The organism is Nocardiopsis sp. NPDC006198 (assembly GCF_040613895.1).
Classification (GTDB): Bacteria; Actinomycetota; Actinomycetes; order Streptosporangiales; family Streptosporangiaceae; genus Nocardiopsis; species Nocardiopsis tropica.
Genome location: NZ_JBEXSY010000033.1, coordinates 1 through 57671 on the forward strand (window position 1 = coordinate 1; position 57671 = coordinate 57671).

A 57671-nucleotide genomic window follows, 5' to 3' on the forward strand; every position below is an offset into this window, starting at 1 on the left:
GTGAGGTACGTGAAGGCGTGTCCGAGGTGGGCGGCGTCGTAGGGGGTGATCCCGCAGGCCGCGGCGGAGGCCGGGGTCCGGCCGCGCCGGACCCCGGCGGCCCCGTCAGGCGCCGAAGACCCACATGACGGTCGTGTACATGCTCAGCATGATCAGGACCAGTGCGACGACGTTGAGCAGGACGCCCGCCTTCACCATCTGGCCGATCCGGATGTGGCCGGTGCCGAACACGATGGCGTTGGGCGGTGTGGCCACCGGCAGCATGAACGCCATGGACGCGGCGAGGGCGGCCGGGACGACCAGGGTCATGATGGGCAGCCCCAGTCCCAGCGCGACGCCGGCCATCACGGGGATGAAGATGGAGGCGGTGGCGGTGTTGCTCGTGAGTTCGGTGAGCAGCAGCACGATGGCGGCCACGATCAGCACGAACACCCAGCCGGGCACGTCACCGAGGTCCGCGACCAGGTCGCCGATCCACAGGCTCAGGCCGCTGGAGCCGAACTGGCCCGAGAGGCTGAGCCCGCCCCCGAACAGCAGCAGCACGCCCCAGGGCAGCTTGCTCGCCTGGTCCCAGTCGACGGCGCGGACCCCGCGGGCCCCGTCCACGGGCACGATGAACAGCACGATGGCGGCGGCGATGGCGATCCCGCCGTCGGTGACGGAGGCGAGCCACGGCAGCGCGGCGCTCACCGCCGCGCTGTCCGCGAGGAACGGCACCGTGACCCAGGCGACGGCGGTGACGACGAACACGGCCAGCACGGTCCACTCGCCGCGCGACATGGGCCCCATCTCGCGCAGCTCCTGGCGGATGTGCTCCCTGGCCTCGCCCATGTCCCCGGCGGCCGGCGGGTAGACGACCTTGGTGAGCAGGAGCCAGCAGACGACGAGGAAGACGGCGGCGAGCGGCGCTCCGACCAGCATCCACTGGCCGAAGCCGATGTGGATGTCGTGCTCCTGCGCCAGGTACCCGGCCATCAGGGCGTTGGGCGGGGTCCCGATCAGGGTGGCCACCGAGCCGATGGACGAGGCGTAGGCGATGCCGAGCATGAGCGCGGTGGCGAAGTTCGGGTCGGCCTTGCCGCCGCGCAGCTGGGCGACCAGGCCGATGACCGCGAGGCCGATGGGCAGCATCATCATGGCGGTGGCGGTGTTGGAGACCCACATGGTGATGAAGCCGGTGGCGAGCATGAACCCGCCGATGATGGTGACGGGTCCGCTGCCGACGGCGGCCACGATCGCCAGGGCCACGCGCCGGTGCAGGTTCCAGCGCTGCATGGCCAGGGCGATGATGAACCCGCCCATGAACAGGAAGATGATCTCGTTGGCGTAGGGGGCGGTGACGTCCCCGATCGGGACGCCGTCCAGGAGCACCGGGAAGAGTGCGAGGGGGAGGAGGGCCGTGGCGGGGAGGGGCAGCGCCTCGGTCATCCACCAGACGGCCATGACGACGGCCACGGCGGCGACGATCGCGGCGTTGGAGGAGACCTCGCCCTCGGGGACCATGACGCCGTCGCCCCCGTCGACGGGGAGGGCGATGCCGGGCATGGCGAGGTAGGCGGCGAAGCCGAGGACGGGGCCCAGGAGGAGGCCGACGACCTTGCGGACGACGGTGCGCCGGCTGTCGGTCGTGTTCTCGTCGACGGTGGGGGATTCTGGCGACGTCCGGGGGGACGCGCCGGGTTCACTGCTCACGGATGAGTCCTCCGGTGATGGCTCTTGTTGTGACGACAGTCTCATACTGTCCGTTTTGTGAGCGATGAACCCGACTTCCGACCTGCTCCGGTGCACACCGGGCGTGGGCCGGGGAGTACCCCGACCCCCTGGGCGCCCGCCCCGGGGGGTCCTGGCGCACCGGGGCGCACACCCCCGGAAGGCGCCCCTGGTTCCACGGCGGCCTCCCGGCGGTACGATCCCCACTGTCAGGGGACCGGAAGGCGTCTCGACCTGGTGCGCGAGAACAGCCCCTCCCCCGCGGCCCTCACACCCAGGACGGCCTTCCCGCCTCCGACGCATCACGTTCCGCACAGCTGGTCATACCTTTGTCACCTTGGGTAATGTTGCGGACGACCGTCGAGAACACACCGGGAGTTCCGTCATGCGCACGTCACCGCTCACCATCGGCCTGGCCCTGACCGCGATCCTCGCCACCGGGTGTGCGCAGGAGGAGTCCGGGACCAACGGCGGATCGGCCGCCTCGGAGCCGCCCGTCGCCCAGCCGACCGCCTCCCCCAGCGTGACCGCGTCCATCTTCATGCTGCCGGCAGAGGGGGTGGGGGCCGTCACCTACGACGAGACCGCCGTGCCCGAGGGGGCGACCTCCGACGTGCAGGTCCGCGTCCAGGACGGCCAGACGCACGTGCAGTTCACGGGCACCAGCCTGGAGGCCGACCGCGAGTTCGGCGCCCACGTGCACACCCGGCCCTGCGGCGAGCGGCCCGAGGACGCGGGCCCGCACTACCAGAACGAGCCCGACCCGGCGGCGACCGAGGACGAGCCCTCCTCCGACCCCGCCTACGCCAACCCCGAGAACGAGGTCTGGCTCGACTTCACCACCGACGAGGGCGGCAGCGCCCAGTCCACCGCCACCGTCGACTGGGAGTTCCGCGACGGGGAGGCCCGGTCCCTGGTCCTGCACGAGCAGCACACCATGACCGGGCACGGCGAGGCGGGCACCGCCGGGGACCGCCTCGCCTGCGTCACCGTCGAGTTCTGACCCCCAGGGCGCGGGCCGGCCGTCAGTCCGGGAGCAGGCGGCGCAGCAGGAGCCGCTCCCCCAGGGCCCACGCCGTGGAGGTCAGCAGGTAGAGGACCGCGGCGAGCGGCACGAACGCGGCGATCACGACGGTCGTGTACTGCATGTAGGTGAGCGGGCCGGTGATCTGCGGCATCCCGGGGTCGGCCGCCGCGTTCGCCCGCATCACGGGAAGCATCAGGTAGCGGCGGTTCGCCCACGCCACGAGCGCGATGAGACCGACCAGGACCGCGAACACCGGGGCCACCAGGAGCCCGTCGGCGCTCGACGCCATCGTCGCGCCCAGCCCGACGCCGCCGAACGTGTGCGCCAGCATCGGGTCCTCCGTTCCCCCCGCCCCGATGAACACCCCGTAGAGGGCGATGACCACGGGCATCTGGGCGAGGGCGGGCAGGCAGCCCGCGAACGGCGAGGTGCCCTCCTCGCCGTACACCCTGCGCTGCTCGGCGACGAGCTTCTCGGGGTCGTTCCGGTGCTTGGCGGTGATCTCCGCCAGTCGCGGGGCGATCCGCGCCCGCGTCTTCTCCGCGCGGACCTGCATCACCCCCAGCGGGACGAGCAGGAGGCGGACGACGACGGTCAGCGCCACCACCGCGAGCCCGGTGGCCAGGCCCCCGGTGAGCGGGGTGAGCAGGGTGGTGAACGTGGCGAGGATCGCCGAGAGCAGGGTCATGCCGGCCGCGATCGGCCCGAAGCTGTACAAGGTGGGTCGGCCCTTCGTCTGGGGTGGGAGACAGACGTCAGGCCGCTCGGACCGCGCCCGGGGGCGCGGGCACACGCGTGGAACGGTCGTCGTACGGGTGTGCCGTGACGGTCAGCGAGCGGCCGGAAGGGCCGCGCCGGGAGCCCTGGGACGGGGCCGTCCGGCCGCGTCGGGGTCCCGGAAGGTGAGCACGGGAAGGCGTGCCGACCTGCGGCGCATCGCGTGCGCGGCGCCCGTGGCGGTGTCGCCGACGGGCCACAGCGCGGTGCCGTGGAGGACGAACAGGGCGATGGCCGCGCCGACGGCGGCGACCAGCAGCGCCAGGGAGCCGGGCGCGGGCAGGAGCTCGGAGGGCACGAAGCCGACCATGAGGAACTCGAAGAACGCGAGCACGAGCCCCATACCGGCCTCCTTCCCCGTTTTCTCCGCACATGCCGGTCGGGACGCATCCTATCCGCGGCGGTACGGTCCGACAACGCCCCGGACCGGGCCCGAGAAATCCGCCGACACTCCGCCGGGGCTCCTCACCTTTCGCGGGGCCCTGTAGCTAAATGACACGGAGTAACCATCTCCGCACTCGCCAGGCGCCGTCGTGCCCGTGCGAACCCGGTCGAAAAGGGGAGTCCCGTGCCGATCCGCCCTGCGAACCTCGCCACCATGTCCGCCACCATCGCCGGAGCGATCGCCGGGCTGTCGAGCAGGGACGACCAGGCGCCCCCGGTCAGAGTCACCTTCGAGTCGGGCTACCGGCAGACCGTGGAGAACGGCGGGTGCCGCACCCTCAAGACGGGGCAGGGCGGCGTCACCGAGGTCTCGACCGAGGCGAAGGTCAAGTTCGCGCTGTTCTCGGGGACGAGCTGCCAGGGGAGCCGCGCCCTGGCCTCGGGCCACGGCACGGTCACCTTCGGCGACCCGGTCCTGGCCGGGGCGATCGTCATCGGCTGAGGACGCCGCGCCGGCGGTCGGCCGCCCCCGGCGGGAGGGTCCGCGTGCGGCCGGCCGCCGGGCCGCCTCTCACAGGGCGGGTGGCGGGGGCCGCCCCGGAAGGGGGCGTCGCGGGGCCCGCGAAGGGCCCCGCTACCCCTGGCCCGCCTCCCGTTCCCCCTCGTCGGGCACCCAGCGCAGGACGTCGCCGGGCTGGCACTCCAGCGTGCGGCAGATCGCGTCGAGGGTGGTGAACCGCACCGCCTTGGCACGGCCGTTCTTCAGCACGGCGATGTTGGCCGGCGTGATCCCGACGGCCTCGGCGAACTCCCCGACCGACATGCCGCGCCGGACGAGCAGGAGGTCCAGGTCGACGACGATCGCCATCAGACCACCGCGGAGAGCTCGGTCCGCAGGTCCGTCGCCTTGCGCAGGAGGCCGCGCATGAGGACGAGCACCATCGAGAACACGGTGCCCGCGCACGTGGTCACGAACGCCGCGCCCAGGGCGGCGAACAGGTCCATGCCGTCGTCCGGCGAGGGGATCTCGGCCACGAACAGGTGCACGGTCACCCCCGCCGTGAGCAGCGTCGCCACCACGGTGGCCCCGATGACGACGTCCACCCGGACGAAGGCCCTCCCGTCGAAGATCGCGTCGCGCTCGACCATGCCCAGGAGGGTCCACACCGCGATGAGCGCGACCTGGACGCAGGCGACCCCGAGGATCGCCACCGTCACGTAGGGCACCTGGAGCGGTGCGTAGGGCGGGAAGTACGCGACCTCGTCGGCCGCCGCCCCGGGGATGACCACGAACTGTCCGAAGAGTCCGAGCAGGAGGACCATGGCGATCGCGGCGCGGAGAAGGAGGGTGAGATACCTGTGCATGTATCGATAATCGATTGTTTTCTATCGCAAGTCAATACCCCCTGTCGTCTCGGAGGCCCGGGAGCGGAAGCGCGGCCGCACCACCGGGCGTGTGTTCCCCAGGCCCCGGGACGGTGCGCCCCGGAACCGCGGACGCGGAGGGGGCGGCCGGCGGAGCCGGGGAGGCCCCCGGGGCGTGTTCCGGGGGGCGTGCCGGACCCGCGTCCGCCGGGCCGCCTCTCGCCGCGCCGCCCGCGCCCGGACGGCCGGACCCGGGCCGGCCCTCGCCGCCCGCCCTGCGGGAGAGGGCCCGGCGACCGGCGCGAGCGCCGAGCCCGCCGAAGGCACCCGCGGACCGCGTCCTAGTCCCCCGGGGCCCCCACGGCGCGTCCGCGGATCCCCGCGAGGCCCTCGGGCAGGGTGTCCAGCGTGTCTCCGTGGGAGCGCAGGACCGCGCCGGCGACCGCGTGGCCGAGCCGCAGCCGCCGTTCGGCGGACAGCCCGTCGATCAGCCCGGACAGGAACCCGGCGGCGAAGGCGTCGCCCGCGCCGACCGCCTCCACCACCTCGACCTCCGGGGACGGCTCGAAGACCGCTCCCGTGCCCTCGAAGCACGTCGCACCGTGCTCCGCGTCCTTGACCACCAGCGTCCCGACCTCGGGCATCACCGCGCGCACGTCCTCGGCGGTCGGGGTGCCCCACAGCCGCTCGGCCTCGTCCCGGCCCACGAACACCACGTCCGCGCGGCGGGCGAGGTCGAGGAGCACGGGCGCGGCCACCCTCGCGGGCCACAGCGCGGGCCTGTGGTTGACGTCGAAGGACCTCAGCGCCCCGTCGCCCGCCCGCCGGTCCAGCAGGCGCTCGACCAGGGACGAGGCGCGGGCGGACAGGGCCGGGGTGATGCCGGACAGGTGCACGATCCGCGCGCCCCGCGACCACACCCGGTCGGCGTCGGCGGCCGAGAGCGCGGACGCCGCCGACCCCGAGCGGTAGTAGAGGACCCCGGCGCCGCCGGGAGCCGTGTCCTTGACGTACAGGCCGGTGGGGAGCACGGGGTCCACGACGACCCCGCGCACGTCCACGCCCCACTGGGCCACGGCGTCGGTGACGATCCTGCCGAAGGGGTCGTCGCCGACCCTGCTCACCCAGGCGGACGCGTGCCCCAGCCTCGCCAGGGCGACGGCCACGTTGGACTCGGCGCCCCCGGTGCCGACATGGAGCCGGGTCCCGGCCGCGAGCGCCTCGGGCGAGGTGAGCACCGCCATGGTCTCGCCGACGCAGACCGCGTCGACCCCGCCCGACGCCGCTCCCGGCGCCCCTTCCGTCCCGTCCGCCTCCCGCGCGGTGTGCTCGCTCACCCCCGGTTCCTCCGGACGGACCTTCCGGGCAGGCGGTCGGTGCGGCGCCCGTCCCTGACGGTGAACTCCCCGGAGACCAGGACGTGGTGGATGCCCACCGGCGACCGCCGGGGCTCCTCGTAGGTGGCGAGGGCGTCCACGGTGTCGGGGTCGAACACGACCAGGTCGGCGACGGCCCCGGCCCGGATGACGCCCCGGTCGCTCAGCCCGAGTCTTCGGGCGGGCCTGGAGGTCAGGTGGTGGACGCACTCCTCCAGGGTGAGGACGCCGAGATCGCGCGCGTAGTGGCCGAGGTACCGGGGGAACGTGCCCCAGCCGCGCGGGTGCGGCTTGGCGCCGACGAGGATGCCGTCGCTCCCCCCGGTGTGGGAGCTGTGGCGCATGACGGTGCGGATGTTCTCCTCGTTGCCGACCTGGAGGAGGCAGCCGCTGCGCAGCCCGTCGGCGACGAGCAGGTCCATGTAGAGGTCGCCGGGCTGCTCCCCGCGCTCCTTGGCGAGGTCGGCGACGGACGACCCGACCGCCCACGACAGGGCGGGGTCCGCGACGCCGGTGACGACGATGGCATCCCAGTCCATGGGCACGCCGTGGTTGCCGTCGGTCCCGTCGACCTCGATCTCGCGCAGGACGCGCTCGCGGGTCGGCGCGTCGCGCAGCCGGTCGAGGGTGGCGGCGGTGCCGCCGGTCTGCACCCAGCTGGGCAGCGGGGCGCCGAGGTAGGTGGCGCTCGCGCGGTAGGGGTAGCTGTCCAGGGTGACGTCGAGCCCGTGGCGGACCGTGGCCTCGTCGATGGCGTCGAGGACCTCGGGCGCCCGGCCCCGGTTCTGCGGGAAGTTGACGTGGCAGTGCGCGAGGTGGAGGGCCACCTGGGCGCGGCGGGCCACGTCGAGGCACTCCCGGTAGGACTCCACGACCCTGGAGCCGTAGTTGCGGTGGTGGGGGCAGTAGTAGCCGCCCGCCGCCCTGACCGGGGCGAGCAGGGCGACGATCTCGTCGTCCGTGGCGTACATGCCGGGTGTGTAGGTGAGCCCGCTGGAGAGGCCGTGCGCGCCGTCCTCCATGCCGCGGGCGACGATCGCGCGCATGCGGTCGAGTTCGTCCGGGGTGGGCGGGCGGTCCTCCCCTCCGAGCACGGCCATGCGCACGTTGCCCTGGGGAACGAGGTAGGCGGCGTTGACGGGGGCCCCGGCGTCGACGCGGTCGAGGAACTCGCCGACGGTGCGCCAGGAGTGGTCGAGGTCGGGGGCGCCGTTCCATCCGGCGAGCTGGGCGCGGAGCTCGTCGGCGGTGTCGTCGGTGACGGGGGCGTAGCCGAGGCCGTCCTGGCCCAGGACCTCCAGCGTGACGCCCTGGAGCGTCTTGGCCTCGTGCGCGGGGTCGGCGAGGACGGCCAGGTCGGAGTGGGAGTGCATGTCGATGAACCCGGGGGCGACGGCGAGCCCGGTCACGTCCACGGCGGTCCCCCGACCGCGGGCCCCGCCGGGCGGGGCGACGCGGGTGATGCGCCCGCCGCGCAGGACGAGGTCGGCCTGCCTGGACGGCCCTCCGGTGCCGTCGATGACCCGTCCGCCGGTGAGTACCGTCTCAGGCTGCACTGTTCCTCCGTTCGGGGCCCGGCCCCTCCGGTCCGGCGTGCCGCCGGGCGGTGACCGGTGTGACCCAAGATACGCTGCCCCGAGGTCAATTGGTAACTTTGTTGCCAATAATTCTGCCGACGACCGCCTGCGATCCTGTACGAGCAACGGCGCGCGCACGCGCCACCCGACCAGAGGAGTTCCCCGATGTCCAAGAAGGCGATCCGTACCGACAAGGCCCCCGCTCCCGCCGGCGCGTACAGCCAGGGGGTCGTGGCGGGCGGGTTCCTGTACACGGCGGGCTTCGGCCCCCAGGACCCCGAGACCGGCCGGGTGGCGCCGACCGTGGGCGAGCAGACCGCCCAGGTCCTGGCCAACGTCTCCGCGGTGCTCGCCGAGCAGGGGCTGACCCTGGACGACGTCGTCAAGGCGACCGTCCACCTGGAGAACCTCAAGGCGGACTTCCCCGAGTTCAACGCCGTCTACGAGGAGCACTTCTCCGCCCCCTACCCCGTGCGCACGACCGTGGGCTCCGACCTGGCGAACATCCTCGTCGAGATCGACGTCGTCGCCAAGCTCCGCGACTGACCCGTCCCGCCGGGTCGCGCCGCCCCGCCCGGGGGCGCGGCCCGGCGGCGCGGCTCCGACGAGAACACCCATGGGCTGCTGCGCCAGTACTTCCCCCGGGGCGGCGACCTGGCGGTCCGCACCCGGCAGGGACTGGCCGCGGTCGCCGCGCGACCCGACAGCCGCCCACGCGAAACGCTCGGCTGGAAAACCCCGGCCGAGCGCCTCGCGGCGACCAACTGACTTCACGTGTGGCGACGACCTCTGGAATTCGCCGCCCCGGGGCGGTCCGGGGGCCGGGTCAGGGCTCCCGGCGGGCCCGGAACACCAGGTCGTGGGTCGTGTAGGTCACGCCTTCGAGGGTCTGCTCCCCGCGGCGGGCCTCGTCGACCAGCACGGTCCACCCGCTCTCCGGCAGGGCCGCGGCCAGCTCGTCGCCGGTGTAGAACATCTCCTCGATGGGCGGGCGCGGGACACCGTCCTCCAGGTCGCGCGGGTGGTGCGCGACGATCAGGAGCTCTCCCCCCGGCACGACGGACGCGGCCAGACCCGCGACGAGACGGGAGCGCGCCTCCGGGGGCAGGTGCATGTACTGCGCCGACACCAGGTCGAACGCGTCGGCGGGCGGTGTCCACGCGGTGATGTCGGCCTGGCGCCAGGTGATCCTCCCGGCGACGTCCGGACCGTGCTCCGCCGCGTGGGCGGCGGCCCGCTCCAGCGCCACCTCCGAGATGTCGACCGCGGTCACCTCCCACCCGCGTCCGGCCAGCCAGGCGGCGTCCGCGCCCTCGCCGCTGCCGACGTCCAGCGCCCTTCCGGCCGCCAGCCCCTCCGCCTCCGCCACCAGGTGGCGGTTGGGGTTGCCGCTCCAGAGCGCGGGGGCCGCGGCGTACCGCTCGTCCCAGTCCTGCGCCGTCACCGGCACACTGGGCGCCCCCGTGCCGTGCCCGTGCCCGTGCCCCGTGTGTTCGTGGTTCATGTCGACCACCTCCGCTCCCACTCTTCACGCCCGGGACGCCGAATCCGAAATCCTTTGCCGGAACGGCAAAGCGCGTGTCGGCGTCCACGCGGAAAAGGCACGGTCCCGAAAAACGCCGTTCCCGGGAAAACGGGAACGGCGCGGAGAAGGGCGGGCGCTTCCGGGCACGGGAACCGGATCCGCGGACGTGCTTTCGGCCACAGGGGAGGGCCCGGGGACGGACGGCCGGGGTGGGCCCCGACGCCTGCCCGACGGCAATCCGGCCCTACGCCCCGGGGTCGCCGAAGTCCTCCAGGCACAGGTCCAGCAGGGCCTGGATCCGCGCCGTGAGCCGTTCGCGGTCGAGCGCCCTCAGCGCGGTCGCGCCCTCCACCAACCGCACCCGGCTCAGCCCCAGCATGACCGCCGCCACCAGTGAGGCGTGCGACCGCTCCCCCTCCCCGCCCAGGTAGGCGGAGAGCGGGTCGATCATCGCCGTGGTGATCCGCCCCTGGTAGACCGCCTGGAGGTCGGGGTCGCCCGCCGAGTCGTCGAGGGCGCGCTGGAGCGCGGTGCCCTCGCCGTGGAGGCGGCTCACCGCGTGCTCGGCCAGGCGACGGGTGAGGGTTCCGTGGTCCCCCTCGATGAGGCCGGGGAAGACGCCGTCCTCGCGCAGGATCTCGGTCAGGAGCCCGCGCTTGGCCCCGAAGTAGCGGTTGATCAGGGCGACGTTGACGCCGGCGTGGGAGGCGATCATCCGCGAGGAGACGGAACCGTATCCCTCATCGGTGAACAGTTCCCGGGCACTGGCGAGAATGCGCGCCCGCGTCGCCTCCCGGCCGCGCGTCGGCCCGGCACCGCTTCCGGTTTCGTCCGGACGGTCCATCTGCACACCCCTCGGCGGCCGCGATCTGGCTTTCAGGTTTCCAGGTTGGCACCTCGGAAGGACCCGCGCATACCGAAACGGGAGCAGAGATACCGATTTGACAGGTCAACACCGTTTACCTATACCAGAGGGAGGACGTCGCCCCCGGCAGTGAGCCGCGGGGCTTTCGTGCGTCCGCGATCGGGGGGCCTGTGGAAGAGTCGTTGCGTCGAGAAGGAGAAACCGGGAGCGCCCCCTCGAAGAAGGCGCCGACCGCCATGGCGGGCCCTGATTCCTCCGACCATCCCACCACTGGAACCCCCGACGCCTCCGCCGTCCGCACGGCCCCGAGCCCCGCGGTCGCGCCGGAACCCTCCGCCGAGGACGACCCCGCGCTCCCCCCGAAGCGCGTCGTGCACCGCATCATGGTCGGCCTCGTCCTGGCCATGCTCACCTCGATGCTCACCAACTCGATCGTCGGCACCGCCCTGCCGACGATCATGGGAGAGCTGGGCGGGCAGGACCGGCTGGCCTGGGTGGCCACCGCCGCGCTGCTGACCATGACCGCCTCCACCCCCGTGTGGGGCAAGCTCTCCGACCTCTGGGGCCGCAAGCTCCTCTTCCAGGTGGCGCTGGGCATCTTCATCGTCGCCTCGGTCGCGGCGGGCCTGGCCCAGGACATCAACTGGCTGATCGCCGCCCGCGCCCTCCAGGGGCTGGGCGTCGGCGGCCTGGCCACGCTGCCCAACATCATCCTCGGCGACGTCGTCTCGCCCCGCGAACGCGGGCGCTACAGCGGCCTCATCGGCATGGTCTTCGGTGTGTCCACGGTCCTCGGCCCCCTGGTCGGCGGGTTCCTGGTGGACAGCCCGCTCGGTTGGCGCTGGTGCTTCCTCATCACCGTGCCGCTCGCGGTGGTCGCGTTCGTCGTCATCCAGTTCCTCTTCACCATGCCGTTCGTGCCCCGGCGCGACGCACCCGTGGACTGGGCCGGCGCCGGCCTGATCTTCAGCGCCGCGAGCACCGTGATCGTCCTGCTCAGCCTCGGCGGAACCCAGATCGCGTGGAACTCGCCGCTGTCGTACGCCCTGGGCGCCGCCGCCGTCCTGCTCACCGCGGGGGCCGTGCTGGTGGAGCGCCGTGCCAGGGAGCCGATCATCCCCGCGCGCCTGTTCCGCGACCGGACCTTCGTGCTCGCCTCGCTCGGCTCGGTGTGCGTCGGCATGATGATGTTCGGACTCATCATCTACATGCCGCAGTACCTCCAGATGGTGCACGGGATGTCGCCCACCGTGTCCGGCCTGATGACGCTGCCGCTGGTGGCGTCGTTCCTGTTCACCTCGATCGGCTCCGGCTACGCGGTGAGCGGGAGCGGCCGGTGGAAGGCCTACCCGGTCGTCGGCATGCTGCTGTGCGTGATCGGGTTCCTCGCCCTGAGCCAGGCCCACCTCGACCCGGGGCTGACCACGGTCGTCGTCGGCCAGGCCCTGGTCGGACTCGGCTTCGGCCTGAACATGCAGCTCCTCCTCCTGGCCACGCAGAGCTCCCTGCCCGTCGCGGACATGGCTTCGGGCACCGCCTCGGTGGTGTTCTTCCGCAACCTGGGCGGCGCCACCGGCGTCGCCGCGTTCGGCGCGGTGATGGTGGGGCGGCTCGACACCGAGCTGGCGGAGGCCGCGGCGGCCGCGCGGGCCCAGGGCGCGGCGGACGCCGAGGCCGGGGTGGAGTCGGGCGCGTCGGAGCTCTCGGTCGGCCTGGCCGACGCCGCCGAGGCGGCCCAGGGGTCGCCCGAACTCGTGCACGCGCTCCCCGAACCGGTGCGGGACGTGGTCGTCACCGCCTTCGACCACGCGATGCAGGGCGTGTTCACGGCCGGTGTGCCGATCGCGGTCCTGGGGCTGGTGGCCGTGGCGTTCATGAGGGGCGTGCCGCTGCGCGGCGGCCGGGCGAAGGCGCCGAAGCCGGCGCGGAAGGCGCGTCGGGCACGGACGTGACGTCCGGCCCCCGGGCCGCCTCAGAGGTAGCGGCGGAACCCCTCGGCGGAGTTGTCGAACCCGAGGGCCGCGTAGAACCGGTGCGCGCCGTGCCTGCTCTCGTGCGACAGCAGTTCGACCTTGTAGCAGCCTGCCTGCGTGGCGCGGTCGAGCGCGTCCTCCATCAGTGCGCGGCCGATGCCGCGCCCCCGGGTCAGCGGGTCCACCACCAGGTTGTCCACGACGGCCCAGGGCTGGGCGTCGTGCGTGAGGTTGGCGACGACCAGCAGGTCGAGGGTGCCGATGATCTGGCCCCGCTGCTCCGCGACCAGGACCGTGCGGTCGGGGTCGGTCTCCATCCTGGTCCACGCCCTCACCGCCGCTGAGGACATGCGGACGTTCGCGCTCTGCGTGTCGGTGGTGTCGCCGAGTTCACGCAGAAGACGCAGGATCGCACCGAGGTCGGACCGGATGGCCGCGCGGATAATCATGGCTTCCGGAATCGTAGCCGACAGCCCGCGAAAGGCGGACGTCCCCCTACAACCAGGACAAAACACCGAAGGGCGGGGACTGTGTCCCCGCCCCTGGAACTCCTGCCCCCCGGGGCCGGCGCACCGGTCGCGGAGAGGTGTCGGGGCCTACGGCTTCCGGATGACCCTGACTCCCTCGTCGCCCGAGGGCGGCTGGTTCTGACCCGACTCCGGACGCCGGTAGACACCGGTGATGCCGGGGTCACCGCCCGCCGCGTCACCGGCCGGAGCCTCGGCCTGCTGCCCCGGCTGGGCCTGCTGCGCCTGCGGCCGGCCCTGGGGCCCGTCCGGCGCGGGGCCGGTGAACCGGGCGCCCTGGGGCGGGCGGGGGGCCGAACCGGCGTCACCGCCGCCCCTGGCCCCCTCCTCCTGGGGACCGCCGGCCGCCTTCGGCCCGGCCTGGTCGGCCTGGTCCGGCCTGATCACCGGCTTGATGCGCACCGTGGCCTGGTCGGTCTCCTGCTGGAGCGGAGGCAGCTTGGTGGTGGCCTCGTCCTTCTGCTCCGGCGCGGGCCGGGGGCCGGGTCCCGTCTCGGGCGTGACCGCCCGGGCGGCCTGGGCCGCCTCGGACCGGACCGGCTGCGAGCCCTCCGCACCGGGTCCCGCCGGCTTGGGAGCGGGCTTGGCCGCGGGCCTCGCCGCGGCGGGCTTCTGCTCGGCGGCCGGGCCGGAGGCGTCCTCCCGCGACAGGCCGGTCTCCAGCGCGCCCGCCTTGTCCTCGGCCTCGACCAGGTCGGCCAGGGTCGAGTGCATGTCCTTGAGGCGGCGCAGCGCCTCGGCGTGCGTGGCGGTGAGCGTCGCGAGCCGACGGTCCGCCGTGTCGTGGATCTTCTTCGCCCGCGCCTCGGCCTCGCCCAGGCGGCGGTCGCCCTCCTGCTTGGCCTGCTCGCGGAGCTGGTCGGCCTCCTGCTTGGCGCCGGAGACCATCTCGTGCGCCTCGGCACGCGCGGAGGACACGATGCGCTCGGCGTGCTCCTCGGCGTCCTTGCGGTGCTTGGCGATCTCCTCCTGGGCCGACTTCTCGATCTCCTTGACCTCGGACTCGACCTTGGAGCGACGCTCCTTGGCCTCTTCCTCGGCGATCCGGAGGATCTCGGCCATGCGCGCGCTGATCTGCTCGTGCTCAGGCTTGACCTGGGCCTTCTCGCGGGCGATGGCGAGATCGCGCTTGTACTGCTCCAGCTCGTCGTCCATCCGCTGCAAGCGCTCGCGGATGCTCTTGAACTGGTTGTCCATGCGTACGTAGTAGTCGTCGACGTGCGCCTTGTCGTAGCCGCCCTTGCGCACCGTCGGGAATCGGTCCTGTTGCAGTCCGCCGCCCGGCAACATATCGCTCATGTGCCCTTCATGTCCTTACACCGTTTGACTGCACGTCGTACAACGTGAGAGTTGCCCCGTACCCCATTGTCCTAGGAACACCCGTCGAGTCCTGGAAACGACATCCACTCGATTTTGTCCCTTTTGCCCTGGTACGGCCGCATGAGGGGCACCGGCCGCGAGCAGAGTATGACGCCGCGGACACCGTCCGGACGACCAAGGCGGGCACGCGCGGCTCCGCGGCGTCAGGAGTCCCGAGGGGTGGATCGCCGCGCGGACCCCGGTCACGTTCTTACTAAGGTATGCGCGATCATCCCCGTACGGGGGCAGAGCGGTCAACTTCCCGTCGACCTCACCGAGCGCGGGGACGAGAAGCACAGCCGGAGGACGTATGGAGGGCCACGACATGGGTAGTGCGACGGACGGCCAGACGGAGGACGGGGCCCTCGGCCCCCGGATCGGCGGCGCGGCCTTCGGGAGGCCCGAGATCCACCCGACCGCGTGGATCGCCCCCGGCGCCACCGTGGTCGGCCGCGTGCGCCTGGGCGCGGAGAGCAGCGTCTGGTACGGATCGGTGCTGCGCGCCGACGGCGAGGACATCGTGGTCGGGGACAGGGTCAACATCCAGGACCAGTGCGGCATGCACTCCGACCCGGGCCAGCCGGCGATCCTGCACGACGACGTGAGCCTCGGCCACAAGGCCATGGTGCACGGGGCCGTCGTGGAGGAGGGGGCGCTGATCGGCATCGGCGCGATCGTGCTCGGCGGCGCCCGCGTGGGGCGGGGCGCACTGGTCGCCGCGGGCGCCCTCGTCCCTCCCGGCAAGGTGGTCCCGCCCGGCACCCTCTGGGCCGGCGTCCCCGGCAAGGTGGTCCGCGAACTGAACGACGAGGACCGGCTCGTCCTCGCGCACACCCCCTCCCACTACGCCGCGCTCGCCGTCCAGCACCAGGACGTGGTCTGGGCCTGAGCACCGGACCGGCCCCGGGCGGACGCGGCGCCGCACCCGTCGCGTCCGCCCCTCCCCCACCTCCGGACCACTGGAGCGATGGGGTATTCGGGACTTCTGGCTAACCCGGGTGACCCCCGCACTGGTCCTCACGAGTCATGCGCGACCGATACGCCCCCGCGTAGCCTGAAATCCTCACGCCCGTGGGGCCGGGTTCGTCGCGCCCGCAACCACGAAGGCCCGGTCCGGGGGCCACCGGCACACGCTCGCGACACCCGGGAGGTGGGCGCGCGTGGAACACGACACACACCCGCGACCGATGGTCCGCTCCTCCCTCCACGACCGCGTGGCGCTCGACGAGATCGACCTGTACTCGGAGGTCCTCATCGCCGTGGCGTGCGCGGACCACCCGCTCAGCCCCGCCGAGATCGACCGCGTGCTGGGCCTCTCCCCCGGGTCCTCCGGGGACGGGCCGCAGGACGCCGCCGGAGCGGCCGGCCCCGCGTCCGCCCCGACCGGCCCGGCGCCGCGCACACGGCCGGACACGGGCGGGGCCCCGGGGGAGGACCCCCTGCGCGAGGGCGGGTGCGCGGCCCAGGGCGCCGGGGGCGCGCGGGACGTGCAGGGCACCGCTCCGGCGCAGCGCAAGGGCGGCGCCCCGTCCAGGTCGGCGAGGCCCTCGCCCCGGGGCCGGGTCCCCGAGCAGGGCCGGCCGCCCGAGGCGCCGCTCCCCGGCCCGCGGTTCCTCCCCCGCCAGCGGCCCGCCCCCAAGCCGTCCCCGCTCCCGCGCTCGGCGCCCTTCACGATGCGGGCACTGCCGCGGCTGCCCCTGCCTCCCTGGACGTACTGAACCGGCCAAGCGGTTTTCCCCTGTCCGCTCCTGTTCACCCGAAATCGGCCTGATCCGGCCACGTCCTTCCGCTCCACCGCGGCCCGCACGGGGTATTGGCCTCTCGGGACCCCCTTCCGTCCCCCCGAGGCGCACACCCTTCCAGGAGCCGCAGATGTACCCAGACGAACCGGACCGCCAGGAGCCCCAGGGCGGTGTGGAGTCGCGTTCCCGGCGCAGGCCAGGAGGGGAGGAGGAGCCCGCGCGCAAGGTGACGCTCGCCATCGCGCTCACCGTGACCTTCGTCTTCCTGCTGGCGACCGCGGCCGGACTCGGCTGGTTCCTGTCCGACGGCGGCCCCTTCTCGGGCGGCGGCTCCGCGTCGGAGGAGGACGGACGCGCCGCCGACGAGACGGGGGGCGACGAGGCGGGCGGGGACCAGGCGGGCGGGGACGCCTCCCCCGAGGGCACGGTCGAGGACCCGCGTTCGGGACTGACCTACCAGCTCCCGGGGGAGGGCTGGCAGCGGCTCGGCGACGACGAGGTCCCCCCGGAGTACTACTCGTACGCCGTGTACGGCTCGGCGGAGGACCCGGACGCGATCATCGTCACCGGCAGCGAGCAGCTCCACGCGGCGGAGCCGATGGCCGTGGCCGGGGTGCGCCTCGCGGTGGAATCGCTGGGCGGCCTGGTGACCGACGTCGCCTCGCTCGAGGTCGAGCCCTCCGGCGCGACCGACGTGGGCGGCTCCCCCGCGTTCGGGGTGGCCGTGGACGGCGGCGGGGACGAGGCGTCCTACGGCCGGTTCCTGCTGGTGGAGACGGGTGACCGGAACGGCGCGTTCATGCTCGGCATCAACACGGACGGAGGGGAGGAGGCGACCGCGGCGATCGACGAGGCGTTCGCCTCGGTGGGCGTCCTCTGACGGGCCCGCGCCCTCCTTGCGGGGAGAGGGGCCCCTCGCCCACCTCCACGATGCGCCCAGCGCCCACCCGTCCCCACCGCGCGGGAAGAGGGCCGGCCCGCGCGGGGTCCACGGGCGCCGGACGAGCGGCTCCGCCGGACACGGCGGCGGCGCCCGCCGGGGCGGGCGGACCGGCGGGGCCCCTCACAGGGGCAGGACGGCCCGGAGCAGGAAACCGCCGCCCTTCGTGCGCACGGCCGACAGGGAGCCGCCGCCCAGGGAGACGCGTTCGGACAGGCCCGCCAGCCCGCTGCCCGAGGAGGACCCGCGTTCGCCGCCGTCGCGCGCCCCGTCGTTGGACACCTCCACCACCAGGGCCCGGCCCATGGCGGTGTCCTTCGCCCGGGTGAAGGCGATCTCGCACGCGGTGGCGTCGCTGTGCCGGAGCACGTTGGTGACCCCCTCCCGCACCACCCACGCGGCCAGGGACTCCCGGTCCGGCGGCAGGGACAGGCCCTCCAGGCCGGTGACGGACACGGCGGTGCCGTTGGCCGCCAGGACCGCGCCGACCGACGCCACCTCCTCCGCGAGGTCCACCTCCCGGTACCCGCTGACAGCGGTGCGGACCTGCTGCAGCGCCTTGCGGGCGAGTTCGTGCACCTCCTCCATCTCGGCGGCGGCCCGTGCGGGCGCGCGGTCGACCAGCCTGCTCGCCAGCTCCGCCTTGACCGCCAGGGCCGACAGGCTGTGGCCGAGCAGGTCGTGCATGTCCCGGGCGAACCGGAGCCGCTCCTCGGTCACCGCCAGCTGCGCCCTGGCCCTCTGGCCCTTCACGGCGTCGTTGGTGACGTCCCACAGCCAGAGGGACGCGAGCGATCCCGCGGAGAGCAGGAGCGCCCACCCGATCGAGAAGACCCAGGCCAGGAGGAAGGGGATGAACTGGATATCCAAGGGGCTGAACGGGATCAGCGCCCAGGGGAGCGCGAGAAGGAGCGCGCTGACGGCCGCTCCACGCCTCCGGGAGGCCACGAAGACCCCGACGGCCCACCACGCGCCGAGGAAGAACATGCCGCTGACGGGGACCTGGAGGGCCGCGGCGGCGACCGCCGCCATCGCGATCGAGCCCCAGTAGAGCCAGGGCCGCGGGTCGCGCCGCCCGTCCATCCGGTCCCGGAACATGGCCATCAGGGCCACGCCGAGGGGGACGGCGACAGCCTCCGCCAGGACGGTCCTCCACAGCGTGACCTCGTCGGTGCCGAGCCTGAGCTCCGTCAGGGGCATGCCGACCAGGATGAGGAGGATGAACAGCATCGAGCCGAGGATGATGCGCCGGGCCACGCGGAGCTTGCGCTCGGTCCGCCGGCTCCCGGCGGGATCGACCCCGTGGTTCATCGACGGCCCTCCCCGTGCTCGGAGGAGGCCCCCGCTCCGGCGGGCCCCGTCCCGGCCCCGGCCTCCAGGGGGAGGACCGCCCGGAGCAGGAAGCCGCCGTCCCTCGTGCGCGCGGCCGAGAGGGACCCGCCGCCCAGGGAGACGCGTTCGGACAGGCCCGCCAGGCCGTTGCCCGAGGAGGACCCGGGTTCGCCGCCGTCGCGCGCCCTGTCGTTGAACACCTCCACCACCAGCGCCGTCGGCCGGTCGGGCCGCCCCGGCAGCCGGGAGAACGAGACCGCGCACCGGGAGGCGTCGCTGTGCCGGAGCACGTTGGTGCCGCCCTCCCGCACCACCCACGCGGCCAGGGCCTCGGTCCGCGGGGGCAGGTCGAGGCCGTCCAGGCCGCTGACGGCCACCCTGGTCCCGTTCGCCTCGAGGACACCGCCCACGGAGGCGACCTCACCGGCCAGGTCCACCTCGCGGTAGCCGCTCACCGCCCCGCGCACCTGCTGCAGTGCCGCGCGGGCCAGGTCCTGCACCTCGGACATCTCCGTCCTGGCCCGGTCCGGGGAGCGTTCGGCGAGCCTGCCGGCCAGTTCGGCCTTGACCGCCAGGGCGGACAGGCTGTGGCCGAGCAGGTCGTGCATGTCGCGGGCGAACCGGAGCCGCTCCTCGCCGACGGCCAGCCGGGCGCGCGCCGCCTGCCCGCGGATCGCGTCGTTGGTGATGTCCCACAGCCAGAAGGTCGAGGCGAACAGGAACCGGAACAGCAGCGCGAAGCCGACGCCGAACATCCAGGTGAAGGTGAAGGCGAGGGGCGGGATGCCCAGGACCAGGGGCAGGGTGAGCGCCTTGAGCCAGCTCAGGGCCGCGAGCGCCAGTCCCAGGTTCCGGCTCGTCCTGGACGGCACCGCGTTCGCGACCACCCCCCACCAGGTCGCCAGGACCAGGGCGGAGTTGAAGAGGCTCTGGACCAGGGCGAAGGAGGCGCAGCTCAGGACGAGCGACCAGACGACCAGGCGGCGGTCGGCGGCGCCCGGGCCGTCGACGCGTCCCCGGATGAGGAGGACGAGCAGGACGCCCGAGCCCAGCGCCGGGACAGCCGCCACGGCGGCGATCCACGGGGGGAGGCCGACGTCCGACAGGTAGCCGGCGTCGATCACGGCCCAGAAGGCCTGGGCCAGTGCCAGCGGGTACGTCGACCAGACGGTGATCGCCCGGGCGATCCTCAGCCGCCTCGTGTTCCTCGCGCTCACGCCGTCCAGGCCGACGTCCCCTTCCACCATGCCCACGGTCCCCTCCGCGTGTCCGACCCGGCGTCCCGGCCTGCGCCGGCCCCGTCGTCCACAGGCTCCGGAACGCACTGGTGCGGCCCCCACCATCCTGCCAGGGTGGTGGGAGGAGCTCCGTGACGGGAACCCGCCGCCGGTCGGGGAGGGGGTCGCCGGACGGCCCGCCCGCCGCCGTGCCCGCCCGCGCGGGGGCGCGTGGGTCCTGCTCATGGGCGGGGTCCGCTCCATGGACCGCCGCGCCCGCCCGCTTGGGCCCCTGGGCGCCTACGGCCGCACCGCCGTCCGAACTGCTGTGCCCGCCCGCGCGGGGAGCGGGGGCGGCCGTCCGTCCCCGGCCGCCCCCGCTCCCCGGATCCCGCCCCGGTCACGGCTGGCGGGGGTCCCACTTGAAGAACCTGCGCACCAGCAGCGCCAGGACCGCGGTCCACGCGAGCACGACGCAGATCGAGGGGAGCGCGGCGGCCCACAGCCCGAGGTAGCCGGGCTGCGTCGCCGCCTCCAACCCGCCGAACACGTCGTAGCCGGTGAAGGCGGCCTGGGCCATCAGGGTGACCGGCGCGACCGGCAGCAGCATCATCGCTTCCCGCAGGGGGTCCGGCAGCATGCCCAGCGGGATGAACAGCCCTCCCAGGAACAGCAGGATCATCATGGGCACCATCGCCGCCATCTGGGCGGCCTCGGCGTTGCGCACCATCGGGGTGACCAGCAGGCCGAGCAGGGTCATCGGCACGGTGCTCAGCAGCACCGCCACCAGCAGCATCACCGGGTCCTGCGGCATCGATCCGGTGAACGCGGAGGTCACGGCGGTCATCAGCACGGCGACCAGCAGCGAGAAGAGGGCCACCACGCCGATGACGGCGCCGAAGATCGCCGCCTGCGGCACCCCGCTCACCCGGAGCCGCTTGAGCACCAGGGCCTCCCGGCGCGCCGTGAACACGTTGGAGGCGTGCCCGAGGCCGACGATCAGGCCGATGCTGCCGAGCATCCCCGCCATCGACATCGCGGTGCTGTCCACCCCGGGGAAGACCTCGTAGGACTCCATCCCCAGGGAGACCACGAGCAGGAACATGGGCAGGGCCAGGAACATCCACGCGGTCTTGTACCGCACGAACAGTGTGAACTCGGTCCGGGTCAGGCGCGCGGCCTGCCGGAATCGGCCGATGGTGGGCCGGGGCCGCCCCGGGGCCGCTGCGGCCGCGGTGGGTGTGGTCATGGTGTGCTCCGTACGTCGTGGGGTGGCCCGGGGGCCGGGGGTGTGCTCGGCGGCCGCTCACGCGGCGCGGGGTGCTCAGTCCCGGACGAGGTCCGCCGCGCCGTCCGCGACCCGGAGGAACACGTCCTCCAGGGAGGCGCCGCGCACCTGGAGGTTCTTGAGCGTGGTCCCGTTCCCGGCGGCCCATCCGATGAGCGCCGCGACGGCGTGGTGGGCCCGGTCGGCGACGTCGCCGTCCAGGACGGTGTACGTGGCCCACAGGGAGTGGTCGCGCGTCTCCACGGCCACCTCGGCCCCGGGCAGGCTCGGCAGGTCCCCCGTGCGCACGTCCTCGGGGAGCAGGAAGCTCACCCGGTCGCCCCACCCGGCGAGGACCCCGGCCAGGGTCCCCTCGACCCGCACCTCGCCCCGGTGCATGATCGCGAGCCGGTCGGCGAGCCGTTCCGCCTCCTCCAGGTAGTGCGTGGTGAGGAGGATCGCGACCCCGTCCCTCTTCAGGTCGCCGATGATGCGCCAGGTCTCCTGGCGCGCCTCCGGGTCCATGCCGGTGGTCGGCTCGTCCAGGTACAGGACCTCGGGGCTGGTGACGAGGGCGAGTCCGAGGTCGAGCCGGCGCTTCTGGCCGCCGGACAGCTGGCGGACGGCGACCCGGCGCTTGTCCAGGAGATTCACCAGGCCCAGGACCTCCTCGGCGTCGCGCGGGGCGGCGGCGAGGTCGTGGGCGAGGGAGACGGTCTCCCCGACCGTCAGGTCCTCCAGCAGGCCGCTGCCCTGCAGGACCGCGTTGGTGCGCTCCCGAACGCCGACCGGCTGGCCGTAGGGGTCGGCGCCGAAGACCCGGACCGTGCCGGAGCTGGGCTTGCGGAAGCCCTCCAGCGTCTCGATGGTCGTGGTCTTCCCGGCGCCGTTCGTGCCCAGGAGGGCGAAGAGCTCTCCGGGGTGGATCTCGAAGGAGACGCCCCGGACCGCCTCGAAGGTCCCGTAGCGCTGGCGCAGGTCCCGGACGACCACCGCGGGCCCGGTGGCGTCCGGGGCGGTCTCGTGGGCCTGGGCTGGGTTCGCTGTCGTCGTCATGCGTCCAGGTTCCCGCGGGGACGGGCGCCCGGGACAGACGCCGTTGTCACCGGCTGCCGGTGCGGAACCTCCCGGCCCCCGCACTGACAAATGTCATCCGGGCAGGCCGCGGGGCACGACGCGGCCGCCCGCACACGTCCGGTTCCCCGGCTCGCGTGCGGGCGGCCCGCGGTGTCAGCGTGCGCGCCCGGCCCCCTCATCACTCGCGTCGGGCGTGTCCGCTGACCCCGGGTTCCCGGTCGGTGCACCGACCGGTCCCCTCCCCCGCCGGGCGGGACGGCCGGACCGGTGGGGTGCGGCCCCCGACCACGTCCCCGTCCTGTACCGACCGTGTCCACCCGAGGGCGGTTCTGTCCGTTCCGGCATGCTCGAAACGGACCGACACCTGCGCGCGGTGTCGACAAGAGTTCTACACGAAGACCGCCTTCCGCGTAGGGAGAACGGCATTCATGAGAAAGTTTCATGCGCGGAATCCCCGTACCGGTGAGTTCGTTTCGCGGAAAACGTCCTCCCGGGGAAACCGGTCCGGTGCGGAGCGTCCGCGCGACCGCCCCGGAGACACCGCGAGTACCGACCGCCCACGCGCCGGGGGCGGCTCCGGTGCAGCTCGCCGGGCCCCGGCAGCCCCGGACGACGGCGTCCGCCCGGCCCGCCGCCGCTGCCGTCCGCCTTCCCGGCGGGCCCGCCCGAAACGGCGGTTCCGAACACGGATCCGGGGCCGGGGCGCCGACCGTCCCGTTTCTTCCGAACCGCGCCGAAGGGCGGCTCCCCGGCGAAACGGCTCCGTTCCGCGAAAGGCGCCGAACCGGAACACACCGGCGTTTCACGGCGCCGCCCCGGGTTCCCCTGCCTTTCCTCCGGAAGGGTGCGCCCCGGAGCCGGCCGCTCCCCCGGGTACGGGGGCGGGAACGCCGTGCCCGTCGCGCGGAAGCTCTCGCGCCGTGGACCGGAGGGCCGGTCACGGCGGCGCGGGGTTCACCAGGCGCGGAGGTGGTCGCGCAGGGAGCGGGCCACACGGGCCATGAGCGCCTCGGCCCCGGGCTGGTGGACGGCGGGCACCCGCGACTCGGTGAGCACCGACACCGCGAACGTCTGGCCGTCCGCGTGCTCGACCACGCCGAACTCGTGGCGCAGGTTCAGCAGGGTGCCGGTCTTGGACGACCAGGTGGACGCGTCGGAGGTGAAGTCCGGGGCGAGGCGGTGGCGCAGCACGTTGCCGCGCATGAGCTCCCGCACCCGCGCGGCGATCCCCGGATCGATCACCGAGGGCCGCCACAGGGCCTCCAGCAGGTCGGTGAACGCCCGGGCCGAGCCGGAGCTGGCCCGGGTCACGTCGAGCTGCGGGATGCGGTGCCCGCGCCCCGCCGTGCCCTCCCCGATGGCCAGGGAGTGCGCCAGGTGCGCCTGGTCGGGTCCGAGCCGGTCGGCGGGGGTCTCGTTGAGGTCGCGGAGCTTGTGCCGGACGGTGATGCCGCGCAGTCCCGCGGAGCGGAGCCAGGCGTCGACCCTCTCGGGCGGGGTGACCTCGAAGAGGGTGTCTGCGGCGGTGTTGTCGCTCAGGCACGTGCTGAGGTACAGGAGGTCCTCGACGCTGACCTTCGCGGGGTGGCGGAACCGGCTCATCCCCGTGTGCATCGGCAGATCGCTCCGGCCCGGCTGCACGAGTACCTGTTCGGCGCCGTCGATCTCGCCGGCCCGGATGCGTTCGAGCGTGGCGATGGCGAGCGGCACCTTGACGAGCGAGGCGGTCGAGAACTCCAGCTCGGGCTCGATGCCCAGCTCCTCGCCCGTGTCGAGGTCCCGGACGAGGAACGATCCCCGCAGCCCGCCCTCGTCGAGTTCGCGGCGCAGGTCCCGGACCAGTGCGGTGGCGCTCACTCGGACTCCCCCCGCCCGTCCGGCACGCCCAGGCAGCGGGCTATGCCGTGGCCGAGGAGCGAACGCAGCCGCTCGGCCTCCTCGCCGGTGTCGGCGGCCACGTCGTAGCCGCGGGCGAGGCCGATCCCGCCGATCGGGCGCCAGTGCAGCCCCAGGTCGCCGGCCTGTCGCCGGGAGCACAGGAGGAGGTCGTCCGAGCCCAGCGCCTCGGCGGCGGCGGAGGCCAGGGAGGAGGCCACGGAGACCTGGGCGGGTCTCAGTCCGACGGCGTCCCGCAGGCGGTTCAGGGGATCGCGGACGTGGGGGACGTCGTCCTCGGGCTGGATCCAGACGCGCCGGCCCCGCGCGGCCGACCTGCCGCGGTCCACGCGCAGGGTCTCCACGTGGAAGGAGCCGACCCGGGGCTCCTCGGCGCTCGCCAGTCCGAGGGGCACCGTCCAGGCGCCCTCGCCCGGCGGGGTGCCCGTCAGCGCGGCGCGGACCTCGCGAGAGCCCAGGAGCTCGGTCCGGACGGCCGGCGGTGCGGGCCGGAAGTCCAGGTGCACGCCCTCCCTCCGGGCCTCGGCGCCGAGCGCCGCGAGGTCGCGGGTGGCGCAGATGTCCGGCACGGCGAGACGCAGCGGCCGCAGCGCGGCGCGCTCGGCGTCGTGCTCCATCTCCTCCGCCAGCTGGACCAGGCGCCGGGCGGACGGGAGCATGTCGCGTCCGAAGCGGGTGAGGACGGCCCGACGTGTGGAGCGGTCGAACAGCCGCGCCCCCAGGTGGCTCTCCAGGGCCGCGATGCGCCGGCTGGCCACGGGCTGCGGGATGCGGGCGGCGGCGGCGCCGAGGGTGAAGCTGCCCCTGTCGCTCACGTTCACGAAAGCCTTGCAGGCGCCGACGAGGTCCATGCCGGCCACCCTATGCCCTTTCGGCATGGAAAGGACCCCTGCCTCCGGGGAGCGCATCGACCGGCGGACCGGACGGTCAGCCGGGGGTGGCGGGGCCGCCCGGCGGCCGGGGGGCGACGGCGCGGACGGCCGCGTCGATCGCCCTCCGCTGGGGATCCAGGGACGTACCCGGCGGACGGCGGGCGGCGCTGAGCCAGATCCCGTCGACGAGGACGAGCAGCAGCTCCACGAGGGAGTCGACGTCCTGGCCCGGCGCGAGCTCCCCCTGCTCCGCGGCGTACCCGAGGGCGGCCCGGAGGGCGGTGCGGGCCTGGGCGTCGAGCTCGGCGAGGACCTCGGCGAAGTCGGAGTCCACGGAGGCGCGCGCGTAGAACGCGGACCAGACGCGGGCCTCGGCAAGGCGGTCCCCGTCCGTGGGCAGCAGGTCGAGCAGGACCTGGCGCAGCCCCTCGGCGAAGGTCAGCTTCCCGGGGCCGATGCGCACACGGGAGATCCGGGCGGACACCGCCGCCAGCGCCTCGCGGAGCGCGAAGCGGAGCAGGTCCTCCTTGGTGCCGAAGTCGCGCTGGACGGCCCCCGCGGAGAGTTCCGCCTCCGCCGCGACGGTCCGGATGCTGACGCCCTCAAGACCCTCGCGGGCGGCGATCCGGTGGAGCGCCGCGGCCACCCTCCGGCGGCGTTCTTCCCTGTCTACGTACCTGGGCACGGCCACATTGTGACACACCCCCACGATTCGATACACTCGTATCGATACGAACGTATCGAATGGAGGACGCATGGACCACCCACACGAACGCGGCGCCGGCCGACGGCCGGCCGCCGCCGTCGGACGCAGGGCCGCCCTCGCCGCCGCGTGCATCACCGCCCTTCCGGGAGCGGCGGCGGCCGCACTCGTGCTGCTGCCGCCGCCGTCGTGGGACGCGTGGCAGTACGCGCTGCTGGCGCTGGAGTTCAGCCTGGTGTTCGCCGTACCGGCCGCCGCGGGGCTGCTGATCGCCCTCACCGTCCTGTTCCGCGGCCGGCGCCGGAGCCCCCGGGAACGGGACGGGTCCCCGGCGCCGGGCCCCTCGGCCGGTCGGGGGCGGCGACTCGCGGCGGTCGCCGCCGCGGCCAACGCGGCCGTGCTCGCCGCGGCCCTGGTGCCCCCCGCCGCGATCTGGTCCACCGCGCGCGCCGAAGGCGCGCGGCTCAGCCTCGCCGAGTACACCGCGGGCCTGTCCACCAGCGCCGACCGTGAACCCGAGACGCGCGTCTACCTGCGGCTCGACGAGTCCGGGGAGGAGATCGCCGACCCCTCGGGCAGCGGCGCCCCCGAGGCCGCGGAGGAACTGGTCCTCGACGTGTGGGAACCGGAGCGGAGGGAGGACGACGCACCGCTGCCCATCGTGGTGAACGTCCACGGAGGCGCCGACGACCTGCCGCAGAGCCTCCTTCCCCGCTGGGACACGTGGCTGGCGGACGGCGGTCGCGTGGTGTTCGACGTCGACTACCGGTACTTCCCGGACGGTGACTGGTCCGCGCCCGTCTCCGACGTCAAGTGCGCCGTCGGCTGGGCCCGCGCGCACGCGGAGGAGTACGGGGCGGACCCGGACAGGATCGCCGTCACCGGCCAGTCCGCGGGCGGCCTGCTCGCGCTCCTCGCCGGGTACACGTCGGCGGAGGAGATCCCGCCGAGCTGCGACGTTCCCGAGACGGCCCCGGACGCGGTCGTGGCCTGGTACTCCGTGGCCGACGGAACCGACGGGGCCCCCGAGGTGCCGTGGCGGCAGCGCCACTCCCCCGTCGGCGACGACCTGGACGAGGGCTCCGTCCGGATGATGGGCGGGACCCCGGAGGAGGTCCCCGAGGAGTACGAACTCATCTCCCCCCTCCACCAGGTGTCGGCCGACAGCCCGCCCACCCTGCTGGTCATGTCGGGCCACGACCTGTTCCTGGGCACGGAGGACAACCGCCGCATGGCCGCCCGGCTGGACGAGGCCGGGGTCGCGCACCGGTACCTGGAGATCCCCTGGGCGGAGCACATGTTCGACCTGAACTGGGGCGGCTTCGCGAGCCAGCTCACCCGGCACACCCTCGACGGATTCCTCACCGAGCACCTCGCCCCGTGACCCCCGGGGCCCGGTCATCCCGTCCCGGCCCGTCCGGGGCGGGAGGGCCGGGACGGGCCGGGGAGCGGCGGGCCGGCGGTGGACCGAGGACCCCGCGGGCTCCGGACCGCGGAGCCGCGTGCGCCTCTGCACCGGACACGGCCGACGCGGGTCGGGGCGAGTCGGCGCGGAGCGGGGCGGGACGGAGCGGATCGGGCCGGGGTGGAGCGGGCCGGGGTGGAGCGGGGCACTGTCCACAGGCTGTGGACGAAGCCGCCGGGCGGCCCCGACTCCGAGCACGGGGCGCCCTCCCCGCCGCCGGACGGGCCCCGCCCCTGCCACGACCCGCACCCGGCATGCACACCCCGTCATGGCGTCCGCACTGCCCGGCGCCGCTCCGCGCGGGCTCCGCGGGCGTCGGGGAACGCCGGAGGGGCCGGGCTCCGGTCGCGAGAACCCCCGCGACCCGGGCCCGGCCCCTCCCCGCCCCCGCCGACGGCGGGAGCGCGTGCCGACGGTCAGGCGTCGGCGGCCTCGGCCTCCTTGGGCGCCTCGCCCCGGACCGAGCGCAGGAGCAGCTGGGAGACGTCCACGACCTCCAGCGTCTCCTTGGCCTCGCCCTGCGACTTCTTCTCGTTGATCGCGTCGCCGAGCATGACCTGGCAGAACGGGCAGGCGGTGGAGACGGTGTCGGGGTTGGTGGTCAGCGCCTCGTCCACCCGCTCGGTGTTGATGCGCTTGCCGATCCGCTCCTCCATCCACATGCGGGCGCCGCCCGCGCCGCAGCAGAAGCCCCGCTCCTTGTGGCGGTGCATCTCCTGGGTCTTGACCCCGGGCACCTGGGCCATGATGTCGCGCGGCGGCGTGTACACCTTGTTGTGGCGGCCCAGGAAGCAGGGGTCGTGGTAGGTGATGTTCTCGTCCACGGAGTTGACCGGGGTGAGCTGCCCCTCCTCCACCAGCTTGGCCAGCAGCTGGCTGTGGTGGACGACCTCGTAGGTTCCGCCGAGCTGCGGGTACTCGTTGGCGAGGGTGTTGAAGCAGTGGGGGCAGCTGGCCACGATCTTCGTGACGCCGGCGTCGTTGAGCGTCTCCACGTTCTGCTGCGCGAGCATCTGGAAGACGTACTCCATGCCCAGTCGGCGGGCGGGGTCGCCGGTGCAGGCCTCCATGCCGCCCAGGACGGCGAACTTGACGCCCGCGATGTCCAGCAGTTCGGCGATGGCCTTGGTGGTCTTCTTCGCCCGGTCCTCCAGCGCCCCGGCGCAGCCGACCCAGAACAGGTACTCGGTGCCCTCGGGCAGCTTGTCCTCGACGACCTGGACCTCGACCGGGTTCTCCTGGGAGGCCAGCTCGGCGACCCAGTCCATGCGCCGGTCCTCGGCCATGCCCCAGGGGTTGCCCTTGTTCTCCAGGTTCTTGAGGAGCGTGTTGGCCTCGGACGGGAAGTTGGACTCGACCATGACCTGGTAGCGGCGCATGTCGAGGATGTGGTCGATGTGCTCGATGTCGACCGGGCACTGCTCGACGCAGGCGCCGCAGTTGGTGCAGGCCCACAGCTCGTCGGGGTGGATGACGCCGCCCTCCTCCTCGGTGCCGACCAGCGGCTTGTTGAGGAGTGCGAGGACGTCCACGCCCGCGTGGCTCTCGTCGGGCTTCTCGGCGAGGGTCTCCTCGGTGATGCCCTGGAGGAGGTACGGGGCCTTCTCGTACGCGTGCCGCTGGAGGTCGAGGACGACCTTCTTGGGCGAGAGGGGCTTGCCGGTGTTCCAGGCGGGGCACTGCGACTGGCAGCGGCCGCACTCGGTGCAGCTGCTGAAGTCGAGGAGGCCCTTCCAGGTGAAGTCCTCGATCTTGCCCGCGCCGAACGGGTCCTCGTCCGGGTCGGCCTCCTCGAAGTCGAGGGGCTTGGTGCCGGACCTGTCCATCATCTGCTTGGCGGCGCCGAGGGTCGGCTTCCCGTCGGCGTTGCGCTTGAAGTAGATGTTGACCGGCGCGATGAAGCGGTGCCAGCCCACGCCCATGGTGAGCTTGAGCGCCAGCACGACGAAGAACGCGTAGCTGATGATCAGCTTGAACGCGGCGACCAGGGCGATGCCCGGGTCGGCGATGCCCGGGTCGCCGGGCAGAAGCGCGCCCACGGCGTGGGAGATCGGGGTCGCCCAGACCGGGAACGGGAAGGTGTCGGAGGCGACCTTGAAACCGCGGATCACGAAGATCGCGAACAGCAGGCCGATGATGTACGCCTCGACGTAGTAGCCGGTCCACTGCTTGGAGTTCATGAAGCGGGACGCGCGGCCGATCCGCGCGGGGCGGTTGACGAACCGGTAGGCGGTCAGGCCCAGGATGCCGACGAGGCTGGTCCCGGCGATGAACTCGATCGCCAGGCCGTAGATCGTCCAGTCGGCGATGACCGGCAGCGTGAAGTGGGGGTCGAAGACCTCGCCCTGCGCCTCCACGACCGTGAAGGCGAGAAGGGGGAAGGAGACCATCACGAACCAGTGCGCGACGCCGATCCACGGCCGCTTGAGCATGCGCCCGTGCCCGAGGATCTCGATGACCGTCATGGTGAACCGTTGTCCGAACGGCCCCTTGCGCTCGGGCTCCACCGCACGGCCCACACCCACGGTTCGCACGATCTGGCGGACGGCCAGAGCGAACATGGTGAACGCGACCACGGCGAAGACCGAGGTGATGATGCCCAGCGTCAAGTACAGAGGATGCATCGTCCGTGGCCTCCCATCCTGCTTCTCGTCGACCGGTGCGCCACACACCGGCGGTCGGAACTTATGTTACTAGCGGGTAATCGCGCGCCCGCCACCGGATCGCCCCGCCGCCGGGCGCGGACCCGGCGGGCGCCCCTTCCGGCGCGGACCGGGGCCGCGGCGCCTGCCCGCGCCGAGGCCCGCGGGCGCCGACGTAACAGAACCACGGGCGTGCGTCCGGGACGACCCCGGACACACCGCGCCTCCCCCTATATGTAGCGGACCGCGGACACCGGCGGGCGCCCCGGGCATCGGTGGGACCACCGGGGATCTCCCCCGATCCCAGGTTGGGCCACAGCGGGGGCGGGGGCAACCGGGAACCCGCGGCTGTGGACGGCCGGGCCGGACGCCCCGCCCCCGGCGGGGAACCGCGCCCCCGCCCCCGCCGCCCGGAGCCGCCGGGGTTACCCCCGGACGCCCCTGACCTCCCCTGGTTTCCAGGTCAAGGATGTCCCCGAGTTGTCCCGGGGTTCCCCCATCTTCCTCGTGGGGAGTGCCCAGGTCGGGAACATCCCGGCTTGTCCGGCCGTTGTCAGGGCGTAGGAACCAACTTGAGTCTGGTCGACTCAACTGACTTGACAGTCCTCGCTCGACGAAGCAAACTTACGCCTGAACGACTCAACTTTGACGGAGGAAGCAACCATGGCTCGTGCGGTCGGAATCGACCTCGGTACGACGAACTCGTGTGTCGCGGTCCTGGAGGGCGGCGAGCCGACGGTCATCGCCAACGCCGAGGGCTCCCGTACCACCCCGTCCGTCGTCGCCTTCGCCAAGAACGGCGAGGTCCTCGTCGGCGAGGTCGCCAAGCGCCAGGCGGTCACCAACGTCGACCGCACCATCCGCTCGGTCAAGCGCCACATCGGCACCGACTGGACGGTGAAGATCGACGACAAGACCTTCAACCCCCAGCAGATCAGCGCCTTCGTGCTCCAAAAGCTCAAGCGCGACGCCGAGGCCTACCTCGGCGAGGACGTGACCGACGCGGTCATCACCGTCCCCGCCTACTTCAGCGACTCCCAGCGCCAGGCCACCAAGGAGGCCGGCACGATCGCGGGCCTCAACGTCCTGCGCATCATCAACGAGCCGACCTCGGCCGCCCTCGCCTACCACCTGGAGAAGGAGGAGGAGGCGACCATCCTGGTGTACGACCTGGGCGGCGGCACCTTCGACGTCTCCCTGCTGGAGGTCGGCGACGGCGTCGTGGAGGTCAAGGCGACCAACGGCGACAACCACCTCGGCGGCGACGACTGGGACCAGGCGATCGTCAACTGGCTGGTCGAGCGCTTCAAGAACTCCAACGGCGTGGACCTGTCCAAGGACAAGATGGCCCTGCAGCGCCTGCGCGAGGCCGCGGAGAAGGCCAAGATCGAGCTGTCCAGCTCCAGCGAGTCGGGCATCAACCTGCCCTACATCACGGCCTCGGCCGAGGGCCCGCTGCACCTGGACGAGAAGCTCTCCCGCGCCGAGTTCCAGCGCCTGACCTCCGACCTGGTCGAGCGGACCAAGACGCCGTTCCAGCAGGTCATCAAGGACGCGGGGATCAGTGTCGACCAGATCGACCACGTGGTCCTGGTGGGCGGCTCGACCCGTATGCCCGCCATCGCCGACCTGGTCAAGGAGATGACCGGCGGCAAGGAGCCCAACAAGGGCGTCAACCCGGACGAGGTCGTGGCGATCGGCGCCGCGCTCCAGGCCGGCGTGCTCAAGGGCGAGGTCAAGGACGTCCTGCTCCTGGACGTGACCCCGCTGTCGCTGGGCATCGAGACCAAGGGCGGGGTGTTCACCAAGCTCATCGAGCGCAACACCACCATCCCCACCAAGCGCTCCGAGATCTTCACGACGGCCGACGACAACCAGCCGTCCGTGCAGATCCAGGTCTACCAGGGTGAGCGCGACATCGCCCAGTACAACAAGAAGCTGGGCGTCTTCGACCTGACCGGCCTGCCCCCGGCGCCGCGCGGCGTCCCGCAGATCGAGGTCGCCTTCGACATCGACGCCAACGGCATCGTCAGCGTCACCGCGAAGGACCTGGGCACCGGCCGCGAACAGTCCGTCACCATCTCCGGCGGCTCCGCGATGTCCAAGGACGACATCGACAAGATGGTCCGCGACGCCGAGCAGTACGCGGAGGAGGACCGCAAGCGCCGCGAGGAGGCCGAGGTCCGCAACAACGCCGAGTCCCTCGTCTACCAGACCGAGAAGGTCATCAAGGACAACGAGGACAAGATCCCGGCGGACGTGCGCTCCGAGACCGAGGCCGCGGTGGCCGAGCTGAAGACCGCACTCGAGGGCACCGACGTCGAGGCCATCCGCTCCGCGAGCGAGAAGGTCGCGCTGGCCAGCCAGAAGATCGGTTCCGCGATCTACAGCCAGGGCCAGCAGGGCGGCGCCGAGGGCGACGCCGGCGCTTCGGCCTCCGACTCCGCCGACGACACCGACGTCGTGGACGCCGAGATCGTCGACGAGGACAACGGCAAGGGCAACCAGCAGCAGTCCTGAGCCCCAGGTCGAGTCGAGGAAGGAGGGCACGCCGGACATGGCACCGTCGGACAACAACACGAACAACTCCGACACCGGTGACGGTGAGGAGAAGCAGGGCCCGGTGATCCGCGACAACCGCCGGATCGACCCCGAGACCGGTGAGGTCCGCGAGCCCAAGGGGGCCACCGCCCCCGAGGAGCCCGCCGCCGCGCCGGACGACTCCGACGAGGACGTCGTCGAGGCCGAGCTGGAGGACTTCCCCGAGATTCCGGACACTCCGGAATCCGTGGTCACGGACGCGATCAACGCGGACGAGCGGGTCATCGAGCTGACCAACGACATCAAGCGCGTGCAGGCGGAGTACTCCAACTACCGCAAGCGCGTCGAGCGCGACCGCGTCGCGGTCCGCGAGACGGCGACCGCCCAGGTCCTCGGCGAACTCCTGCCGATCCTGGACGACATCGGCCGGGCGCGGGACCACGACGAGCTCAACGGCGGGTTCAAGGCGGTGGGCGAGGCCCTGGAGGCCTCCGTCACCAAGCTGGGCCTGGAGCGCTACGCGGACCAGGGCGACGAGTTCGACCCGAACATCCACGAGGCGCTCACCCTGGTGCCGGTCCCCAACATCTCCGTACAGTCGGTGATCGAGGTGTTCCAGCCCGGGTACCGCATCGGCGAGAGGATCCTCCGTCCGGCCCGCGTGGTCGTCGGGGACCCGGTCGACGGCGGCGAGGCCCCGGCCGGCGCCGCCGAGGACGGCGGGACCCCCGGAGCGGACGAGGCCGACACCGCGGCCGAGTCCGGTGGCGAGGAGAACAGCAAGTAGCGGGCACGCCCGTGACCTCCGGCCGTGACCTCCGCGCGAGCGGCGGTCACGGCCGGAGTCGGACCCCGGCCCGCCACGGGCCGGGGTCACGTGGAACCATCGGACGCAACCGGCACCAGCGGGGAGAAGGCACCAGTCGATGAGCACCAAGGACTACCTGGAGAAGGACTACTACAAGGTCCTCGGAGTCTCAAAGACCGCCTCGAAGGACGAGATCAAGCAGTCCTACCGCAAGCTGGCCCGGGAGAGCCACCCCGACGCGAACACCGACGACCCCAAGGCGGAGGACCGCTTCAAGGAGGTCTCCGAGGCGTACAACGTCCTGTCGGACGACAAGCGCCGCAAGGAGTACGACGAGGCGAGATCGCTGTTCGGGGGGTCGTACCGCCCGGGCGGCGGCACCGGGCCGGGCGGGTTCGACATGGGCGACCTGTTCGGCCAGGGCACCTCCGGGGGCGGTGGCGGCGCGGGCGGTGAGCGCCTGAGCGACATCTTCGGCGGCCTGTTCGGCAACCGCGGCCGAGGCGGCGGGGCGACGCGCAGCCGGCGCGGCGCGGACGTCGAGACCGAGACCACGCTGACCTTCCGCGAGGCGGCCGACGGGGTCACGCGCTCCTTCCAGCTGACCAGCGAGGAGGCGTGTCCCACCTGCAAGGGCACGGGCGCCAAGCTCGGCACGGCCCCGCGGATGTGCCCGAAGTGCTCCGGCACCGGGCACGAGAACACCAACCTGGGCGGCTTCTCGCTGTCCGAGCCGTGCAGCGAGTGCAAGGGCCGCGGCCTGGTCGTGGACGACCCCTGCGCCACCTGCAACGGCAGCGGGCGCGGCAAGAGCACCCGCACCATCCAGACCCGTATCCCGGGCGGGGTGACCGAGGGCCAGCGGATCAGGATCAAGGGCAAGGGCGCGCCGGGTGAGAACGGCGGTCCGGCGGGTGACCTCTACGTCGTCGTCCACGTGAAGGAGCACCCGGTGTTCGGCAGGAGCGGCGACAACGTGACGATCACCGTGCCGGTGAGCTTCCCCGAGGCGGTGCTCGGCGCGGAGGTCCGCATCCCGACGCTCAACGGCTTCCCGGTGACCGTGAAGGTCCCGCCGGGCACGCAGAACGGTCACAAGCTGCGGGTGCGCGGCAAGGGCGCGACCCGCAAGGACGGCACCGCGGGCGACATGCTCGTCACGATCGAGGTGGCGGTGCCGAAAACGCTCAGCGGGGACGCGCGCGAGGCCCTGGAGAAGTTCCGCGCCGCGACGTCCGACTACGACCCGCGTGACGGACTCGAGGCGCGGGCGAAGGGTGCGTGAACGACGTGAACGACTCCTTCGGCGCTGACGCCCCGGTCTACGTGATCTCGGTGGCCGCCGAACTCGCGGGGATGCACCCGCAGACCCTGAGGCAGTACGACCGGCTGGGGATCGTCTCCCCCGGCCGGGCGTCCGGCCGGGGGAGACGCTACTCCATGCGCGACGTGCAGACGCTGCGCGAGGTGCAGCGGCTGTCCCAGGAGGAGGGCATCAACCTCGCCGGGATCAAGCGGATCCTCGAACTGCAGCACGAGGTCGAGCAGCTGCGCGAGCAGATCTTCCATGTGGCGAACGAGCTGGAGGCGGCCCGGCGGGCGGTGTCCAGGCGCGGCAGGCCCGCCCGCCCCGAGCCGGGGCCCGCGGTCCGCGGCGAGCTGGTGCGCCGGACCCGTGTGACCATCTTCAACACCGCCGAGCCCTTCGGCGCCGCCGGGAGCGACGAGGAGCCCCGCGACGCGGGGCCGGGCTCCCCCGGCCAGCCGGGCGCTCCGGGCCGGGGCGCCGCCGGACCGGGAGTCCCCGGGCAGGGCGGTCCCGGGCAGGGCGGTCCCGGGCAGGGCGGCCCCGGGCAGGAGGGCCCGCAGCGCGGGACCGGCGGCACCGAGAGGGGCCGCACGGAGAACGGGCGGGACTGAGGGACGTCCGCCCCACCGCCGGGGGCCGAGGCCGGCCACTGAACATCACTGTGAGTGACATTAGTTTTTCTAGGAGTCACCGAACATGAACTACAAGCTCACCCAAAAGAGCCAGGAGGCTCTGTCGGTGGCCATCCGCCGCGCCACCACGGACGGCAGCCCCCAGACCGAGCCCGCGCACCTGCTGGCGGCCCTCCTCGACCAGCCCGAGGGGATCACCCGCCCGCTGCTCAAGGAGGTCGGCGCCAACCCCGACACCCTCAAGGACAAGGTCGAGGCCGCCATCGGCGCCCTGCCCAGGGCCGCGGGGTCCACGGTCAGCTCGCCCAGTTCGTCGCGCCAGCTGATCGTCTCCATCAACACGGCGGCGCAGCGCGCCCAGCAGATGGAGGACGAGTACGTCTCCACCGAGCACCTGCTGGTGGGGCTCGCCACCGACGGCGGTGAGGCCGCACGGCTGCTCACCGAGGCGGGGGCGGCCCCCGACGCGCTCCTGGAGGCGTTCGAGCGGGTGCGCGGGACGGGGAAGATCACCACCGAGAACCCCGAGGACACCTACAAGGCGCTGGAGAAGTTCGGCGTCGACCTCACCGAGCGCGCCCGCGAGGGCAAGGTCGACCCGGTCATCGGACGCGACGGGGAGATCCGCCGGGTCGTCCAGGTGCTCAGCCGCCGCACCAAGAACAACCCCGTGCTCATCGGTGAGCCCGGCGTCGGCAAGACCGCCGTCGTCGAGGGGCTCGCCCAGCGCATCGTGGCCGGGGACGTGCCGCAGTCGCTGGTCGGCAAGCGCCTGGTCAGCCTGGACCTGTCCGCGATGGTGGCGGGCGCCAAGTACCGGGGCGAGTTCGAGGAGCGGCTCAAGTCGGTGCTCTCCGAGATCAAGGCGTCCGAGGGCCGGGTCATCACCTTCATCGACGAGCTGCACACCATGGTCGGCGCGGGCGCCGCCGAGGGCGCCATGGACGCGGGCAACATGCTCAAGCCCATGCTGGCGCGCGGGGAGCTGCGCATGGTCGGCGCGACCACCCTGGACGAGTACAGGGAGAAGATCGAGAAGGACCCCGCGCTCGAACGCCGGTTCCAGCAGGTCATGGTGGGCGAGCCGTCGGCGGCGGACACGATCGCGATCCTGCGCGGGCTCAAGGGCCGCTACGAGGCCCACCACAAGGTCCAGATCGCCGACGCGGCGCTGGTGGCCGCCGCGACCCTGTCCGACCGCTACATCACCGCCCGCTTCCTGCCGGACAAGGCCATCGACCTCATCGACGAGGCCGCGTCCCGGCTGCGCATGGAGATCGACTCCAGTCCGGTGGAGATCGACGAGCTCAAGCGCACCGTCGACCGCCTGAAGATGGAGGAGATGGCGCTGGAGAAGGAGTCGGACCCGGCCAGCGTGCAGCGGCTGGAGCGGCTCCGCTCCGACCTCGCCGACACCCAGGAGCAGCTCACCGGCCTCGTGGCGCGGTGGGAGCAGGAGAAGGCCGGGCTCAACCGGCTCGGCGAGCTCAAGGGCCAGCTGGACGACCTGCGCACGCGCGCCGAGCTGGCGCAGCGCGAGGGCGACTTCGGCGAGGCCTCCCGGCTCATGTACGGGGACATCCCGCAGCTGGAGAAGCAGGTCGAGGAGGCGTCCAAGGCCGAGGAGAGCGCGGCGCCCCAGGGCGGCGACACCATGGTCAAGGACGAGGTCGGCGCCGACGAGGTCGCCGACGTGGTGTCCGCGTGGACCGGCATCCCCGTCGGGCGGCTGCTGGAGGGCGAGACCTCCAAGCTGCTGCGCATGGAGGACGAGCTGGGTTCGCGGATCATCGGCCAGCGGGACGCCGTCACGGCGGTGTCGGACGCGGTGCGCCGGGCTCGGGCGGGGATCTCCGACCCGGACCGGCCGACGGGTTCGTTCCTGTTCCTCGGGCCGACGGGCGTGGGCAAGACCGAGCTGGCCAAGGCGCTGGCGGAGTTCCTGTTCGACGACGAGCGCGCGATCGTGCGCATCGACATGAGCGAGTACTCCGAGAAGCACTCCGTGTCGCGCCTGGTGGGCGCGCCCCCCGGATACGTGGGGTACGAGGAGGGCGGGCAGCTGACCGAGGCGGTGCGCCGCCGCCCGTACACGGTCGTGCTGCTGGACGAGGTGGAGAAGGGGCACCCGGAGGTGTTCGACACCCTGCTCCAGGTGCTGGACGACGGCCGCCTGACCGACGGGCAGGGCCGCCAGGTCGACTTCCGCAACACGATCCTCATCCTCACCTCCAACCTGGGGTCGCCGTTCCTGGTGGACCAGTCGCTGGAGGAGTCGGTGCGCCGGGACCGCGTCATGGACGTGGTGCGGGCGACCTTCAAGCCGGAGTTCCTGAACCGGCTGGACGACGTGATCATGTTCGACGCCCTGTCCACGGCCGACCTGACGCGGATCGTGGACCTGCAGGTGGACAAGCTGGCCGGGCGCCTGGCCGACCGGCGGTTCGGCCTGGACGTCACACCGGGCGCGCGGGAGTGGCTGGCGCTGACGGGCTACGACCCGAACTACGGCGCGCGTCCGCTGCGCCGCCTGGTGCAGTCCACCATCGGCGACCCCCTGGCGCGTGAACTGCTGTCGGGCTCCCTGTCCGAGGGCGACACGGCGGTCGTGGACGTGGACGACGTCTCGGACAAGCTGCGGGTGACCGTGCGCGGGGGCGGCGCTCCCGCGGCCTGACCGGGCCCCGCGCGCGGGGGCCGCGGGGCCCGGCCGGGACGGGCACGGAGCGCAGGCGGTGGGGGGCCGTCCCCGGTCGGGGGCGGCCCCCTCCGTGTGCCGGGTGCCCCGGGAGGGGCGGGCGTCCGCCCCCGGGCCGGGACCCACCGCAGCCCCTCTGCCCACCGGGCGGCGCACCACCGGACGATGCGTGATCGTGGAAGGCGCAGGTGTCCATGTCGTACGGCACCGACGACATCCGTTCGAGCGAGGGCTCGGCCGGCCCGAAGCCGGGCTGCCCGCCTCCCCGGCCTCCGGGCGGGACGCAAGCAGGGGTGAAGCCGACACGAAGCGGCCTCTGTCAGCCTCTCCCCGCACCCGCACCACGAAGGGCGCCCCGGTGACGGGACCGACCGGGGCGGTCCGGCACTCCGCGTATCCGCTCGGGCCCACGATGGGACACGAATCATGAGGAAGCTCCTCCGCAAGACCGCCTCCGCCGCAGCCGCCCTGGGCCTCGCGGCGACCGGCCTGCTCGCCACGGCCGCGCCCGCCGCGGCGGCCACCTACGGGGGCGAGTGCGGCAGCGGCTACTCCGTGGTCAACTCGGCCGCCGTCGGGACCAAGGGCACGGTCTTCCTGACCTACAACAACTCCAACGGCCGCAACTGCGTGGTGACCAAGCGCAACGCCGCGGGGTCGGCCGTCGTCATCGAGGCGGGCCTGTCGATCAGCCCGGCGGGCAACCACTGGGACGTGTACGAGGGCGACTACTTCACCAGCTACGCGGGCCCGATCTACCTGAACGCGGCCGGGCGGTGCGTGGACTGGATGGGCCGCATCAGCGGCACCGAGGGCGGCAAGCGCGGCACGAACTGCGGCTGACCCCGTTCGGGCGGAGCCGGGCGCCGGGCCGCCCGGCTCCGCCGGATCACTCCCGTACCGGTTTCACTCCGGCGGTGAGCACAGCCGTCCTACGACCGAAACCCGATGACGCAGGTCAACATCCGGCGTATTCCGGACCTGTCACACGCAGGCCCGACGATCTGTGGACCGGGCCGCACAGCGTGTCATATGCTCCGCCACGGCCGTGCGGCGCAGGGGTCGCCGCGGGGCGAGGGGGCGCGGGGTGCAGACCAACCTGTCAGTGATCCGGTACCGGCTGCTCGGCTCGGTCGAGGCCCATTCCGGGGGGCGGCGCGTCGCACTCGGCGGCCCCAAGCGCAGAACCGTCCTCGCGGCCCTGCTCCTGCGGCCGAACACGGTGGTCGCCGACGACAGGCTCGTCGACCTCGTCTGGGGGGACGACCCGCCGCGCAGCGCCCGGCCCCAGCTCCAGGTGCACATCCACGAACTGCGCAAGCGCCTGGGCCCCGCGACGATCGTCCGGCACAGCTACGGCTACCAGCTGCTGGCGGCCCCCGGGGCCACCGACGCGGAGGAGTTCCGGCGGCTCGTCGCCCTGGCCCGGGTCCACCGGTCCGAGGGGCGCCGCGACGAGGCCGCCCGGACCCTGCGCTCGGCGATGGCGCTGTGGACCGGCCCGGCCCTCGGCGGGGTCACCGCGCCGCTGGAGGAGAAGGCGCGCCCCGCCCTGGAGGAGTCGCGGCTGTACGCCCTGGAGGAGCTGTACGGGGTGGAGGTCGAACGCGGACGGGGCTCCTCCGCCGTGCCCGAACTGCGCACCCTCTGCTCCGAGCACCCCACCCGGGAGAGCTTGGTCGCCCTGCTCATGTCCGCCCTGCACTCGTGCGGGCGCACCGGCGAGGCGCTGGAGGCGTACGCCTCGCTGCGCGACCTGTTCGCCCGGGAGATGGGGATCGCCCCGGGCGCACAGCTCCAGCGGCTCCACCTGGGGCTCCTGAGCCCGGAGCGGGAGGAGGGGCCGGCCCGCCGCAGGCCGTCGGTCCGCCCGGCGGAGCTCCCCCACGCCGTCCGCGGTTTCGTGGCGCGGGACCGGGAGCTCGCCGTCCTCGACGCCGGACGGGAGGGGCGGGCCTCCCTGTTCCTCGTCACGGGGGTCGCGGGCGTCGGCAAGACCGCGCTGGCCCTGCACTGGGGCCACACCGCGCGGGAGGACTTCCCCGACGGACAGCTGTACCTGGACCTGCGCGGATCCGCGTGCGGCGAGGCTCCGACGCAACCCGACGACGCCCTGCGCCAGCTGCTGCGCAGCCTCGGCGCCGACACGCGCGACCTGCCGGCCGACGCCCCGGGGCTCGCCAAGCTGTTCCGCTCGATGACGGCCGACCGGCGGCTGCTGATCCTGCTGGACGACGCCGCGTCGGCGGAGCAGGTCGTCCCGCTCCTCCCGGGCGGCCCGGACAGCACGGTCCTGGTGACCGGCCGCCGTGACCTCCCCGACCTGGTGGCGCTGTTCGGCGCGGTCCGGATCCGGCTCGACGTGCTGTCGGAGGAGTCCTCCGTCGAGCTGTTCCGGTTCGTCGCCGGGGACGCCGGGCCGGCCTCCGGCCCCTCGGCCGCCCCGGCGATCGCGGGCGACTGCGGCGGGCTCCCCCTGGCGCTGCGGATGGCCGCCGCCACCATGGGCGCCGTGGGCCCTCCCCGGCCGGCCTGACCGGCGGGCACGCCGCCCCGTCGCTCCCGGCGGAGGAGCGCCGACCCGCCCGCGGGGCGCGCCGCGCGGGTCACCCGGCGTCGAGCACGCGTGCCTCGACCTGCGGGTCCAGCCCCGGGCTCGGGCGGTCCGTGCGCTGCGGGGCCTCGCCTCCGACGGACAGCAGCCACTCCCAGGTGTCGGTGACGGTCTCGGTCACCGGGCGGCAGCGCAGACCGGCCGCGACCGCCCTGGCGACGCCGGCGCCGTGCAGCGCCTCGTGCATCTCGCCCGGCGGCAGCCAGACCGGCAGGTCCGTCCACGGCCGGATGCCCGCTTCCGCGACGACATCCGGGTCGGTCCAGCGGAACTCCGCGTCGGAGCCCGTGGCTGCGGCGCAGGCGGTCAGCAGCCCCTCCATGGTGGTGTGCCCCGGCGGGCTCACCAGGTTGTACGGGCCGCCCAGGCCCTTCTCGGCCGCGTCGAGGGTCCACGCGGCGAGGTCGCGCGCGTCCACGTACTGCAGGGGCAGGTCGCGCGGGCCGGGGGCCAGGACCGGACCGCCGCGGGCGACGCGGTTCAGCCACCAGGGCAGGCGGCCGACGTTCTCGTGCGGGCCGAGGACGAGTCCGGCCCGCACGGACAGGGCCCGGACCCCGAAGGCCCGCTCCGCGGCCAGCTCCCCGCCCCGCTTGTCGTTCGCGTAGTCGGTGGCGCCCGCGTCCGGAGCCCCCTCCACCACCGGCCAGTCCTCGTCGGAGCCCGCCGGTGAGGGGTAGGTGTAGACGGAGCGGCTGGAGACGTAGGCGTAGTGCCCGGCACGGTCCGCGAGGAGGTTCGCCGCGGCGGCCACGGCGCTCGGCGCCGCCGACCAGGTGTCGACAACGGCGTCCCACTCCCCCGTCCCCAGTTCCGCGAGCCCGCCCTCCGCCAGCCGGTCGCCGTGCAGCACGGTGGCGCCCTCCGGAGCCGGCCGGGTCCCCCGGTGGAACACGGTGGTGTCCCACCCGCGTCCCAGCGCGTCCTCCACGACGGCTCGTCCCACGAACTCGGTACCGCCCAGTACGAGAAGTCTCATGGGGAGGATTCTGGCGTCCCGCGCCCCGGCACGCCAGAGGTGACTGCTCTCGGCAGAACCGCACGTGACCGGACGCGCCGACGGGGCCCGGGGCACGCCGCACGGTTCGGCCCGGCCCCCGGCTCCGCCCGGGTCACCGGCCGCGGGGAGGGCCCGGCCCGGCCGCCGCGGTCAGCCCGCGCAGGAGACGGCGCGACCGCGGAGGTGGTCGCGCTCGCGCTCGTTGAGGGTGAGGTCCGCCGCGCGCTCGAACTCCTCCCGCGCCTCGTCCGGACGCCTGAGGCGCAGCAGCAGGTCGCCCCGCACGGCGGCCAGGAGGTGGTAGCCGTCCAGGACCCCGGCCTCGCTCAGGGAGTCCACGATGTCCAGCGCCGGTCCCGGCCCGTCCGCCATGGACACCGCGACGGCGCGGTTCAGTTCGACCACCGGGGACCGGGTGACCGCGGCCAGCTCCGCGTACAGCCCCGCGATCCCGGCCCAGTCGGTGTCCTCCACGACCGCGGCCTGGGCGTGCTTGGCCGCGATGGCCGCCTGGAGCGCGTAGGGGCCGCGCGGTTCGGCCGGGTCGGCGGAGAGCGCGTGCCTCAGCGCCCGGAACCCTCGCATGACGAGCCTGCGGTCCCAGCGGGTGCGGTCCTGCTCGGCGAGCGGGACGGGCTCGCCGCCCGGCCCGACACGGGCCCGGAACCGCGAGGCGTGCAGTTCCATCAGCGCGACCAGGCCGTGCACCTCGCGCTCCCCCGGCAGCAGCGCGGTGAGCACCCTTCCCAGGCGCATGGCCTCGTCGCACAGCTCGGGGCGTATCCAGTCACCGCCGGAGGTCGCGGCGTAGCCCTCGTTGAACACCAGGTAGACGACCTCCAGGACGGAGGCGAGCCGGGCGTCGCGGTCCGCCCCGACCGGTACCTCGAAGGGCACCTGCCTGGCGGCGAGCGTGCGCTTGGCGCGCACGACGCGTTGGGCGACGGTGGACTCCGGCACCAGGAAGGCGCGGGCGACCTCCTCCGTGGTGAGCCCGCCGAGCAGGCGGAGGGTGAGCGCGACCCTCGCCTCGGTGGACAGCACGGGGTGGCAGCACACGAACATCAACTTGAGGAGGTCGTCGCCGTAGTCCTCCTCCAGGACGGCGTCGAACTCGGCCTGTCCGTCGTGCCCGGCGATGTCGCGGCCCAGGTCGGCCATCCGCTTCTGGAAGCGCTCGTCCCGCCGCCAGCGGTCGAGCATCCGCCGCTTGGCCACGGTGGTCAACCACGCGCCGGGGTTGTCGGGAACCCCCTCGTCGGGCCACTTCTCCAAGGCGCTGACCAGGGCGTCCTGGGCGAACTCCTCGGCGAGGCCGACGTCGCCGACCATGCGGGTGAGCGCGGCGACGAGGCGGGCCGACTCGATGCGCCAGACCGCCTCGACCGCGCGGGTTGCGTCGGTGTGGCTCACGGACCAATGACAGCACCATGAGCCACACCACCGCAAGCCCGGACGAACCGGCCCCTCAGGCCTCGTGCTCGTTGTGGGCACGCATCTGGCGCTCGCGCTCCTTGAGCTCCTCGGGCATCTCGTCGCCGAAGTCGTCGGTCCCCATGATGCGCCGCAGCACCAGGCTCATCTCGCCGGTGTCGCCGTGCGGGCAGCGCCTGGCCCACTCCACGGCCTCCTCGTGCGAGGACACCTGGAGGATCCAGTAGCCGGCGATGAACTCCTTGGCCTCCGCGAAGGGGCCGTCCGTGACGTTCGTCCGGCCGTCGGAGAAGGTGACCCGGGTCGCCTCCTCGGAGGGGGCCAGGCCGTCGCCGGCGAGGAGGACGCCGGCCTTGACCAGCTCCTCGTTGTAGTCGGCCATCGCCTGGAACATCTCCGGCGTCATCTCCGTGTCGGCCTCGGCCTGCGGGTCGGACATGATCGACATCATGTAGCGCATGGTGTTCGCCTCCCGTGCGGCGGAGGAGCCTCTCTCCCCCGCTCTCGTCTACACGTCGAACGGAACGGCGGGGGATCGACACGGCGGCCGAACTTTTCTCCGACTTTTTTCGGGGAGTCCCGCCCGGGCCGCCGCCCCGGTCTCGTCGATCCGCCTCACCAGGCCTTACTACCCGGAACGGCGGGGACGACCGCGGAATCCGCGACCGCTCGCCGCGCACGGGACGGTCCGCCTCCGGACGGGCCGCCGCCCGCCCCGCGGCCGGGGGCGCCCTCCCCCCGCCCCCTGGCCACAACCGGTCATACCGGTGACCGCCCCGGAGCCCGACCTGGGCCGTTCGGTAGAGTTCCGACACGGTCGCGCCGGGCGGCGGTCGCGGAGCGAGGGGGCGGTTCGGGTGGGCTTGTTCTTGGACACCGCCCTCGGGTTCCCGACGGTGCTGCTCACCCCCGCACTGGTCGTCGTCGCGGGCTACTGGCTGTTCGTCGCGGTCGGCGCCGCCGACCTGGACCTCCTCGACGGCGTGGACGCCGACGGCGACGCCGTGGGCCTGAGCGCCTTCATGGGCAGGGTCGGGCTGGGCCGCGTCCCGGTCACGGTCGCGCTCACCGCGCTCGTCTGCGTCGCCTGGTTCGTGAGCATGATCGGAGGCATCATGACCAACCTCCTGGACACCGCGTCCACCCCCCTCCTGCTGGTGCTCGGCGCCGTGGTCCTGCTGATCGCGCTCGTCGCCGCGTGGGCGGTCACCAGCGGACTGGTCATGTCACTCCAGCGGTTCCTCCCCCGGCGCACCGAGGATTCCAAGCACGAACTGGTCGGGCGCACCTGTGTGATCCGCATCGGCGACGCGGACGGGTCCTTCGGCCGGGCCGAGATCACCACCGCGGGCGGGGCGTCCATCTCCATCCCGGTGCGCACCACCGGCGGCGAGGTCCTGCCGCTGGGCAGCACCGCCCTGATCTTCGACCACAGCCCCGAGGGCGACGTCTTCCTCGTCACGCACTTCGACGCCGCGCTGGACCCCGACCGGCCCTGAGCCCCCGGTCCCGGGGCTCCGCCTTTCCCGGGCGGGCCCCTCCCGAACGGGGCGGGCCGGTCGGAACGGAACCGTTTCGGATGGGCCCGCGTCCCATGTGTACGAGCGTCCCTCCCCGGGGCGGCCACCCGCAGCCGTCCCGTCCCCCCGAAACGCTCGCTTCCCCCGTACGCCACTCGCGGAAAGAGTCCCCCACGTGTTGCTGAGTGCTACCACGAACGGCCAGGAGGCGGCGGACGCGGCCTTCCTCACCGTCGGTGTCGCCGTGGCCGTCGGCCTGGTCGTCCTCCTCGCCCTGCTGCTGATGGTCACGCGCCTCTTCCGCAAGGTCGAGCAGGGCAAGGCCCTGATCATCTCCAAGGTGAGGGACGTCCACGTCACCTTCACCGGAGCGATCGTCCTCCCGGTCCTGCACAAGGCCGAGATCATGGACATCTCCCTCAAGACGCTGACCCTCGACCGGCGTGGGCGGGAGGGTCTCACCTGCAAGGACAACATCCGCGCGGACATCAAGGTGTACTTCTACGTCCGGGTCAACGAGACCGCCGAGGACGTCAAGAAGGTCGCCAAGTCGATCGGCACCGCGCGCGCCAGCGACCAGGACACGCTCCAGGAGCTGTTCAACTCCAAGTTCTCCGAGGCCCTCAAGACCGTCGGCAAGCAGTTCGACTTCGAGGAGCTGTTCACCCACCGCGAGCAGTTCCGCCACGCGATCGTCTCCCTGATCGGCACCGACCTCAACGGCTACAGCCTGGAGGACGTCGCCATCGACGAGCTGGAGCAGACGCCGCTGCACCAGCACGACAGCAACAACATCCTCGACGCGCAGGGCATCTCGAAGATCACGGAGCGCACCGCCAAGGAGCACAAGCGCACCAACGAGTTCGAGAACGACCGCAAGAAGGAACTCGACCGGCAGAACACCGAGACCGCCGAGACCCTCGCCGAGCTGGAGAAGCGCCGCGAGGAGGCGGCCGCGAAGGCCAAGCGCGAGATCGAGATCATCCGCGCCCGCGAGGAGGCGGAGACCGCCCGCGTGCAGGCCGAGGAGCGACTGAAGGCCGAGACGGCGAACATCCGCACCTACGAGGCGCTGGGCGTCCAGACCCAGAACCAGCAGCGCGAGATCGCGGTCGCCGAGAAGAACCGCGAGCGCGTCATCGCCATCGAGAGCGAGCGCATCGAGAAGGACCGCATGCTGGAGGTCATCGGGCGCGAGCGCGAGACCGAGCTGAGCCGCATCTCCAAGGACAAGGAGGTCGAGGCCGAGCGCCGCGAGGTCGCCGAGGTCGTCCGCGAGCGGATCGCCGTGGACCGCACCGTGGCCGAGCAGGAGGAGGCCATCAAGCGCCTGCGGGCCGTCGAGGAGGCGGAGCGCCAGCGCCAGGCCGTCATCATCCACGCCGAGGCCGAGGCCCAGGAGAACCTGGTCAAGGACATCAAGGCCGCCGAGGCCGCGGAGGCCGCCTCCAAGCACCGCGCCGCCGAGGAGCTCACCCTCGCCGAGGCCCGCCAGCAGGCCGCCGAGCTGGACACCCGCGCCAAGATCCGCCTGGCCGAGGGCACGCAGGCCGAGGCCGCCGCCGCGGGCCTGGCCGAGGTGCAGGTCCGCCACCAGGACGCCGAGGCCATCGAGAAGGTCGGCCGCGCCGAGGCCGTCGTGGCCCGCGAGAAGGCCCGTGTCGAGGCCGAGGCCGTCGAGCAGAAGCTGCGCGCCGAGGCCGCCGGCCTCACCGACAAGGCCGAGGCCATGGCGGCCCTGGACCAGGTCAGCCGCGAGCACGAGGAGTACCGCCTGCGCCTGGAGGCCGAGAAGGAGGTGCGCCTGGCGGGGATCAACGTCCAGCGCGAGGTCGCCGAGGCACAGGCCACCGTCCTGGCCACCGGTCTGGAGAACGCCGACATCAACATCGTCGGCGGCGACGGGGCGTTCTTCGACCGCATGGTCGGGGCCATCGGCCTGGGCAGGTCGGTCGACGGGTTCGTCAACAACTCCGAGACGGTGCAGGCCCTGGGCTCGGGCTGGCTCAACGGCGAGGGCGACTTCGGCGGGTCGATCCGCAAGGTGCTGTCCTCGGTCGACACCGAGGACGTCAAGAACCTCACCGTGTCCGCTCTGCTGCTGAAGCTGATCAGCGCCGGCGGTCCGCAGACCGACAAGCTCAACGGCCTGCTCGGCACCGCCCGCTCCCTCGGGGTGGACCACCTGCCCGCGGCCGCCCTCGCCGGCGCCGAGCGGTGAGGCAGCCCTCCGTGGCCGAGGCCGGAACCCAGGAGAACGAAGGCGCCGGGCCGGACGCCGCCGACGCGCAGTCGCTGGACGCGGGTGCCTACGAGGTGCTCCGCGCCCGGCTGCGCGAGCAGTCCGGCGAGCTGGCCCGGCGGACCGAGGAGCTGAACGCCCGCCGGCTGGAGGTGTTCGGCGGCACCGAGATGACGCTCCTCGGCACCGAGCGCATCCGCACCGAGCACAACTGCGTGCCCCGGGACATCGTCAGCGTGGGCGGCTCCGCCGGCTCGGGCGCCGACGACGTGATCCTGTTCGGCTACAACGTCTTCATCGGCATGCAGCGGGAGACGCACGTCTCCGACGTGTTCTCGCTGCACCGGTACGAGCACGGCGGCGACGGGTTCACGTTCGCCGACGCCGCCGGGGACGCCGTTCCCGGGCTGCTCCCCGACGAGGCGTTCCGGCAGGACTTCGCGAAGCTCTACCGCTACTACCGCGACGCCCGCCTGCTCCAGCTGCGCCGGATCGAGGACCGGCTGCTGGCCGTGTTCCAGACCGGTCCGCGCACCGAGGACGTGCGCGTGCTGCGGTGGTCGGTGGAGCCCACGGGTGGGATCGCCTACCTCGACGACCGCGGCGAACGCGACCACGTGTTCCCGCCCTCGCACGACTTCACGTGGGTGGAGACCACACGCGAGGACCACGTGCAGGGCCGCCACCCGCACATCTCCGTCCTCGACGAGCTGTTCGTCGAGACCGTGGGCGGCGACCTCACCATCAAGGTCGAGAACAACACCGAGGTCGGCGAGGGCGTCTACAGCGAGCCGGTGGACGAACCGCTCCAGAGCCTGGCCGACGCCTCCGTGTCGTACGCGAGGGTGGGCGCGCTGATCCTGCTGCGCGTCCTCCCGTACAACGAGACCGCGTGGCGCCACCTGGTCTTCAACACCCGCACCAAGGAGGTGGAGCGCCTCGACGGCATCGGCCAGGCGTGCCAGAGGCTGCCCGACGACCAGGGGCTGATCTTCCCCGGCGGCTACTACCTCGCCACCGGTGCGGCGCGGACGTTCGACACCGACGTCACCGACCTGGAGTTCGAGCGCGTGGTGCGCTCGCCCAACGGCGAGGACGTGCTGTACGTCTTCCACTCCCGCGCGGACGGCCGCAGCCTCCTGCTGCCGTACAACACCATCCGCAAGGAGGTCGCCAACCCCGTCGTCTGCCACGGGTACTCGCTGTTCGACGACGGCACCATGACGGTGTTCAGGAGCGACTCGGGCGAGCCGACCCGGGTGCATCCGATGCAGGTGTGGCAGACCCCGTACGTGTCCGACGTGTACGCGGCGGCGCAGCCGGCGGGGACCGGCCCCCTGGAGCGGATCGGCAACGCCGAGCTGGTGAGGGGTGTGTCCGAGGCGCTGTCGGTGGCGCGGATGACCACCGACATGCGCCCCTCCACGGAGGTCTTCGAGGCGCTCATCGCCGCGTGCCGCCGGGCGCTCGACCGGTTCCACTGGCTGGGCGAGGAGGAGCTGGGCGACCTGGCGACGCCGCTGGCGGAGGTGCAGGACACCGCCCGGCGGGTGCTGGAGGAGTTCGAGACCGTCCAGGCGCTCACCCGCCAGGCGGCCGAGGCGCTGGCGGGGGCCGAGGACCGGGCGGCCGCGCTCGTCCGCACGGCCCGGGGCGAGGCCCCGCGGTCGGCCGAGGGGTGGGTGGCGCTGCTGACCGGGCTGCGCCGCGCCCAGGGGCAGGCGGCCACGCTGCGCGAGACGCGGTACGCGGACACCGCCCGCCTCGACGCCCTGGACGGCAGGATCGGCGAGGAGATCACGGCGGTCGGCCGCCGGACGGTCGCGTTCCTGGAGCAGGACGACGCGTTCGCCGGGTACCACTCCGAGGTGGACCGGCTGGTCGCGGACGCCGAGACCATCGACGCGGTCAGCGCGGCCACGGCCGTCGGCGAGCGCATCGCCGAGCAGACCGAGGGCCTCCAGGTCGTCACCGAGGTCGTCGGCTCCCTGGACATCGGCGACGCCAAGGTGCGCACCCGCATCCTGGAGCGGGTGAGCGAGGTGCTGGCCGGGATCAACCGGGCGCGCGCCACGCTGGAGGCCCGGCGCACCGAACTGCTGGCCCTGGAGGGGCGGGCGGAGTTCGCGGCCGAGTTCGCCCTGCTGGGACAGGCCGTCACGGGCGCGCTGGCGGCGGCGGACTCCCCCGAGCGGTGCGACGAGCAGCTGGGGCGCATCATGCTCCAGCTGGAGAACCTGGAGTCGCGGTTCGCGGAGTTCGACGACTTCCTCGGGGAGCTGTCGGACAAGCGCGAGGACGTGTACGAGGCGTTCTCCACCCGCAAGCAGTCGCTGGTGGACGAGCGGGCGCGGCGGGCCGACCGCCTGGCGTCGTCGGCCGCCCGCGTACTGGAGGGGGTGAACCGCAGGGTCGCGACGCTGGCGACCCTGGAGGACGTCAACACCTACTTCGCGTCGGACGCGATGGTGGCGCGGCTGCGCCGCACCTCCGAGGAGATGCGCGCGCTCGGGGACACCGTGCGCGCGGAGGAGCTGGACGGCCGGATCGCGGCCGCCCGGCAGGAGGCCGGCAGGACCCTCCGGGACCGCACCGACCTGTACGAGCGCGGCGCGGGCGGGGAGACGATCCGGCTGGGCAGGCACCGCTTCGCGGTGAACACCCAGCCGATCGACCTGACGCTCACCCCGCACGGCGGTGGGATGTCGGTGGCGATCACGGGCACGGACTTCCGGGAGCCCGTCACCGACGAGGCCTTCGGGCGGACCCGGCGCCTGTGGGACCGGCTGCTGGTCTCCGAGAGCCCGGAGGTGTACCGGGCCGAGTTCCTGGCGACGTCGATCCTGGCCGCCGCCGAGGAGGGCGCGGACGGGCTGTCGCTGGAGCGGCTGCGCGAGGCCGAGCTGGACGCGGACGGGGCCGGCCTGGCGGGGCTGGTGCGCGAGGCCGCCGAGGCCCGGTACGACGAGGGCTACGAGCGGGGCGTGCACGACCACGACGCCGCGAAGGTGCTGTCCGCCCTGCTGCGGCTCCGCGCGGGCGCCGGACTGCTCCGGTACCCGGGCGCGGCACGGGCCGCGGCGCAGTTGTTCTGGGCGTTCGGGGCCGGGAAGGACCGGCGGTCGGCGTGGGCGGTGCGGGCCGCGTCGCTGGCCCGCGCCCGCTCGGTGTTCGGGGCGCGGCGGTCGGCGGCGATCGACGGGCTGCGCACGGAGCTGGCGGGGGCCGTGGACGCCTTCCTGACCGACAGCGGGCTGCACCGGGACGCCGACCTGGAACTGGTGGGCGAGTACCTGTTCGAGGAGCTCGCGGCGGACTCCCCCGCCGAGCGCGGATTCGTGTCGGGTGCGGGCGCGCGGAGGCTGCTCGACCGGTTCCACCGGACCCTGGGCAGCACGCGGGAGACCACGCGGGCGGCGTTCGCGGAGGACCTGCGCAAGCTCGACGGCGACCTGGCCGCCCGGCACCAGCTGGTGTCGGCGTGGCTGGAGGCGTTCGCGGGCACCCTGGACGGGGTGGACCCGGGCGACCTCCCCGAGGCGGTGGCGATCGAGCTGACCGGGTCCGGCGCGGACCGGTACGAGTCGTCGGCCGCCGTGGCCGAGACGGTCGGCGGGATCCTGGGGGCCCACCCGCGCGTGCGCGAGCGGTCCCTGGAGGTGCGGTTGGACGAGATCCTGCCGCGCACCCGCCGGTTCCGGCTGGAGGAGGTGCCCGCGTACCGGGACTTCCAGCGGCGCCGCAACGAGCTGGTTGCCGCGGAGCGCGAGCGCCTGCGCCTGGAGGAGTACCGGCCGAAGGTGATGAGCGGGTTCGTCCGCAACCGCCTGCTGGACGAGTCGTACCTGCCGCTCATCGGCGACAACCTGGCCAAGCAGCTGGGCGCGGCCGGTGACGACAAGCGCACGGACCAGAGCGGCCTGCTGCTCCTCATCTCGCCCCCCGGGTACGGCAAGACCACGCTCATGGAGTACGTGGCGAGCCGTCTGGGGCTGGTGTTCGTGAAGGTGAACGGGCCCGCCCTGGGGCACGCGGTGACGTCGCTCGACCCGGCGGAGGCGCCCGACGCCACGTCGCGGCAGGAGGTCGAGAAGATCTCGTTCGCCCTGGAGATGGGCGGCAACACCATGCTGTACCTGGACGACATCCAGCACACGAACCCGGAGCTGCTCCAGAAGTTCATCTCGCTGTGCGACGGCCAGAGGCGCATGGAGGGCGTGTGGAACGGGCGTACCCGGACCTACGACCTGCGCGGCAAGCGGTTCGCGGTCTGCATGTCCGGCAACCCCTACACCGAGCAGGGCAAGCGGTTCCGGATCCCGGACATGCTGGCCAACCGCGCCGACGTGTACAACCTGGGCGACGTGCTGTCGGGCAAGGAGGAGCTGTTCTCGCTGAGCTACATCGAGAACGCGCTCACCTCCAACCCCACCCTGGCGCCGCTGTCCACCCGCGAGCGGGAGGACGTGTACCGGTTCGTGCGGATGGCGCAGGGCGACGACCCGGTGGGCACGGACCAGCTCGCGCACCCGTACTCGGCGGTCGAGGTGGACCGGATCGTGTCGGTCCTGCGCAAACTGCTGCGGGTGCAGGAGGTGGTGATGGCCAACAACCGGGCCTACATCGCGTCGGCGGCGCAGTCCGAGGACGCGCGCACCGAGCCGCCGTTCCGGTTGCAGGGGTCGTACCGGAACATGAACCGGCTCGCGGAGAAGATCGTGCCGGTCATGAACGACGCCGAGGTGGAGGCCGTCATCGACGACCACTACCTGGGCGAGGCGCAGACGCTCACGTCGGATGCCGAGGCCAACCTGCTGAAACTGGCGGAGCTGCGCGGGGTGATGACCCCCGGACAGAGGGCCCGCTGGGCCGAGGTCAAGGAGGGGTACCGCCGGGGACGCGCGCTGGGCGGAGCGGACGACGATCCGCTGACCAGGGCGATCGGCGCGATGGGGCTGCTCGCCGACCGGGTCGGCGAGATCGGCGCCGCCATCGACCGCGGCCGCGAGGGGTAGCGCGGCGGTCGGTCGGGCGACCGGCCCCTCTGCGCGGAAGGGCCGCCGCCTCCCGGGGGACACCCCCCCGGGGGTGGCGGCCCTTCCGCGCGGCGCCGGAGGATCCCGGCGGGGTCCCCCGCCGTTGCGGGGGTTGTGGGGCGGCTGCGGGGAATGTAGTTTTCCTTCCACTTTCGCCCTGAGCCGCGAAGGATACCGCCGCAGCCCCGGGCGCAAGGTCGCGCAAGCGCGGCCCCCGGGGACGCGGCCCACCCCCGCCCCCTCCCCCGCTCGCGAGAGGTGCACAGACATGAGAACGACCCCCGCCGGCCGCGCCCGGCCCCGGTTCCGCGCGCGACCCGCCGGACGGCTGATCGCCGTGCTGGCCTCGGCCGCCCTGGTGGCCGCCCTTCCCCAGTCCGCCCTCGCCTCCGGCGCGGACCCCGGCGCCGACCGCCCCGTCACCGCCGAGGAGCAGGAGGTCATCGACCTCAAGCTGGCCAACTCGCCGGTGAACCCCGGGCCGCTGGTCTTCGGCGCCCAGCCCCTCCAGGACGTCAGGACCGCCGCGGGCACGGCCTCGGCGGACGCCTCGTGCGCGATCACCCCGCAGGAGGCCACCGCCATGACCCTGGCCCCGGTCTGGCCGGAGGTCGGGGCGGGCTCACCCGGCGCCCCCTCCCCCATGACGCTGTCCCGGTACGACAACCAGGACACCCTGTACGACCCGGCCCGCCGCGACGGGCTGTTCTTCAACCCCGGCGTCGGCCTGTGGCAGATGGACTCGGCCGGGCTCGGCGCGCACAACACCGCGGGCGAGGCGATCGACACCGCGTGGGTCGCCGGGTTCGTCGCCCCGTACATCGTCGACCGGTACTGCGCCGCGATCAACAGGGGCTCGACCGCGCCCGCCGCCCGCGCCACCGCGTGGCGCGACTGGAACGCCTGCGCGGACGGCTCGTGCGACAACGTCTACTGGCGCGCGTACAACAGCGGCGTGACGCCGGACGCGGGCGTGGGACGGCTCGGCGGCGCCGAGCCCCGCACCTGCGTCTTCGAGGGCGTCGGCCACGACTGCCTGTTCGTGGACACCGCCGCCGCGGAGGGCGGGAACTGGTGGACCCGGCCCGGCAGCGGGCGGTCCCCCGTGCCCCACCCGTTCTACGTGTTCCGGAGCGAGGCCGGGGGCGTCACCCGGGAGGTCCGCAGCTGGCTGGCGGAGGACTCCGGGGCGGGCACGCACGTGACCGTCACCCGGCCGTTCGGCGCGAACGCCCGGGGCGGCCTCACCTGGGCGGACGGCGCGGGCGTCTGCGACACCACCGCCGACCGCGGCGACTGCTGACCGGTTCCCGGTCCCGGTGCGTCCCCGCCTCCGCGGGCGCCGGACGCGCCGGGCCGGCCGGGACCGCGGGTCAGAGCCGGACGGCGTCCCGGGACGGGTCGGTGAGCATCTTCGGGTCCCGGTCGCGCAGGAGCGCGACGAGCGGGGCGGCCGTCCCGGCCTCCTGGACGGCGGCCCCCTCCTCGGCCTTCAACCCGACGAGCTGGAAGAAGAGGACGATCCCGTTCGGGGTGTCGATGGCGCGGATCTCGACGTCCGGGACGATGACGAGGGACGTCATGTCGCCGTTGGCGGGCTCCCCGCCGAGCGGGGACGGGGTGACGATCCAGTGGCCCACGTCCAGGTCGATGCCGGCGAGGAAGCGGTCGGCCAGGGCGTGGAGGACGCGCAGGACCCAGGAGGGCACGGCCTCGTCGCCGTCCTCGCGCGGGACCCTGCAGGTGAACTCGAAGCCCGAGCCGGAGACCCGGGCCTCCTCGCTGGTCTTCTCCCCGAGTTCGGTCAGGCCGAAGGTGACCAGGAGCCAGTGGCCGTCCAGGGGGTAGGCGAGCACGCCGTCGAGCCCTCCCCCCGACTTCCCGTCCGCCGCGAACTGGACGGTCAGCGGCTGTACGTCGGGGTACCGCTCCGCCCACTCCTCGTAGATCCGGACGAGTCCGGGCAGCATCTCCAGCATCGCGTCGTCGCTCTCCAGGTCGGTGTTGGCGGCGGCCGGCTCCGGCGGCCCCCGCGGACGGTCCGGGCCGCCGGAGCCGGCCGCCGCCGGTGATCGTCCAGGTCCGAGGATACGAGCGCGTGGCGGGCGCCCGGTCCGGCGACGATCCGAGCACGGCGCCCACCGGCGGCCGACCCGCGCGGGGCCGTCCGGTGGCCCCGAAAAACCGCGGAAGGCAAGAACCCCACGGCCCGCACGGACATCTAAAGCGCCCCTTCCCACAAAAGGGCGAGCCGGAAAGCACTAATACAAAACAAGAGTGATCTGTTTCACAGTAACAAATCAGGGAAACCGGCACCGCCCAATAAAATCCCTTCCCCATATCTCGAAACATTGGTCGATTCTTGTCAGAACTTTTCTCGGAGAAACGCACCGTGACCGACCGGACACACGAAAGACGATCCGACCGCGAAACCCAAACAGGGCTTGAACTGGCCTTACAGGGGAAGCCGCTTCGACCTCCCGGATTCTTCGCCGCCAGGCCCCACACCGCGATCCGCCTCTCGCCGCGGCCCGACCCGCACCGCGGACCACCCCGCACCCGAGGCGAAACAAGGGCTCTCCGAAACACGGGAATGCGGAATTCAGTGATACATTCAAGGAGTTATCAGGGCGGGCGCGGTTCCCATGCCCCTGTAACTCCCTCCCTCACCTTCGCCAAGCGTTTCGGGAAGCCCCGGCGAACCCGCTGAAGCGGCAGACCAAAGCTCTCGAACCCCGGCGTGAACGTTCCTCGCACCTGCTCCCCGAAAGAAACGAACATGATGAGCCGCAGCACCCGCTCCTCCCTCCTGGCCCTTCTCACCGCCGGCCTGCTCACCCTCGGCGCGACCGGCTGCTTCAGCCCGGACGCGGTCGACGCGGAGGCGTTCGACGCGGAGGCCCGGAGCGCCGAGAACAACGGCGCGGAAGGGGTGACCGCGACCATGGGCGGCGAGGTCACGTACCTGTCCCCGAACGAGTACCTCGTCGAGAACCAGGCGTTCCACGTCGACGAGACCACGCAGGTCCTCGGCGGGATCAGCGTCTGCCCCGCCGAGGACGGCGTCGACGAGACCGGTTACGGGATCGTGGAGTGCTCCTACGAGGAGCTCGACGCCGCCCTTCAGGGGGGAACCGTGGTTCTCGCCGAGGTCGCGATCGTGGACGGGTTCGCCGAGTCGATCACCGAGTACCGGACGGACGGCCACGGGGATCCCGACACCCCGGAGAGCCCCGAGAACGGTTCCGCGGGCGGGGACTCCTCGTCCGAAGGGGTGAACACGACCCTGACGGGCGAGGTCACGTACCTGGCCCCGTACGAGTACCTCGTCGACAACCAGGCGTTCTACGTCGACGAGACCACGTCGCACGTCGGCGGGATCTACGTCTGCCCCGGCGAGGAGGGCCTCCACGAGGACGGTCACGGAAACGTGTCGTGCCCCTTCGACGAGCTCGAAACCGCCCTTGCGGAGGGAACCTTCGTCTACGCCGAGGTCGTGATCGTGAACGGCCTCGCCGAGGTGATCACCGAGTACCAGGACTGATCTCCGGAACCCGGGAGAGCGGGCGACCGGGCCCGCCGGGGCGGCACTCCTCCAGGGGTGCCGCCCTTTCCGTGCCCTCAGCCGGTTTCCGGCGTTCCGGGCGGAGGGCAGGGGCTCCGGTGGACGGGAGCCCCCCCGGGGGCGCTTCCGCGGCTCACCGGTCGACGTCCGGGACGGCGCCGGGGCGCGGGCCTACGCTGGCCGGTGACCGGTCTGCCGCGGACCTGTGACGTCGTCGTGGGAGCGGGAGCGGCCGGGCTCGTCGCCGCCGTGGTCCTGGCCGACCTGGGCCCGGGCCGACCGGTCCGACGAGAGGAAGGGAGACCACCATGCCCGGGTCACAGCGGGGACGGCCCCTGGTCGTCCACATCGGCCGCGAGGAACTGGTCGTCCGCCGCCGGTACGAGGCGCTGAGCATCGCGAACGACACGCTCATCGCGCTGTGGTTCATCACGGGCAGCATCATGTTCTTCCTCCCGGCCTGGATGACGGTCGGGACGTGGTGCTTCCTGCTCGGCAGCGTCGAACTGCTGATCCGCCCCGTCATCCGGCTCAGCCGACTGGTCCACGTGCGGAGCATCCGTGCGGCCGGCGGCCCCTCGACGGCGCCGGCGGAGTCCTCCACGGACTTCTGACCGCCGCTCCCGGCCGCGTCCCCGGAGCGCGGCACGGGACGGGGCCCGCGCCTCAGCCGGACAGGACCTGCGGGGAGAGGGCCTTGAGCATGCCGTCCGCCCAGTTCATCTGCCGCACCGTCTGCGGGTGGCACCGCCGGGTGAGCGCGAGCAGCTCGGTGTCGGCGAACGCCTGGGCGCCCTGGCCGAGGAGCTCCCAGTCCACCGACACCCCCGCGGCCATGCGGTACAGCCTCCTCAGGTCGGCCAGCAGCAGGAGATCCGGATCCGAACGGGTGTCCAGCGGCTCCCCCGGGTCCTCGCGCGTCCCGCCGAGCGGCTCCGGGCCGCCCTCCGACAGGTCCTCCGGCTCCAGGCCGTAGCGGGGGCCGGTCGCGGCGAGCTCCCGCACGTGCTCCCGCGACCACGTGGCGAGGTCCCCGGCCACGTGGTGGATCTCGGGTTCGTCCCGGTGGCGTTCGCCCAGGGTGAGGAGCTGGTGGAGCAGGCGGCCCTCCGAACGGTGCAGTTCCCGCAGCGCGATCGCCATTCCCATCACGAACCGCCCTCCACCCGTTCCTCCGCCATCGCCCCCGGTCCGCCCCGGGTCTCGGGCACCCCCTCGCCGACGGGCCGGGACGCGGTCGTCGTCGGCGCGGGCGCAGGCGTCCCGCCGCCGGGCTCCAGGAGCCGCAGCCCCGCCGCCGAGGTCTTGAAGAGTGGCTGCTTGGACACCGGATCCCAGTCGGTGACGGTCATCTCGTTGGCCGCCCGGTCCTTCGGGACGTCCTCTCCCCCGCCGCGGTCCTCCGAGTCCCAGTAGCCGTAGTGGAAGGGGACGAACAGCACGCCAGGGCGGATCCCGGCGATGCGCGCCCGCGCCCGGACCGCTCCGCGCGGCGAGACCACCTCCACCAGGTCCCCCTCGCGGACCCCCGCGTCCTCCGCGTCGGAAGGGGCCACCTCCACCCAGACCTCGGGGGCCGCACGCCGCAGCTGCGGGACGCGCCCGGTCTTGGTGCGGGTGTGGAACTGATAGAGCGTGCGGCCGGTGACGAGGGAGAAGGGGTACTCCCCGTCCGGCGCCTCGTGGGGCTCCAGATACTCGGCCGCCCTGATGACCGCACGCCCGGAGGGGTTCATCGCGGCGTACCCGGTCGCGTCCGCCGGAGCTCCGGTGACCAGGTCCCGCCCGTAGCTCTCGCACTGGTCGGGCGCGGCCCAGAACCGTCCGTCGGCGTAGAGCCGCTCGGTCCCGTCCGGGTTGTCGGCGTTGCAGGGCCACTGGACGCCGCTCCCGCCGCGCAGCTTCGCGTAGGTGATGCCCGTGTAGTCGCACGGCCGCCCGGCGCTGGCCCGCTTCCACGCCTCGAAGGCCGACTCGGGGTCGTGCCACTGCGGGAACGGCTCCCCGTCCCTGTCGCGGAAGTCCATCCTGCGCGCGTAGTCGAGGAAGACGTCCAGGTCGGGCCGGGCCTCGCCGGGCGGGTCGACGGCCTTCTCGGACAGGTGGACGGTGCGGTCGCTGTTGGTGAGCGTGCCCGTCTTCTCGCCCCAGGTCGCCGCGGGGAGCACCACGTCGGCGAGCTCGGCCGTCTCGGTCATGAAGATGTCCTGCACCACCAGGAACAGGTCCTGCCCCGCGAGCAGGGACCGGATCCGCCGCAGCTCGGGGAGCGACACCGCCGGGTTGGTGGCGCTGACCCACAGGAAGCGCACGGAGCCCTTCTCCGCGTAGCGCATGATCTGCATCGCGTGGGTGGGCGGCGCGTAGTGCGGGATCCTCGCGGGGTCGAGGTTCCACACCGCGGCGAGGTCGGCGACGTGGGCGTCGTTGCTCCAGTTGCGAAAGCCCGTGAGGTCGCCGTCGGCGCCGCACTCCCGCGTGTTCTCCGCCGTGGGCTGCCCGTTCATCTGGAGCACGCCGGCGCCGGGCCTGCCGAGCATCCCGCGGATCAGGTGCACGTTGTTGACCTGCACGGACGCGGCGGTCGCCTGGTGCGACTGGTAGAAGCCCTGGAGCACCGTCGACAGCAGGCGCTCCGCGTCGCCCAGCATCCG

At 73.2% G+C, this 57671-nt stretch carries 45 protein-coding genes and 2 pseudogenes (1 of these 47 running past the window's edge); 22 read left to right on the forward strand and 25 right to left on the reverse strand.

Features of this window, described 5'->3' with window-relative positions:
• Positions 1-105 precede the first annotated feature (105 nt).
• On the reverse strand, positions 106-1692 hold the full coding sequence (locus ABZ234_RS21200; protein WP_355013196.1) for a DASS family sodium-coupled anion symporter: 1587 nt from the start codon (positions 1690-1692) through the stop codon (positions 106-108).
• A gap of 403 nt (positions 1693-2095) precedes the next feature.
• Here ABZ234_RS21200 and ABZ234_RS21205 point away from each other — a divergent pair, with 403 nt between their 5' ends.
• Positions 2096-2713, forward strand: coding sequence for a superoxide dismutase family protein (locus tag ABZ234_RS21205; RefSeq protein ID WP_267947671.1), 618 nt, complete (start codon positions 2096-2098; stop codon positions 2711-2713).
• A 22-nt stretch (positions 2714-2735) separates the two neighbouring features.
• Here ABZ234_RS21205 and yidC read toward each other — a convergent pair whose 3' ends face one another.
• Together yidC and ABZ234_RS21215 are read right to left on the reverse strand one after the other, a co-directional pair.
• Positions 2736-3455 (reverse strand): membrane protein insertase YidC, encoded by a 720-nt coding sequence (gene yidC / locus ABZ234_RS21210; RefSeq protein WP_355013197.1) that lies wholly within the window; start codon positions 3453-3455, stop codon positions 2736-2738.
• Between the two features lie 111 nt (positions 3456-3566).
• Positions 3567-3857 carry a DUF6412 domain-containing protein gene (locus tag ABZ234_RS21215; protein ID WP_267947669.1) on the reverse strand — a complete coding sequence of 97 codons (291 nt, stop codon included), beginning with the start codon at positions 3855-3857 and terminating at the stop codon, positions 3567-3569.
• Between the two features lie 225 nt (positions 3858-4082).
• Between ABZ234_RS21215 and ABZ234_RS21220 the strand changes: the two genes are divergently transcribed.
• Positions 4083-4400, forward strand: coding sequence for a hypothetical protein (locus ABZ234_RS21220; RefSeq protein WP_355013198.1), 318 nt, complete (start codon positions 4083-4085; stop codon positions 4398-4400).
• 132 nt (positions 4401-4532) lie between these two features.
• Here the strand turns inward: ABZ234_RS21220 and ABZ234_RS21225 are convergent, their stop codons facing one another.
• From ABZ234_RS21225 to ABZ234_RS21240, 4 genes are all read right to left on the reverse strand, one after another.
• Complete coding sequence (locus ABZ234_RS21225; protein ID WP_355013199.1) at positions 4533-4766, reverse strand: helix-turn-helix transcriptional regulator; 234 nt, start codon at positions 4764-4766, stop codon at positions 4533-4535.
• On the reverse strand, positions 4766-5263 hold the full coding sequence (locus ABZ234_RS21230; protein WP_344185354.1) for a DUF2975 domain-containing protein: 498 nt from the start codon (positions 5261-5263) through the stop codon (positions 4766-4768). The genes ABZ234_RS21225 and ABZ234_RS21230 overlap by 1 nt, the downstream gene beginning before the upstream one ends.
• A 341-nt stretch (positions 5264-5604) precedes the next feature.
• Entirely contained in the window at positions 5605-6600 is a 996-nt protein-coding gene (locus tag ABZ234_RS21235) for a sugar kinase (RefSeq protein ID WP_355013200.1), read from the reverse strand.
• Positions 6597-8195: a D-aminoacylase gene (locus ABZ234_RS21240; RefSeq protein ID WP_355013201.1), complete on the reverse strand. Its 1599-nt coding sequence runs from the start codon at positions 8193-8195 to the stop codon at positions 6597-6599. Before ABZ234_RS21240 ends, ABZ234_RS21235 begins: the two co-directional genes overlap by 4 nt.
• A gap of 186 nt (positions 8196-8381) precedes the next feature.
• On the opposite strand from ABZ234_RS21240, the gene ABZ234_RS21245 reads away from it, so the two are divergent.
• Together ABZ234_RS21245 and ABZ234_RS21250 are read left to right on the forward strand one after the other, a co-directional pair.
• Positions 8382-8762, forward strand: coding sequence for a Rid family detoxifying hydrolase (locus tag ABZ234_RS21245; protein WP_267947664.1), 381 nt, complete (start codon positions 8382-8384; stop codon positions 8760-8762).
• Positions 8763-8807: 45 nt separating this feature from the next.
• A pseudogene (locus tag ABZ234_RS21250) lies at positions 8808-8984 on the forward strand (IS30 family transposase); the annotation flags it as partial.
• A gap of 58 nt (positions 8985-9042) precedes the next feature.
• Here the strand turns inward: ABZ234_RS21250 and ABZ234_RS21255 are convergent.
• Both ABZ234_RS21255 and ABZ234_RS21260 read right to left on the reverse strand, forming a co-directional pair.
• Positions 9043-9720: a methyltransferase domain-containing protein gene (locus ABZ234_RS21255; protein ID WP_355013202.1), complete on the reverse strand. Its 678-nt coding sequence runs from the start codon at positions 9718-9720 to the stop codon at positions 9043-9045.
• A 265-nt stretch (positions 9721-9985) separates the two neighbouring features.
• Complete coding sequence (locus tag ABZ234_RS21260) at positions 9986-10585, reverse strand: TetR/AcrR family transcriptional regulator (protein WP_267947662.1); 600 nt, start codon at positions 10583-10585, stop codon at positions 9986-9988.
• A gap of 257 nt (positions 10586-10842) precedes the next feature.
• Between ABZ234_RS21260 and ABZ234_RS21265 the strand changes: the two genes are divergently transcribed.
• Positions 10843-12558, forward strand: a complete 1716-nt coding sequence (locus tag ABZ234_RS21265) for an MDR family MFS transporter (RefSeq protein ID WP_355013203.1) — start codon at positions 10843-10845, stop codon at positions 12556-12558.
• A 20-nt stretch (positions 12559-12578) separates the two neighbouring features.
• Here the strand turns inward: ABZ234_RS21265 and ABZ234_RS21270 are convergent, their stop codons facing one another.
• Entirely contained in the window at positions 12579-13028 is a 450-nt protein-coding gene (locus ABZ234_RS21270; RefSeq protein WP_267947661.1) for a GNAT family N-acetyltransferase, read from the reverse strand.
• Between the two features lie 147 nt (positions 13029-13175).
• A complete protein-coding gene (locus tag ABZ234_RS21275) occupies positions 13176-14396 on the reverse strand; it encodes an ATP synthase F0 subunit B (protein WP_355013229.1) in 1221 nt (406 codons plus the stop codon).
• Between the two features lie 394 nt (positions 14397-14790).
• Between ABZ234_RS21275 and ABZ234_RS21280 the strand changes: the two genes are divergently transcribed.
• The 3 genes from ABZ234_RS21280 to ABZ234_RS21290 all read left to right on the forward strand — a co-directional run bounded on the left by ABZ234_RS21280 (position 14791) and on the right by ABZ234_RS21290 (position 17087).
• Positions 14791-15354, forward strand: a complete 564-nt coding sequence (locus ABZ234_RS21280) for a gamma carbonic anhydrase family protein (RefSeq protein WP_355013204.1) — start codon at positions 14791-14793, stop codon at positions 15352-15354.
• 271 nt (positions 15355-15625) lie between these two features.
• On the forward strand, positions 15626-16183 hold the full coding sequence (locus tag ABZ234_RS21285; protein WP_355013205.1) for a hypothetical protein: 558 nt from the start codon (positions 15626-15628) through the stop codon (positions 16181-16183).
• Between the two features lie 154 nt (positions 16184-16337).
• Positions 16338-17087, forward strand: a complete 750-nt coding sequence (locus ABZ234_RS21290) for a hypothetical protein (RefSeq protein WP_267947658.1) — start codon at positions 16338-16340, stop codon at positions 17085-17087.
• Between the two features lie 183 nt (positions 17088-17270).
• Here the strand turns inward: ABZ234_RS21290 and ABZ234_RS21295 are convergent, their stop codons facing one another.
• From ABZ234_RS21295 to ABZ234_RS21325, 7 genes are all read right to left on the reverse strand, one after another.
• Positions 17271-18458, reverse strand: coding sequence for a histidine kinase (locus ABZ234_RS21295; RefSeq protein WP_355013206.1), 1188 nt, complete (start codon positions 18456-18458; stop codon positions 17271-17273).
• Positions 18455-19726, reverse strand: coding sequence for a histidine kinase (locus tag ABZ234_RS21300; protein WP_355013230.1), 1272 nt, complete (start codon positions 19724-19726; stop codon positions 18455-18457). Before ABZ234_RS21300 ends, ABZ234_RS21295 begins: the two co-directional genes overlap by 4 nt.
• Before the next feature lie 370 nt (positions 19727-20096).
• Positions 20097-20945 (reverse strand): ABC transporter permease, encoded by an 849-nt coding sequence (locus ABZ234_RS21305; RefSeq protein ID WP_355013207.1) that lies wholly within the window; start codon positions 20943-20945, stop codon positions 20097-20099.
• A gap of 75 nt (positions 20946-21020) precedes the next feature.
• Complete coding sequence (locus tag ABZ234_RS21310; protein ID WP_355013208.1) at positions 21021-22019, reverse strand: ABC transporter ATP-binding protein; 999 nt, start codon at positions 22017-22019, stop codon at positions 21021-21023.
• A 975-nt stretch (positions 22020-22994) separates the two neighbouring features.
• Positions 22995-23897 (reverse strand): serine hydrolase, encoded by a 903-nt coding sequence (locus ABZ234_RS21315; protein ID WP_344184127.1) that lies wholly within the window; start codon positions 23895-23897, stop codon positions 22995-22997.
• Positions 23894-24787, reverse strand: coding sequence for a LysR family transcriptional regulator (locus ABZ234_RS21320; RefSeq protein ID WP_355013209.1), 894 nt, complete (start codon positions 24785-24787; stop codon positions 23894-23896). The genes ABZ234_RS21315 and ABZ234_RS21320 overlap by 4 nt, the downstream gene beginning before the upstream one ends.
• A 76-nt stretch (positions 24788-24863) precedes the next feature.
• Positions 24864-25499 carry a TetR family transcriptional regulator C-terminal domain-containing protein gene (locus ABZ234_RS21325; protein ID WP_355013210.1) on the reverse strand — a complete coding sequence of 212 codons (636 nt, stop codon included), beginning with the start codon at positions 25497-25499 and terminating at the stop codon, positions 24864-24866.
• 64 nt (positions 25500-25563) lie between these two features.
• Between ABZ234_RS21325 and ABZ234_RS21330 the strand changes: the two genes are divergently transcribed.
• The gene (locus ABZ234_RS21330) at positions 25564-26895 is read left to right on the forward strand and encodes an alpha/beta hydrolase (RefSeq protein ID WP_355013211.1); all 1332 of its coding nucleotides are present in this window, start codon (positions 25564-25566) and stop codon (positions 26893-26895) included.
• A 497-nt stretch (positions 26896-27392) separates the two neighbouring features.
• Here ABZ234_RS21330 and ABZ234_RS21335 read toward each other — a convergent pair whose 3' ends face one another.
• On the reverse strand, positions 27393-29600 hold the full coding sequence (locus ABZ234_RS21335; RefSeq protein WP_355013212.1) for a (Fe-S)-binding protein: 2208 nt from the start codon (positions 29598-29600) through the stop codon (positions 27393-27395).
• Positions 29601-30281: 681 nt separating this feature from the next.
• On the opposite strand from ABZ234_RS21335, the gene dnaK reads away from it, so the two are divergent.
• The 7 genes and pseudogenes from dnaK (at position 30282) to ABZ234_RS21370 (ending at position 40142) form a co-directional block, all read left to right on the forward strand.
• Positions 30282-32138: a molecular chaperone DnaK gene (dnaK, locus tag ABZ234_RS21340; RefSeq protein WP_267947649.1), complete on the forward strand. Its 1857-nt coding sequence runs from the start codon at positions 30282-30284 to the stop codon at positions 32136-32138.
• A 37-nt stretch (positions 32139-32175) separates the two neighbouring features.
• A complete protein-coding gene (grpE, locus tag ABZ234_RS21345; RefSeq protein ID WP_267947648.1) occupies positions 32176-32946 on the forward strand; it encodes a nucleotide exchange factor GrpE in 771 nt (256 codons plus the stop codon).
• A 139-nt stretch (positions 32947-33085) separates the two neighbouring features.
• Positions 33086-34252 (forward strand): molecular chaperone DnaJ, encoded by a 1167-nt coding sequence (dnaJ, locus tag ABZ234_RS21350; protein ID WP_267947647.1) that lies wholly within the window; start codon positions 33086-33088, stop codon positions 34250-34252.
• Positions 34249-34665: pseudogene (locus ABZ234_RS21355) on the forward strand (helix-turn-helix transcriptional regulator); the annotation flags it as partial. The gene dnaJ and the pseudogene ABZ234_RS21355, both read left to right, overlap by 4 nt.
• Positions 34666-34972: 307 nt before the next feature.
• A complete protein-coding gene (gene clpB / locus ABZ234_RS21360) occupies positions 34973-37585 on the forward strand; it encodes an ATP-dependent chaperone ClpB (protein WP_355013213.1) in 2613 nt (870 codons plus the stop codon).
• A 447-nt stretch (positions 37586-38032) separates the two neighbouring features.
• Positions 38033-38449, forward strand: a complete 417-nt coding sequence (locus ABZ234_RS21365; protein WP_355013214.1) for a spore-associated protein A — start codon at positions 38033-38035, stop codon at positions 38447-38449.
• A 244-nt stretch (positions 38450-38693) separates the two neighbouring features.
• Positions 38694-40142: a BTAD domain-containing putative transcriptional regulator gene (locus tag ABZ234_RS21370; protein ID WP_355013215.1), complete on the forward strand. Its 1449-nt coding sequence runs from the start codon at positions 38694-38696 to the stop codon at positions 40140-40142.
• A 70-nt stretch (positions 40143-40212) separates the two neighbouring features.
• On the opposite strand, the gene ABZ234_RS21375 is transcribed toward ABZ234_RS21370, so the two are convergent.
• The 3 genes from ABZ234_RS21375 to ABZ234_RS21385 form a co-directional block, all read right to left on the reverse strand.
• A complete protein-coding gene (locus tag ABZ234_RS21375; protein WP_355013216.1) occupies positions 40213-41199 on the reverse strand; it encodes an NAD-dependent epimerase/dehydratase family protein in 987 nt (328 codons plus the stop codon).
• Between the two features lie 171 nt (positions 41200-41370).
• Positions 41371-42633 carry a sigma-70 family RNA polymerase sigma factor gene (locus ABZ234_RS21380; RefSeq protein WP_355013217.1) on the reverse strand — a complete coding sequence of 421 codons (1263 nt, stop codon included), beginning with the start codon at positions 42631-42633 and terminating at the stop codon, positions 41371-41373.
• Between the two features lie 55 nt (positions 42634-42688).
• Positions 42689-43114, reverse strand: a complete 426-nt coding sequence (locus ABZ234_RS21385; RefSeq protein ID WP_267947641.1) for a YciI family protein — start codon at positions 43112-43114, stop codon at positions 42689-42691.
• A 397-nt stretch (positions 43115-43511) separates the two neighbouring features.
• Between ABZ234_RS21385 and ABZ234_RS21390 the strand changes: the two genes are divergently transcribed.
• From ABZ234_RS21390 to ABZ234_RS21405, 4 genes are all read left to right on the forward strand, one after another.
• The gene (locus tag ABZ234_RS21390) at positions 43512-44153 is read left to right on the forward strand and encodes a DUF1449 domain-containing protein (protein ID WP_355013218.1); all 642 of its coding nucleotides are present in this window, start codon (positions 43512-43514) and stop codon (positions 44151-44153) included.
• Positions 44154-44349: 196 nt separating this feature from the next.
• Positions 44350-46395 carry an SPFH domain-containing protein gene (locus ABZ234_RS21395; RefSeq protein WP_267947639.1) on the forward strand — a complete coding sequence of 682 codons (2046 nt, stop codon included), beginning with the start codon at positions 44350-44352 and terminating at the stop codon, positions 46393-46395.
• Between the two features lie 11 nt (positions 46396-46406).
• Complete coding sequence (locus tag ABZ234_RS21400; protein ID WP_355013219.1) at positions 46407-51431, forward strand: DNA repair ATPase; 5025 nt, start codon at positions 46407-46409, stop codon at positions 51429-51431.
• 289 nt (positions 51432-51720) lie between these two features.
• Positions 51721-52755 (forward strand): hypothetical protein, encoded by a 1035-nt coding sequence (locus ABZ234_RS21405; RefSeq protein ID WP_352983204.1) that lies wholly within the window; start codon positions 51721-51723, stop codon positions 52753-52755.
• Positions 52756-52825: 70 nt separating this feature from the next.
• On the opposite strand, the gene ABZ234_RS21410 is transcribed toward ABZ234_RS21405, so the two are convergent.
• Entirely contained in the window at positions 52826-53431 is a 606-nt protein-coding gene (locus tag ABZ234_RS21410; protein WP_330160108.1) for a suppressor of fused domain protein, read from the reverse strand.
• Between the two features lie 803 nt (positions 53432-54234).
• Between ABZ234_RS21410 and ABZ234_RS21415 the strand changes: the two genes are divergently transcribed.
• Positions 54235-54996: a hypothetical protein gene (locus tag ABZ234_RS21415; RefSeq protein WP_355013220.1), complete on the forward strand. Its 762-nt coding sequence runs from the start codon at positions 54235-54237 to the stop codon at positions 54994-54996.
• Between the two features lie 329 nt (positions 54997-55325).
• On the forward strand, positions 55326-55631 hold the full coding sequence (locus tag ABZ234_RS21420) for a YrhK family protein (RefSeq protein WP_267947634.1): 306 nt from the start codon (positions 55326-55328) through the stop codon (positions 55629-55631).
• A 52-nt stretch (positions 55632-55683) separates the two neighbouring features.
• Here the strand turns inward: ABZ234_RS21420 and ABZ234_RS21425 are convergent, their stop codons facing one another.
• On the reverse strand, positions 55684-56166 hold the full coding sequence (locus tag ABZ234_RS21425) for a hypothetical protein (RefSeq protein WP_355013221.1): 483 nt from the start codon (positions 56164-56166) through the stop codon (positions 55684-55686).
• On the reverse strand, positions 56166-57671 hold the 3' portion of the coding sequence (locus ABZ234_RS21430; protein ID WP_355013222.1) for a nitrate reductase. It continues 954 nt past the right edge of the window; 1506 of the gene's 2460 nt are visible here — the last part of the coding sequence; the start codon falls outside the window, past its right edge; its stop codon occupies positions 56166-56168. Before ABZ234_RS21430 ends, ABZ234_RS21425 begins: the two co-directional genes overlap by 1 nt.

Coding starts and splice junctions, on each gene's coding strand:
- ABZ234_RS21205 (WP_267947671.1), top strand. CDS start 2,096: ATGCGCACGTCACCGCTCACCATCGGCCTGGCCCTGACCGCGATCCTC.
- ABZ234_RS21215 (WP_267947669.1), bottom strand. CDS start 3,857: ATGGGGCTCGTGCTCGCGTTCTTCGAGTTCCTCATGGTCGGCTTCGTG.
- ABZ234_RS21225 (WP_355013199.1), bottom strand. CDS start 4,766: ATGGCGATCGTCGTCGACCTGGACCTCCTGCTCGTCCGGCGCGGCATG.
- ABZ234_RS21230 (WP_344185354.1), bottom strand. CDS start 5,263: ATGCACAGGTATCTCACCCTCCTTCTCCGCGCCGCGATCGCCATGGTC.
- ABZ234_RS21245 (WP_267947664.1), top strand. CDS start 8,382: ATGTCCAAGAAGGCGATCCGTACCGACAAGGCCCCCGCTCCCGCCGGC.
- ABZ234_RS21255 (WP_355013202.1), bottom strand. CDS start 9,720: ATGAACCACGAACACACGGGGCACGGGCACGGGCACGGCACGGGGGCG.
- ABZ234_RS21260 (WP_267947662.1), bottom strand. CDS start 10,585: ATGGACCGTCCGGACGAAACCGGAAGCGGTGCCGGGCCGACGCGCGGC.
- ABZ234_RS21265 (WP_355013203.1), top strand. CDS start 10,843: ATGGCGGGCCCTGATTCCTCCGACCATCCCACCACTGGAACCCCCGAC.
- ABZ234_RS21270 (WP_267947661.1), bottom strand. CDS start 13,028: ATGATTATCCGCGCGGCCATCCGGTCCGACCTCGGTGCGATCCTGCGT.
- ABZ234_RS21275 (WP_355013229.1), bottom strand. CDS start 14,396: ATGTTGCCGGGCGGCGGACTGCAACAGGACCGATTCCCGACGGTGCGC.
- ABZ234_RS21280 (WP_355013204.1), top strand. CDS start 14,791: ATGGGTAGTGCGACGGACGGCCAGACGGAGGACGGGGCCCTCGGCCCC.
- ABZ234_RS21290 (WP_267947658.1), top strand. CDS start 16,338: ATGTACCCAGACGAACCGGACCGCCAGGAGCCCCAGGGCGGTGTGGAG.
- ABZ234_RS21295 (WP_355013206.1), bottom strand. CDS start 18,458: ATGAACCACGGGGTCGATCCCGCCGGGAGCCGGCGGACCGAGCGCAAG.
- ABZ234_RS21300 (WP_355013230.1), bottom strand. CDS start 19,726: ATGGTGGAAGGGGACGTCGGCCTGGACGGCGTGAGCGCGAGGAACACG.
- ABZ234_RS21305 (WP_355013207.1), bottom strand. CDS start 20,945: ATGACCACACCCACCGCGGCCGCAGCGGCCCCGGGGCGGCCCCGGCCC.
- ABZ234_RS21310 (WP_355013208.1), bottom strand. CDS start 22,019: ATGACGACGACAGCGAACCCAGCCCAGGCCCACGAGACCGCCCCGGAC.
- ABZ234_RS21320 (WP_355013209.1), bottom strand. CDS start 24,787: ATGGACCTCGTCGGCGCCTGCAAGGCTTTCGTGAACGTGAGCGACAGG.
- ABZ234_RS21330 (WP_355013211.1), top strand. CDS start 25,564: ATGGACCACCCACACGAACGCGGCGCCGGCCGACGGCCGGCCGCCGCC.
- ABZ234_RS21335 (WP_355013212.1), bottom strand. CDS start 29,600: ATGCATCCTCTGTACTTGACGCTGGGCATCATCACCTCGGTCTTCGCC.
- dnaK (WP_267947649.1), top strand. CDS start 30,282: ATGGCTCGTGCGGTCGGAATCGACCTCGGTACGACGAACTCGTGTGTC.
- grpE (WP_267947648.1), top strand. CDS start 32,176: ATGGCACCGTCGGACAACAACACGAACAACTCCGACACCGGTGACGGT.
- dnaJ (WP_267947647.1), top strand. CDS start 33,086: ATGAGCACCAAGGACTACCTGGAGAAGGACTACTACAAGGTCCTCGGA.
- clpB (WP_355013213.1), top strand. CDS start 34,973: ATGAACTACAAGCTCACCCAAAAGAGCCAGGAGGCTCTGTCGGTGGCC.
- ABZ234_RS21365 (WP_355013214.1), top strand. CDS start 38,033: ATGAGGAAGCTCCTCCGCAAGACCGCCTCCGCCGCAGCCGCCCTGGGC.
- ABZ234_RS21375 (WP_355013216.1), bottom strand. CDS start 41,199: ATGAGACTTCTCGTACTGGGCGGTACCGAGTTCGTGGGACGAGCCGTC.
- ABZ234_RS21385 (WP_267947641.1), bottom strand. CDS start 43,114: ATGCGCTACATGATGTCGATCATGTCCGACCCGCAGGCCGAGGCCGAC.
- ABZ234_RS21405 (WP_352983204.1), top strand. CDS start 51,721: ATGAGAACGACCCCCGCCGGCCGCGCCCGGCCCCGGTTCCGCGCGCGA.
- ABZ234_RS21410 (WP_330160108.1), bottom strand. CDS start 53,431: ATGCTGGAGATGCTGCCCGGACTCGTCCGGATCTACGAGGAGTGGGCG.
- ABZ234_RS21415 (WP_355013220.1), top strand. CDS start 54,235: ATGAGCCGCAGCACCCGCTCCTCCCTCCTGGCCCTTCTCACCGCCGGC.
- ABZ234_RS21420 (WP_267947634.1), top strand. CDS start 55,326: ATGCCCGGGTCACAGCGGGGACGGCCCCTGGTCGTCCACATCGGCCGC.
- ABZ234_RS21425 (WP_355013221.1), bottom strand. CDS start 56,166: ATGGGAATGGCGATCGCGCTGCGGGAACTGCACCGTTCGGAGGGCCGC.